Origin of the sequence: Microbispora hainanensis, from assembly GCF_006874475.1 — a bacterium.
Taxonomy (GTDB): Bacteria; Actinomycetota; Actinomycetes; order Streptosporangiales; family Streptosporangiaceae; genus Microbispora; species Microbispora hainanensis.
Map to the genome: position 1 here is coordinate 1 of NZ_VIRM01000064.1, position 44,263 is coordinate 44,263.

General features: G+C 68.3%; 29 protein-coding genes and 2 pseudogenes. 11 read left to right on the forward strand and 20 right to left on the reverse strand.

Annotated features, from left to right (window positions below):
• Positions 1-96: 96 nt before the first annotated feature.
• From FLX08_RS35000 to FLX08_RS35030, 7 genes are read right to left on the reverse strand one after another with little or no spacing between them, the layout of a single operon-like run.
• Positions 97-489 (reverse strand): DUF4913 domain-containing protein, encoded by a 393-nt coding sequence (locus tag FLX08_RS35000; protein ID WP_142624556.1) that lies wholly within the window; start codon positions 487-489, stop codon positions 97-99.
• A complete protein-coding gene (locus FLX08_RS35005) occupies positions 486-2,225 on the reverse strand; it encodes a type IV secretory system conjugative DNA transfer family protein (RefSeq protein ID WP_142624557.1) in 1,740 nt (579 codons plus the stop codon). Before FLX08_RS35005 ends, FLX08_RS35000 begins: the two co-directional genes overlap by 4 nt.
• A complete protein-coding gene (locus FLX08_RS35010) occupies positions 2,222-3,598 on the reverse strand; it encodes a hypothetical protein (RefSeq protein WP_142624558.1) in 1,377 nt (458 codons plus the stop codon). The genes FLX08_RS35005 and FLX08_RS35010 overlap by 4 nt, the downstream gene beginning before the upstream one ends.
• Positions 3,592-5,040, reverse strand: a complete 1,449-nt coding sequence (locus FLX08_RS35015; protein ID WP_142624559.1) for an SCO6880 family protein — start codon at positions 5,038-5,040, stop codon at positions 3,592-3,594. Before FLX08_RS35015 ends, FLX08_RS35010 begins: the two co-directional genes overlap by 7 nt.
• Positions 5,037-6,188, reverse strand: a complete 1,152-nt coding sequence (locus tag FLX08_RS35020; RefSeq protein WP_142624560.1) for a TrbL/VirB6 family protein — start codon at positions 6,186-6,188, stop codon at positions 5,037-5,039. The genes FLX08_RS35015 and FLX08_RS35020 overlap by 4 nt, the downstream gene beginning before the upstream one ends.
• 6 nt (positions 6,189-6,194) lie before the next feature.
• On the reverse strand, positions 6,195-6,812 hold the full coding sequence (locus FLX08_RS35025) for a DUF8175 domain-containg protein (RefSeq protein ID WP_142624561.1): 618 nt from the start codon (positions 6,810-6,812) through the stop codon (positions 6,195-6,197).
• Positions 6,809-7,099, reverse strand: a complete 291-nt coding sequence (locus tag FLX08_RS35030; RefSeq protein WP_142624562.1) for a hypothetical protein — start codon at positions 7,097-7,099, stop codon at positions 6,809-6,811. Before FLX08_RS35030 ends, FLX08_RS35025 begins: the two co-directional genes overlap by 4 nt.
• 191 nt (positions 7,100-7,290) lie before the next feature.
• On the opposite strand from FLX08_RS35030, the gene FLX08_RS35035 reads away from it, so the two are divergent.
• The 3 genes from FLX08_RS35035 to FLX08_RS35045 are packed head-to-tail and all read left to right on the forward strand — an operon-like array spanning position 7,291 to position 8,747.
• Entirely contained in the window at positions 7,291-7,569 is a 279-nt protein-coding gene (locus FLX08_RS35035; RefSeq protein WP_142624563.1) for a helix-turn-helix domain-containing protein, read from the forward strand.
• A 15-nt stretch (positions 7,570-7,584) separates the two neighbouring features.
• Complete coding sequence (locus FLX08_RS35040; RefSeq protein WP_142624564.1) at positions 7,585-8,508, forward strand: C40 family peptidase; 924 nt, start codon at positions 7,585-7,587, stop codon at positions 8,506-8,508.
• Positions 8,505-8,747 (forward strand): helix-turn-helix domain-containing protein, encoded by a 243-nt coding sequence (locus tag FLX08_RS35045; RefSeq protein ID WP_142624565.1) that lies wholly within the window; start codon positions 8,505-8,507, stop codon positions 8,745-8,747. Before FLX08_RS35040 ends, FLX08_RS35045 begins: the two co-directional genes overlap by 4 nt.
• A gap of 247 nt (positions 8,748-8,994) precedes the next feature.
• Here FLX08_RS35045 and FLX08_RS41695 read toward each other — a convergent pair whose 3' ends face one another.
• Together FLX08_RS41695 and FLX08_RS35055 are read right to left on the reverse strand one after the other, a co-directional pair.
• Complete coding sequence (locus FLX08_RS41695) at positions 8,995-10,662, reverse strand: GNAT family N-acetyltransferase (protein ID WP_208761866.1); 1,668 nt, start codon at positions 10,660-10,662, stop codon at positions 8,995-8,997.
• Positions 10,659-11,231, reverse strand: coding sequence for an NADAR family protein (locus tag FLX08_RS35055; protein WP_425280662.1), 573 nt, complete (start codon positions 11,229-11,231; stop codon positions 10,659-10,661). Before FLX08_RS35055 ends, FLX08_RS41695 begins: the two co-directional genes overlap by 4 nt.
• Before the next feature lie 101 nt (positions 11,232-11,332).
• On the opposite strand from FLX08_RS35055, the gene FLX08_RS35060 reads away from it, so the two are divergent.
• Together FLX08_RS35060 and FLX08_RS35065 are read left to right on the forward strand one after the other, a co-directional pair.
• The gene (locus tag FLX08_RS35060) at positions 11,333-11,923 is read left to right on the forward strand and encodes a DUF3885 domain-containing protein (RefSeq protein WP_142624567.1); all 591 of its coding nucleotides are present in this window, start codon (positions 11,333-11,335) and stop codon (positions 11,921-11,923) included.
• Positions 11,913-12,647, forward strand: coding sequence for a hypothetical protein (locus FLX08_RS35065; RefSeq protein ID WP_142624568.1), 735 nt, complete (start codon positions 11,913-11,915; stop codon positions 12,645-12,647). Before FLX08_RS35060 ends, FLX08_RS35065 begins: the two co-directional genes overlap by 11 nt.
• Positions 12,648-12,753: 106 nt before the next feature.
• Here the strand turns inward: FLX08_RS35065 and FLX08_RS35070 are convergent, their stop codons facing one another.
• The 9 genes and pseudogenes from FLX08_RS35070 to FLX08_RS35110 all read right to left on the reverse strand — a co-directional run.
• Positions 12,754-13,749, reverse strand: a complete 996-nt coding sequence (locus tag FLX08_RS35070) for an aminoglycoside phosphotransferase family protein (RefSeq protein WP_142624569.1) — start codon at positions 13,747-13,749, stop codon at positions 12,754-12,756.
• A complete protein-coding gene (locus tag FLX08_RS35075; protein ID WP_142624570.1) occupies positions 13,746-16,151 on the reverse strand; it encodes an aminoglycoside phosphotransferase family protein in 2,406 nt (801 codons plus the stop codon). Before FLX08_RS35075 ends, FLX08_RS35070 begins: the two co-directional genes overlap by 4 nt.
• A gap of 304 nt (positions 16,152-16,455) precedes the next feature.
• Complete coding sequence (locus FLX08_RS35080) at positions 16,456-21,576, reverse strand: DEAD/DEAH box helicase (RefSeq protein ID WP_167530696.1); 5,121 nt, start codon at positions 21,574-21,576, stop codon at positions 16,456-16,458.
• Positions 21,577-22,464: 888 nt separating this feature from the next.
• Positions 22,465-24,276 carry a hypothetical protein gene (locus FLX08_RS35085; RefSeq protein WP_142624572.1) on the reverse strand — a complete coding sequence of 604 codons (1,812 nt, stop codon included), beginning with the start codon at positions 24,274-24,276 and terminating at the stop codon, positions 22,465-22,467.
• 272 nt (positions 24,277-24,548) lie between these two features.
• Positions 24,549-26,720 (reverse strand): UvrD-helicase domain-containing protein, encoded by a 2,172-nt coding sequence (locus tag FLX08_RS35090; RefSeq protein ID WP_142624573.1) that lies wholly within the window; start codon positions 26,718-26,720, stop codon positions 24,549-24,551.
• Between the two features lie 248 nt (positions 26,721-26,968).
• Entirely contained in the window at positions 26,969-28,180 is a 1,212-nt protein-coding gene (locus FLX08_RS35095) for an McrC family protein (protein WP_142624574.1), read from the reverse strand.
• Positions 28,177-28,908: an McrB family protein gene (locus FLX08_RS35100; RefSeq protein WP_208761867.1), complete on the reverse strand. Its 732-nt coding sequence runs from the start codon at positions 28,906-28,908 to the stop codon at positions 28,177-28,179. Before FLX08_RS35100 ends, FLX08_RS35095 begins: the two co-directional genes overlap by 4 nt.
• Before the next feature lie 78 nt (positions 28,909-28,986).
• Positions 28,987-30,729, reverse strand: a complete 1,743-nt coding sequence (locus FLX08_RS35105) for an IS1634 family transposase (protein WP_142624575.1) — start codon at positions 30,727-30,729, stop codon at positions 28,987-28,989.
• A 158-nt stretch (positions 30,730-30,887) separates the two neighbouring features.
• Positions 30,888-31,298: pseudogene (locus FLX08_RS35110) on the reverse strand (phosphoketolase family protein); the annotation flags it as partial.
• 210 nt (positions 31,299-31,508) lie between these two features.
• Between FLX08_RS35110 and FLX08_RS35115 the strand changes: the two are divergent.
• From FLX08_RS35115 to FLX08_RS35140, 6 genes and pseudogenes are all read left to right on the forward strand, one after another.
• Positions 31,509-34,166, forward strand: coding sequence for a bifunctional acetate--CoA ligase family protein/GNAT family N-acetyltransferase (locus tag FLX08_RS35115; protein WP_142624576.1), 2,658 nt, complete (start codon positions 31,509-31,511; stop codon positions 34,164-34,166).
• Between the two features lie 78 nt (positions 34,167-34,244).
• Positions 34,245-35,348, forward strand: a complete 1,104-nt coding sequence (locus FLX08_RS35120; protein WP_142624577.1) for a 4Fe-4S dicluster domain-containing protein — start codon at positions 34,245-34,247, stop codon at positions 35,346-35,348.
• Positions 35,314-36,990 carry an NADH-quinone oxidoreductase subunit B family protein gene (locus FLX08_RS43535; RefSeq protein WP_425280663.1) on the forward strand — a complete coding sequence of 559 codons (1,677 nt, stop codon included), beginning with the start codon at positions 35,314-35,316 and terminating at the stop codon, positions 36,988-36,990. Before FLX08_RS35120 ends, FLX08_RS43535 begins: the two co-directional genes overlap by 35 nt.
• A pseudogene (locus FLX08_RS42635) lies at positions 36,987-37,319 on the forward strand (nickel-dependent hydrogenase large subunit); the annotation flags it as partial. The gene FLX08_RS43535 and the pseudogene FLX08_RS42635, both read left to right, overlap by 4 nt.
• A gap of 172 nt (positions 37,320-37,491) precedes the next feature.
• Positions 37,492-38,274, forward strand: a complete 783-nt coding sequence (locus FLX08_RS42640; RefSeq protein WP_244313118.1) for a nickel-dependent hydrogenase large subunit — start codon at positions 37,492-37,494, stop codon at positions 38,272-38,274.
• Positions 38,264-38,707: a hydrogenase maturation protease gene (locus tag FLX08_RS35140; RefSeq protein ID WP_142624579.1), complete on the forward strand. Its 444-nt coding sequence runs from the start codon at positions 38,264-38,266 to the stop codon at positions 38,705-38,707. Before FLX08_RS42640 ends, FLX08_RS35140 begins: the two co-directional genes overlap by 11 nt.
• Before the next feature lie 90 nt (positions 38,708-38,797).
• Here the strand turns inward: FLX08_RS35140 and mgtA are convergent, their stop codons facing one another.
• Positions 38,798-41,314, reverse strand: coding sequence for a magnesium-translocating P-type ATPase (gene mgtA / locus FLX08_RS35145; RefSeq protein WP_244313119.1), 2,517 nt, complete (start codon positions 41,312-41,314; stop codon positions 38,798-38,800).
• 434 nt (positions 41,315-41,748) lie between these two features.
• A partial coding sequence (locus FLX08_RS35150; RefSeq protein ID WP_142624581.1) for a cation-translocating P-type ATPase occupies positions 41,749-44,263 on the reverse strand: 2,515 nt, incomplete at its 5' end.

Here is a 44,263-nt window from a genome sequence, read left to right on the forward strand (position 1 = left end):
CGACCACCTCCCAACATCGCAGAGGCAGCCAGCCTGACGGGTACACCCACAGAGATCAATTCCCCGACCGAGGTTCGGTGACGGGCCACTAGTGATTCAGACATGACTGTCGAGCTCGGGCTCATCCGCCGGGCTATCCGAAGCGGATTCTGTGGAAGAGGGCCACCAGCCAGGCGGGGCGGGGTCGACGTTGGCCAGGTGGGGTTCGAGGTGTTCGTCTTCGCTGCACTGATAGAAGGGGCCGCGGGCACCGAGCAGGATCGGCAGCTGGTGGTCGAGGTGGTCGCGGTACCACACGCCCATGCCGGTGCCGGCTTCCAGGCGCAGCGCCTCCCAGGCGTGCCAGAGCGCCGTGAGCCGCGAGATGGCCTCGGCGTGCCTCCACCACTGGGCGCACCAGCGGAACTCCCCACCGAGCGTCCGCCGGTACATGGGGACGAACCGCTCGGTCACCCATTCCTCGACCGTCTCGTAGACCGGTTCGGTCATCGTGCCGCTCCTTCCGCGATGAGTCGTTCCAGCTGGTCGCGGCAGGCCTGGATTCGTTCGGCGTCGCGGCTCTCGTACCACGGGAGCAGCGAGATCAGGGCGGGACGTCCGCCGGTGGCCAGCAGCAGCGCGGTCCCCGGCGGGAGCGCGCGGATGGCCGCGGGTTCGAGGATGTCCTGCCGGCGCAGCGAGATCTGCTCCGAGGCCCGGCCGTCGGCGTACGAGACCGAGCGGACGGGCACGTCGTGCTGGCCGACGAGCGTGGCGAGGTCGCGGGCCAGGCGTGGGGAGTCGACACCGGCGCCGATGACCTTGCGGGTGGCCGCGCCCCACATGGCGGCCATACCCGCCTCGCCCCACACTGTGACGCCCTGCTCGTACGACTGGAGGATCGTCACAGGGACGATGCCGCGCGAGCCGAGGTGGCTGTACAGCTCGGGCAGGTCGGCGATCCGGCAGATGTTGGCCGCCTCATCGAGGGAGACGACCATCGGCGGGTCAAGCCTGCCGCCCATGCGCTCGGCTCGGCGTTCGGCGGCCCGCATCGCGGTGTCGGTGAGCGCGGCGATCAGCGGCGCGGCAGCCGAGCGCGACTTCGACAACAGATAGAGGGTGTCGGTTCCAGCGGCGAAGGCCTTTGGGTCGAAGACCGGCAGGGCTGATGGCGTGACCCAGGAGATGATCGCCTCGTCGCGCAACGCTTTGGCTGCCGTGCGGGCCGTCTGGTAGATGCCGTCGCGTGTCTCGACCGCGCCGTTCTGTGCGCCGCGCAGCGACGAGGCGAGCAGGGAGAACCCTGCGGCCTCCAGCAATTCGACCGGTGTGGGTACGGCAGGCGTGTCGAGCCATTTGGCGACATCGCGCATCGTGCGGCCGGAGGACGCGGCCGCGAGGAACAGCGCGCAGAGCAGGTCCTGCGCGGCGGGTCCCCACAGGTCACGCTTGGTGCCGTCGTCGACGGTGAGGACGAAGTGCCCGGCGAGGCGGTGAGCGTCCTCCACCGTCGCGAGCCCGCGTAGCGGGTCCCACCACCAGGTCTGCGGCTGATAGGTGATGTGCTGCGGGTCGAACAGCCACACCGTCCCTTCGACGGCTCGAAGGGTGGCGGTCGCCGCCCACAGGTCGGACTTGTTCGACGTCGCGATGACCGGCCCGGGAGTCGAGAGAACGTACGGAATGCTCAGGCAGGTCGTCTTGCCCGACCTGGGGGCCATGAAGGCCACGATGGTGTCCTCCCAGGAGGCGTACAGGGTGGGCCCGCTCCGCATCAGGTCGCCGAGCGCCAGCCCGATGTCGCAGGGCGTCACCGGTCCGGACAGGGACGGCCGCAGCTCGCGGGCCTTCTTCTCCGCCGCTTCTGGCTTCAGCATGGCGAGCCCGGGATTGTCCGCGAGGGCGGCCACCGGATCCACGGGATCGGGGAGCCGTCCGCTGACGAACCACCAGCCGGCCACGACAACGGCGAGCGCAGCTGTGACGAAGACGGCGGCAACGACGACAACGGCAAGCGTCGGCGTGCCGGGCCAGGCGGAAGCCGTACGGCCTTCGATCACACGCCACGCGAAGTCGGCACCGAATTCGCGGACCCTGCCGCCGAACAGACCGGCTGCGACGCGGGCCGAAATCCAGATGAGGCCGAAGAAGGCCACGACGCCCCATCCCGCGAAGAGCGCTACCCATGGTCCGGTCGCGCCGTGTGGGGTGAATCCGGTGCGCGGTCCCACCGCCCTCGTCATCGGATCGCCTGGTCGGTGTCGTAGAGTTCGTGCTCGACGCCGACGAGCGCGAGCTCGACCGGGATGCCGAGCCGGTCGCCGGTCTTGATGAGGTACTTGCCGCGACCTGGATGCCGGGCGCCTGGCTGCCAGGAGTCCGGTGCGGACCAGGAGGCGACGAGTTCCTGCTCCGGCCCGGTCAGGCGGGTGATCTCACTGACGCGAGCCAGGTCACGCGGAGGCAGCCCGGCCAGCACGGTGATGGCGCTGCGGTCGATGAAGCCGCGGGCCTTGGCCCGGTCCTCCTCGGTGGGCAGTGCCTCCAGATCAGCAAGCGAGTGGGTGATCATGATGGAGGCCATGCCCTTGGCGCGGTTGAGCCGGGTCAGGCTGTCGGCGTACTCGACCAAACCCGGCGCCCCGCGCAGCGCCCGCCACAGCTCGTCCATCACCGCCAGATAGGAATGGCCGGTCGTGCCGTCGACCATGGCGAAGCCGTACGCCCAGGTGCACAGCATGGCGGCGGTCAGCAGCTTGTCGCCGCCCGCGCCGACGCGGGAGATGTCCACGGAGACCGCAGGCGCGGTCAGATCGATAGGGCGAGTGGTCGGCCCGTCGAAGACGCCGGCAAGCGAACCGGTGCAGAGCAGTTCGAGGGTGAAGACGAGATCGCCGACACGCTCGCGGTATCGCTCCGGGTCGTCCGTCCGCGCGGCCGATCGCAGCGCTTCGGGGCCTTCTTCGAGTACGGCGAGCACGTCGGGCACGGTCGGGGTGGCGAGCCGTTCGTCGAGCAGGTCGATGGCCCGGCCGAGGATGACCTCTTCGGCGTTGCTGACCGGTGCCTCGCGGATGAGCGTGCACAAAGCCATCAGCAGCGAGAGCCGCCGTCCGCGCAGCTCCCAGCGCGTCCGTTCGGCTTCGGCGCCGAGTTGGGTCCGTACGGCGGCGCCGAGCGGGCCCGCGTCGAGAGGGTTGATGCGGTCGAGGCCGCGGCCGACGCGGATGACCTGCCCGCCGACGTGCTCGACGAGCATGGTGTAGTCGGGTTTGGTGTCGCCGAGGATGAGCGCGGTCGAGCCGGATGCGATGGCTCCGACGATGAGGCGTTTGACCAGGGTCGACTTGCCGGTCCCCGGCTGGCCGAGGACGAACACGCCTGGGTTGGTGACCAGCCCGGCGCGCAGCCAGGCCAGGGGGTCGAGGCAGACGACCTCGCCGAACAGTTGGTGGCGGCCGATCGGTGTGCCGATGGCGGGGGAGCCCGAGCCGGCCACGAACGGGAACAGGCCGCAGACCTGGGTCGTGGTCGCCTGGAACTCCGCGCCGGCCTCCACGTGTACGGCGCATCCGCCGTACGGCTCTCGCCAGCCGCGTGCGGGAGTCTTCACCATGACCTCCTGGTCAGCTCGGCTGGGCAGACGCCGCAGGGCAAGGTGGTGGCGAACCCGGCGGACTGGCTGCCCCACAGCCGGCGAAGCCGGATGCGGGAGGCTTCCGCGGCGGCCTCGGTGACCGCGATGGCCTGGGCCAGGTCCTCCTCGCGCATGACAGTCGTGGCGACGTACAGCGTCACAAGCGTGACCCCGGCCCAGGTGGCTTCCTCGGCGGCGGCTTGCCGGGCGCGGGCCTGGTCGTAGGCGTCGCGGGCGGTCTCGTCCCGCCCGGTCCGGCGGCGGTACTGCTCACGGAACGCGGCGGCGTTGACCTCGTCTTCGAGCACCCGCGTGGCTTCGGCGGCGGGCAACGGGCGGTATTGGAGACTGACCCGCTTCGGGTGTGGACCCGGAGCGACCAGGCGGCTGAGCATGTCGGCGGGGACGTTCTGCCGTGGTGCCTCGTGCCAGGCCCAGCTGACGCTGATGCCGCTGTCGTGCCGGTAGTGATCGGGGTGCTCTTCGGCGCCGATCGGACCGGCGTCCGCCCACGTCAGGTCATGGGATCGGGCCGTATCGGCGCGAGCAGCGGGGTCGTATGCGGCGCGGACGATTCCGGCGAGCTCGGGTGCGGTCGCCCGGCCGGTGACGGTGACGCCGCACGATCCGAGCGCGCAGGCCAGCGCCTCGGTGGTGCGGCCGAGCTCGCCGATCGCCGTGCTCATGTCGCCCTGGCCCACAGGGGAGCGGGCCGGGTCGAAGGTCACGCTCACATAGGTGTTCACGCGGGCCGCCGTACGCGGCGCCGTACTGACGAGTTGCCGCATGAGCAGGGCTGCCGCCTCGGGAGCCGTGGAAGACAGCGCGCGGCTGACGGTGTCGGCGAGCGCGGAGCCGGGCTCGGGGGCGGTCTCGACCGTGACCGTGACCAAGCGGACGGCCGGCATGTGCCCGAGCGAGGCTAGCCAGGCGCCCCAGTTGGCCACCCAGGTGTCTGCGTCCGATCGCTCGGCCAGCCAGGTCGAGGCGGGCGACACCTTCAGCGTCGCGGTGAACAGCCCGGCGCGGCGGTCCCACACGATGCCGTACGGCCGGCCGAAGGCGTCCTCGGCTGACATGAGCCGGGTCGCGGCCAGAACTCCGGGGAGCTGAAAGGCGCGGGGGTGGGCGACGACGACTCCGGCGCGGTAGCGGGTGTGACCGCGGGCCTTGCCGTACGACCAGCGGATCCGACGCGCGATGAGGTGGGCGACGGGAACGCCGCTGACCCGGATCAGCACCAGCGCTCCGGCCAGGGCAGCGGGTGGCCCGGTGTAGAGCGCGGCACGGAGGTCCACTGACACGGTGAGGACCAGTGCGGTGAGCGCGCCCAGCGCGACGAACGTCCCGGTCGTGCCCAGGCCGAGCAGGCCGAGGCCGCGCCGCCGGCGCCAGCCTCCATAGGTACGGATGTCCGTCATCGCTGGTGGTCCTCTCGCATGGAGTTCGCGGCGGTCTTCGCGCCGGATGCCACGCCACTCGCCGCGGTCGCCGCCGCAGCGGCGGCTGGTCCCGCCGCTTTGGCTCCTGCTCCTGCCGCCGTCGATCCCGCGGTCGTCGCACCAGAGGATGAGGGCGCGCCATTTGGCGCTCGTGTGCTCCCCAGCTGGGACGACAAGTAGTCGGCGTGGCTGCTCGCGCCTGTGGGGGAGGAGGACGAAGACGAGTTGCGGAAGGAGCTGAGGGCGACGGCTCCGGCTACGCTCGCGCCGAGAATGCCGCCGCCTCCACCGGAGGTTGCCAGTGAGCCGGTCGTCCAGGTGAAGAACTTCATCAGCACCGGCATGGCGATCAGCGACAGGAGCATCATCGCGAACCCCATGAGGATGGTCCGTACGTCCTTGCCTTCGCCGACCATGGTGAACGTCGTGGCGAATACGGCGGCGACGGCGGGCTTGTAGAAGATCAGAGCGAGCATCCAGCCGGTCACCTTGCGGAACCACGGCTTGATCATCACGGTCATCGACCCGGCGGCGGCCAAGGGGAGAAGGCCGGCGAGGACGACCAGGGCGGCCTCGCGGAACAGCATGAGCACGGCCTGCACCACGCCGATCAAAATGGCGACGATCCCCAGCACGATCACCACACCGGGCGCCGCGCCGGTCAGAGCCAGGATTTTCGTGAGGCGCCGGCCGAAGTCGTCGTGGGAGACGGTGTCGAGGACCCAGGTGGACCAGGCGTCGCCGGCTTTGACGAGCATCGAAGCCGTCAGCACGCCGATGGTCGAGGTCGCCGCGATGACGACCAGGCCGGAGCCGACGTCGACCAGAGGGCTGCCCTTGCGGGTCAACGCCATCTTGCCGCCCGCACTGAGCACGCCGAGTACGGCGACCGCGATCGCGATCGGCAACGTCCACTCGCGCAAACGGTCCACGGCTGATTCGGTGGCGAGGTCGGGTGAGGGCACCCTGACCCACCAGGAGATGCTGTTGCCGACCACCCATGCCACGCCGTCCTGGATGGCCTTGGCGATCTCATCAAGGATGCCGTTGGCAGCGCTGGCGGCCACCTTGCCGACGGCATATTCGGTCAGTGAGCAGTCTGGGGAGAGCAGGCTGTCGCACGGCATGACAGGTCACCCCTCGAAGCGGGTGTAGCCGTCGAGGGATTTCAGCGGGGTCGCCATAGTGCCCCAGTCGCCGTCCAACGGTGCGACTACGCGCCAGTCGCCGTTCTGCCAGACGACCTGGATGCGGGTGGAGGCCCGGACCGTGGTGCCGCGCGGGTCCGGGCCAGCGCTGACGATGTCGACGGTGGCGGCATCGCGCGTGTAGGTCTGCCAGCGGTAGGCCTCTTCGTCCACGTAGGCCTTGCCGAGCGGGCTGCCCTCAGGGAGCCCGGCTTCCTGCCTGCGTTCCTCATACTGGGTGCGTGCCTGCTCCAACAAGCGGTCGGCGTCCGGGCCGACCACCTGCTCCGTGATGGTGGGCTCGAACACCGCCGGGCCCCACTGTGAGCTTGCCCGGATGGCGATGTGCAGCGCGGCAAGCAGCGCACCCTCTCGGGTGTGGGAAAAGCCCTTGGCACGGTCGTGGTCGAGCACGCGCGGGCCGTCGAGATCCGACAGCGGCAGCCGTACTCCATGGAAGTTCTGCCAGGTGATGCGCGCCTGGCGGGCCGGGGAAGCCGGGGTTGTCGACGTGCCGCAGGCGCACGCCGTCAGCAGCACCAGGACGAGGACGGGTGCCTTCATCGGAGGAACATCCCGACAATGCCGGAGGCGGTCGCGGCCAGACTCAGCCCGCCGAGCACCCAGGGGATGCCGGACGCGCCGTCGGCGGCGAAAGAGGAGCGGTTCTTGCGGCCGATTGCCATCTGCGCGCCGCAGATGAGCAGGCCGGCGACGCCAGCGACGATGACGCCCCACTTCCCCCAGCCGAGGATGGTCGTGATCGGCCTCTCCAGGCCCGGCGGTGCGATCGGCGCCGGATTCGGCACCGGCCCCGCCTGAAGCATGTCGGCAACTGCGCTGACCAGCATGGATTGCCCTCCCTTTGCTGACATGGGGTCGATGGATTGTCGCGATCGGTAGCTTGACTGTCACGCTCCGTGGGTATTCCAGAGCGCAAGCAGTCTCAAACGGCTGCATCCGTCTTCAGGTATTCGCAAGACGTGCTGTCGCAGTCGCGTGGGGGAAACTGAACGGTGACCGCTGACCACGAGGAGTGACGATGACCGACCCGCTCGGCCGAGACCCGGACGTGCTGACCACCAAGGAGCTGGCCGCCAAGCTCGGGCTATCGGCGCAGACCGTCCGCCGCATGGCCAGCGCCGGACAGATCCCGGCGCTGCGGACCGGCAAGGACTATCGCTACTCGTGGAACGCGGTCCTCGACGTGCTGCGACAGCCCCATCCGATAGCGGGGGGCAGTGGGAATGAGGAGAGCAGGCCGGGCGCCGGACGACTGGCGACGCAGCAGGCTCGGGACCGAGCTGCGCGGGAGTTGTGACACCGGTCGGTCTCGATGACCGTGCGGCTGCTCGTGGCGGCCGCCGGTCTGCTCATCGCGATACCGCTCGGGCTGATCCTGGCGTTCACCGCCATGAGCGGCTCCGTTGGCTGCGGTCAGGGACAGGACGGTGACATCCCGCCGGACTACCTACGGCTGTATCAGCAGGCCGGGCAGAGGTACGGCATCCCCTGGCAGGTGCTTGCCGGGATTGGCAAGGCCGAAAGCGACCACGGGCGCGGTACCGGCGTCGGTATTCGGGATGGTGCGAACCACGTCGGCGCGATGGGGCCCATGCAGTTCCTTGGTTCGACCTGGGCGGTGTACGGCGTAGACGGGAACGGCGACGGGCGAACCGACGTCTACGACCCGGCCGACGCGATCCCGTCGGCGGCAAAATACCTGAAGGCGAGCGGAGCGCCGACGGACATGTACCGGGCCATCTGGCGCTACAACCACGCCGACTGGTACGTCCGCCGGGTCCTCGACTTCGCCCACGGTTACTCTTCGAGCTCGGCCGGCGTGGGGGAGGAGCTGTGCGCGCTTCCCGCCGCACCGAGCGCCGTGGCCGGACGTGTCCTCGCCTACGCGCGGATGCAGCTTGGCAAGCCGTACGCCTGGGGAGCTGAGGGGCCCGGCGCGTTCGACTGCTCGGGGCTGACGATGCGCGCCTATCAGTACGCGGGGATCCTGCTGCCGCGCGTCGCCGCCGACCAGTGGCGCCAGGGGCCCGCTGTCACGCGCGGCCAGGAGCAGCCCGGCGACCTAGTCTTCATGCACCCGGGAGCCGGTGGGCCTGGGCATGCCGGGATCGTCGTCACTCCCGGCCAGATGATCCACGCGCCGCACACCGGTGATGTCGTGCGCTACGCGTCCTATTCCGCTCGTTCTGACGTGGTCGGGTTCACCCGGCCGGCAAGCTTGATGGAGAAGAAATGAAGGGCCTCACCCTGGCCGAGCTGCAGCAACTGCCTGCCACGGTCGACCTGCTCACCGCCGCCCGGGCTCTCGGGCTCGGGCGGACCAAGGCTTACGAGCTGGCCAAGCGGGGCGAGTTCCCCTGCCGCATCATCCGCATCGGCGTCGCCTATCTCGTCCCAACCGCCGAACTCCTGAAACTCCTCGGCGTAGATCCGCATATGGGAACCACTCCAAGCGGCCCGATTCGGAACGGATGATCCCAATTACCCGCGAATTGAGGCGGTTGCTCCGCACGCAGGTGATTCACCTGGACGTGCGTGATCAGGATCTGTGGCCCCAGTGTCACCCATCTTTAGGGTGGAGGAGGGCGACCATGAAGCTCGAGTCGTCCCTGAATGGACGCGGGTCTCAGGTCGACGGCACGCGCGGAACCAATGGGCGGGTCGAGTGATTGCGAGGCTGCGCGGGTTCTCTTCTTTCCGCCTCTCCACATTGCCTGGCGGCTCACCTGCTGTCCCGAGCGGAGGTTTCGGCGCCGCGCATGGCGGTGACGAGCATGCGTCCGGGGTAGTCCGCCAGCCGGGGGAAGTCCCGTCGGTGGTAGCAGGACCAGTAGCTGGTCACACGTTGGTCGATCAGGGCGAGGAGTTCAGGGTTGTCGGCGAGGAAACGCCCGTAGGCGCGGTGGGCGGGGGAGTCTGCAGTGCTGAGGTCGGTGAGCGCGGTGTGGATGTCGGTCACGATTTCCACGACATACTCCCCGATCAGGTGCACGACGTAGGGGAGGACCCATGGCTCGAGCGAGCCGGAGATCTGCTGGAGGTGGCGCCGGCGGACGTAGCCGTCGTGGTGGCGGGTGTAGAGGCAGTGCAGGATTGTCCGGCGGAGCGGAGAAAGGGCGCCGAGCGTCTCGGGGGCGGGTTCGGGGTTGTAGATCCGTACGGGGATGGTGAGGCTGTCGTCGCCCACGATCGCCCGGAAGGAGGACGAGGGTGCGTGCCCGGCGGTGGGGAGGGTGTTGACCACGGCGGTGACATCGTGTGCGAGCGCGTGAGGGAAGGCGCAGGTGAGAGCCTCGTTGAGTCCGGACGGCCACACCTGCCGGGGTTCGTCGACGTCCCGCCACCGGTAGCGGGCGTCGGGCAGGTTCTCCTCGTTGCCGCCGCTGTGCCCCTCCTTCATCAGGATGAAGCGGTGGCGTTCGTAGAAGCGACGGGCGCCGGTGTTCTGCTGGAACACCCACAGGTTGAGCCCGCCTGGCCGTGCCTTCTTGGCCTCGTCCAGCAGGGCGGCGCCGATGCCTTTTCCCTGGGCATCGGGCGCGACGTACAGGTGCTCCAGCAGGTCGCCGCGCAGGGCGGCGAAGCCTGTGACCCGGCCGTGTAGCTCAGCGATCCACACCGTGGATGCCGGGAGCATGACGTCCCTGATCCAGGCCCGGGTCTGCTCGTCGGAACGCAGGTGAGGCAGGTAGGACATCTCGCCGCGGGCGGCGAGGTAAACGTCGGCGATGTGGGCGGCATCCCCTGCCGATGCGGGGCGGATCAGTGGGAGGGCGTCATGCGCGATCAGTTTCGCCATTTTCCGCAATCGGAAGAAAGCGAGATAGACGGGGTAGCCCAGGCTGAGCCTCTGAAGGTCGGCCAGGTAGTCCCGCAGCGGGCGCCGGTGGTCGGGGTGCAGGTTCCCTTTGCGCTGCAGGTAGGTCCAGATCACGCCTGCCATGAAGGTGTCGAGTTGCACCAGGTCAGCCTTCAGGGCCGGCGGGACGTCGGGGAACGGCAGGCGGGCGTGCTCGTCCCATAGCGCTGTGACGGTCTCTAGCGTCGCCTCGTGTGCGTCCGGGCCTGGCCAGCGCCAGCCGTATCGGTAGCGGATCTCCGCCTCCCCGGCCGCACGGCTGTGCCGTTGCTTCTTGTCCGCGCTGCGGCGGCGTGCGAACTCGGCCAGCTCCGCCTGCCATGCCTTCCGGCTGACCTCCACCACTTCCAGGGCCCGGATGAGCGCGGCCTCGTCGGTGCGGACGTCGCCGGCTCGACCGGTGATGTAGGCCCAGGTGGCGTTGAACCCCAGCGGCATGTACCGCTCGACCGCGCAGCGCAGCGCGGAATACCGCGCGCCGTACGGAAGATTCCGGTCACGAACGCGCCGGGCGTAGGTGCCGAAGCTCATGCCCCCGTCTCCAGCGCGTCGCGGGCCGCCATCAGCGCGAAGCCGAGCAGGTTGAGGCCCCGCCAGGAGGCGGGGGAGGCGGCGCGGTCGTCGTCGGCGGCGAGGCCGATGCCCCAGATCCGGTCGTTCGGGCTGGCCTCGACCAGGACCCGATTCACGGTGTACAGCAGGTAACGCCGCAGCTCAGGGTGCTGGCCGAACTTGGCGGTGCTGCCGCGGACGACGACGTCGAAGCGGCAGGCGTTCCACACCTGCTGATCGAAGTCCCGTACGGCCCGGCCGAGCGTCTTGTCCTCACCCGGGTGACCGGCCGCGAGGATCCGTTCTGCGGCCTCGGCGTCGCCGAACAGCCAGGCCTTGTGCGCCATCATGTAGTGCTCGGCTGAGGCGAAGGTGCGGCCGTTCTCGGTGAAGGTGACCGGACACCATTGCGACAGGCAGCCGGGACCGACGCCGCCATCCCTGGGCGGACGGTGTCCCCAGAAGCAGAGGTAGCGCAGGGAATGCCCGGTCTGTTCCGCGGCGATCGCCTCATCCACGCTTCGCGGCAGGAAGATCTGCTCAGACACCCCCACACCGTGCCATAGCCGGTCTTACCCTCGCCATCGACTTATGATGGTGCCATTGAAAGCGTTCGCACCTCCGACCCGTTGATCTCTACCCTGTCCGCATGCGGGTGACGGAATCACCGGGATCGCGGTGGCAGGACCTGTCGGCGCTGTGGCGCGAGCGGTGGCCGCTCTGTCCGCCGTTGGCGTACGAGCTGAAGCACGCCTACCGCGACCGGTGGGTGCGCTTCCACAGCCTGCCCGATTCCAAGCGGTACGCCGAGGACGAGGCCGAGTACGCGATCCTGCTGCACCGGTACAACACCGTCCTCGGCGAGCTGTTCGACGGCGAGAGGGTGCACGTCGTGACGGCCGGCTATGGACCTCCGAGAAAGCCCGTCCGATTCTTCGGCGGGACTGACCCGCACACGCTCGATCCCGGATCGGAATTCTGGACGACGCTGCGAGACGAGGACCGGTTCGTGCACCTGTATGTCAGCGAACGCCCGTGGGAGCCCGGGATGATCGACCCGCTGCTGCGTGCCGTGGTCGACGACGAATGCGGTGACGTCATCATGATGGACACCGGGCTGCGCCGCCTGTATCACCCTTACGACGGCGGGGCGGACTGCATCCTGGAAACCGCCGAAGAACGCCACCGTCTGAAGGCCGCGCACGGTGACTGGCTGTCGGGGCGCCCGGATGGTCTTTGACGGCAGGCGGGTACGCCTTGTCCCGGTGGCCGAGATAGGCAGGATCGACGGTTTCCGGGCGTGGCCCGTCGCCGAGGACGCCGACCGGGTCGAGCTCTGCGACCGGCTCGCGCCCGCCGAGATCGGCGCGGTCGTCGCCGCCCTGGTTGACGTGAATCTGGATGACGGGGACGGTCCGGATCTGGCAGGGCTGGACGCGATCGCCCTGATCGACGGTCTCCTCCGTCAGGACGGGCTGATTCTTCCCGGCGGTCTCGAGGTACGCGACCACGGCACCAGTGTGACAGTCATTCCGGGCTGCTGCTGCGGGCTGGAGTCCTGGCGCGAGTGGTCGCAGGTCCCCAGCGGCGGGTGTCTATGGCTGGGACACGACCCCTCCCCATGGATCGCACTGGACGACGAGCGGATATGTGTGTACCAGGACCGCGATCTCGGCAAAACCAACGCCGATCACGTTGTCGACCTGCCTGTTTCCCTCCTTCCCGCGCTGCTGCAATCGGTCCGTCGTGACCTGATGGGCTTCCTGCACGAGTTGGGGAAATGGGCGGCCGAGATCGCGCCTCCCCTGGCCGCCGACCTGGTGACGCTCGTCGACCGGTCCTTCGAGATCTCGAACCATTGGAGGAGCCGTCCCTTTAAGGCGCCTGCCGGTCACCCTTGGCGAGCACTACTACCCCAGCCATGTCTTTTTGGAAGTAGTGGACCCGTTGCGGCAGGTCGGTGAGGAGGGCACTTTCGGGCATGACCGTGTTCCTCCGGAGCATGGACCCCAGTAGTGCCAAACCCTGGTGACCCGATGTTCTCCGCACACCCCGCCTGGAGCAGGACGGTCAATCGATCGCTTGATGGACGAGGGCTGCCACGCGCTCTTCCATAATCGGTTCAGCCCATCGCCAGATCTCCCCTGCGGCGTTGAGCTTCTGGGCAAGCTTGCCGATCAAGTGGTGTTCGTCGTCCGCGTTGAAGCTTGCCCCCGTGAGGAGCTGGGAGTACCGGACGGTGTCGACGATCGCGGATTTCACCCGCTCATGTGCAAGGTAGGTTTCGAGGTCGGCTTCCCAGCCCCGCAGGAGCGTGGGCGGCATGACGTTGGCCCATCTGCCGAGTACGGCGGAGCGCTCGTCGTCGAGGTAGCTCATCTTGTGGAGGTGGACCGCGAGTTCATAGACGGGGTCGCCCCACAGGGCGAGTTCCCAGTCGAGGAAGACGACCCGCCCATTGCTGAGGATCATGTTCTTACGATGGACGTCGGCGTGGACCAGGACGAATGGCCGGAGTGTCAGGTTGTCCCAGCGGGTGAGTACCGGGACCAGCGGCTCATCAGGGACGCCCAACGCGGTGAACAGTGCGCCGAAGCGCTGCCGGAAGGTGGCGTAGACACCTTCGGTTACCCGTGAGAGGCGGCTGGCGAACGCCGGTGTGTCGCCGTCGACGGGCCAGTCGGTCGGCAACGCGGGCAGCTTGTCCCGCGGAACGGTGGCGAGCTGGGCGAACAGGTCGACCACGTCGTGGGGCACGACAGGCGGGAGACGGACGCCACGCGGGGCGATGTCGTCGACGACCTCGCCGGGGATGTATTCGTGCACCTGGAAGGCCGGATGCCGGGAGGTGTGCAGCAGCCGGGGGACGTGCGTCACGTGGTGGGCAGCGAGGGCTGCCAGGACCTCCTGCTCGGGCCAGATCCGCAAATCCATGCTGTCGGCGCCGGCGAGGGGGATGCGGACAATGACGGGCCCGCCGGCAGTGTCGATGCGGACGTTGTCGTTGTAGAAGCCGCTGGCGCCGTTACGGGCGCGCAGGGCCGCCTGGTACAGATCGATCATCATGCCAGCAGCCCCCGGACGTGGTCGTTGATCCGTGTCTCCAGTGCATCCAGGCCGTCGGGCGCCTCGATCAATTCCCGGGCGTCCTGCGCCGCGCGGCTGACTGCGAGGCTGGCATGTCCGAGGATGTCGAGCAGGTGCTCGGCCAGGATAAGCAGGGTCGGGTAGACCTCGACGGCGACGAGTTCGGCCACGGCCCAGCGGGCCGAGGCGACCGCTTGTTCCGCTTGTCCGTATCGGGCATGTAGAACGGCCCTGACCAGCTCGGCCCGGGCGCGGCCGGACCGATACCCGGCCTTCTCCAACGCCCGGCACGCTTGGTCGATCGACGTGGCAGCTTCATCCAGGCGGCCGAGGGCCAGTTGCGCGTGCCCGAGCGCGGTGTAGGCCTTGCCGACCTCGTGCAGCGCCCCCAGGTCGGTGTTGGCCTCGATCGCCTCGCCGACGACCTGTATGGCCGACAGCGGGTCGGTCCAGGCCAGCAACTCGGCCCAGTTGGTCTTGATCAGAGCGGTGCCGATGATCGTGTCCGCCTGCTGGTAGTACGACTCGGCCTGGCGGAGGTGAGTCTCGGCCGGCTCAAAGTCGTAGCTGAAACGCGCGGCCAGGTGCAGTAGCCGTGCCAGGTCGCCGCGCAGGATGTGGGCGTCGGGTGGGCATTCCGCGTCTACCTGGCCGACGAGTTCGGCGGCTGTGCGGAAGCGGCCCTGGGCCATGTGCAGATCCGCGCTCCATAGGCCCGCCGGATGACGTTCGGGGCCGGAGCGGCCCTGCCAGACGCTGCTGTAGATCTTCAGTGCTTGGGCGGTCTGCCCGCTGATGCGGCGGCCATGACCGGCCACCACGGCAAGACGTGATCCCGCCCGGCTCTGCAGCGACCAGGATCCGTCCGGGGTCAGATTATTGATCTTCTCTGCGTCGCCGAGGAGGACTGCCGCTTCCCCGGCGAGACATCGGGCCGTTTGATCCATGCTCGCGTCAGGGCCGGCCTGGTCAAGGTGCTCCAGCACATCGGCGACCAGGCCGGCCACACCCTGAGATCCGCCGAGAGCGGTGATCCGGTCGGCGTAGTCAAGCAGGTGATCGCTGCACAGGACTCCCGCTCGAAGACCGTGATAGGCGGCCTCTCGCAGCGCGGTGGTGGCCTGCCCGTCGCGGACGCGCTCGTTCCACAGCCCGTGCAGCACCCGATGCGCGTCGCGGGCGACCGCCTGCGACAGCCGTACACACAACACGTTGGCCATGAGCTGGTGGAGCTGGAACCGCGACTCGGCGGCAGGATAGACGAACGAGTACGACGACAGCCGCTCCCAGGCGAGCCGCCCGGCCGGAAGGTGGAAGGCCTGGGCCAGATGGGTGAACAGCTCGAAGTCGAAAGTCCGGGCGATGCTCAGCAGCTCCAGGTAGCGGCGCTCGTCGGCTCCGACGTGCTGCAGGAACCGCTGCATGATCTCATCCTGCGACACCACACGCCCGCTGCCTTGGCCGTCGACCGCCAGATGGAGGTAGAACGGCACGCCGACGCTCGCCTGTGCGATCACCTCGCACACCTGCGGGTCAATGATGCCGCCGTCGGCCAACAGCTCCATCCGCGCGTCCATCGCCAGCCCTTCGAGTGGGAGCTGACGGATGATGCCCGCCCGTTCGGGGTCGTACTGCCGCCACGGCAGCGGCTCCCGGCTAGCGATCACGACCAAGCCGCGGTCGAGCTGGACCACCAGGTCACGCAGCCACACATCCGAGGAGGCGTTCCCGAGCGCGTCGTAGGCGTCGATCAAAATGACGTACGGCTCGTCCTTGAGGCCGGTCCGTAGGTCCTCGGCGAACAGGTAGGTGACGGCGTCGACCATGTCGGCGCCCGGAAGCTGGTCGAGCTGAGCGAGAGTCTCGTCGGTTCGTAGGTGGCGGCGGCGTTTACGGGCGCCGGCGCCGCGCTCCAGGAGCTTGACCAATCCAACGGCGGTGGCGAATACCGGCACGCCGGCGGCGGTGTCCAGCACCTCGGTGAGCACCTCGCTGGCCTCCACGAAGGGCAGCTCCTGGCGGGTCAACCCGAGATGGGGGTGCAGCCGCTGCCACAGCACCGCGTAGGCGATGTCGTAGCGGTCGAACCGTACGCCCTGGCGGCCGAGCTGCATCCGTAAGACGGCCAGCGCGTCCTCCTGATGGCGGTGGGAGGGGACTTGAAGGTCGAGCGTGGCGACCAGGCAGGAGGCATGCGCGCGCTGGGCGAGCTCCCGAAGCAGGCGCGACTTCCCGATCCCGCCGACACCGGTGATGTTCAGCACCCGCGGGCCGTGGCCAGCGTTCGCGAGTTCCTCATCGAAGACCGCCTGCGGGCCTTCCCGGTTGACGAAGCGGCGATGCAGCGCCGCGACTCGACGGAATCGCGGTTCGAGGGCCATCCGACCTCTTCCTGTGAGCGACCGTGTCCAGGCTCACGCTCCCGCCCACATTTGTCCGGAAGCGTGGGTGGTACGTACGGCTCCGCCGTCACGCCGATCCCTGGCGGGGCCACAGAGGACCATCAAAGATCGAACATCACCCGAGGTCAACGCCCTTGCCGAGGTTCCCGGAATCGGACACCGTTCCGCCCACCCGAAAGCCGCCGAGAGCAGGATTTACCGGCATCACACGAAAGGAGGAGGACACCTACAAGGTCACGGACGTGTGACGCGTCGGCAAGTAGCGACGATCGTGAGGTCGTGGTCAGATGCGGTCCCGCTTGCGGCGGCGAGTGGACAGCTCCTGGACGATCAATAGAGGGCTTCGCTCCGCCGTGAACCAGTCTGTGACGACGACTCGCGATGGGTGGCCCGCATGTGCGAGCGCTGCCTCGAGCGCGGGCTCCAGACGAGGGCTGGAGAGGTTCTCCTCGCAGGCCTCCAAGGGGTGACGAACAACGATGGCGTACGGCGCGCGTCCCACTTTCACCCCGATCGCTCCTGCGTCGGCCAGGAGGAACGTGCCGCCATAAAGGGCTTGGAGCCCACCCAGCGATATGCGCTCACGATGCACATCGAAAGATGTGGGACCGAGTGGCTTCCCGGACAGGACGGTGAACAAATCTGAGCCGAGCCGCCAGTCCAGCAACGGGTGGAACACCATGTTTTCGTAGTCCCGCAGGCAGCCATAGCACGACGTCTCGCAGCCGTCCGCGTGCTCTGGACGGCTGAGATTCTCGAGGAAGGTCGTGACATGCTGGGTGAATTCCGTCGCGACCTTGCCGAGGTGGGTGCTGAACCCTGCTCCGTTCTCCAGCGCGTCCGCGAGGAACGCGTAGAGCGCCGTCCCTTCGCTATGCGGCCCCGGGTGCACTCCGGCGACGAGTTCGCGAGGGTCGACGTCCAGAAACTCGGCTGCGGCAGTTCGTAGCAGGAATGCCAGTGAATACCACGCGGCACGTCGGCCTTGGTGGAGATCGGCACGGAATCGAGGCTTGGGCAGGTCCAGGCCGAGCCGGAGTCCTTGCTCGGGGTCTGTGATTGATTTCGGACCGACGAACAGGAAGTCTGTCGGGAGCACCGCGCCGAGGGCCACCCGGATGGGTTCACCGTACCCCTTCGCTGTGGAATCGATGTCCTGTGGTACGACGTAGCCGCCCCAGCTTCCGGTTGCCTTCCGGAAAGCGAAGCCGTTGCCGTCGTTGTCGTTGACGATGTAGCGCTGTCCCGGTCCCGAATACAGCTCGGCCGCACCCCATGTGGTAGGCGGCAGGGCCATCAGATCGGTCGTCGCACGGGCTGTCACCATGCGGGCCGACCAGGAGTAGTTGCCATCGAAGTCGCGGGGAGGAGAACTGGCACGAAAACCTGCGGGTTCTCGCAGATCCACCACTCGGAACTGTTCGGAGCCACACAGCGGGCATGGTCCCTCTACCCCTCTGACAGCAAGGTGGTTGCATCCGGAGCACAGCCCGACGTGCCGGGAATTCCTGAGCGCTTCGGCGGCTGCAGCCGGCTTCCCATAGGAGCTCGGGGTGAAGTCCGCTACGCCCACGACCGTGAAGACCTGACCGTCTTTCACAATTTCACTTCCGGGAGCGAAGGATGACACCGCCAGGGCGAGATCTCGATCGATTGTCGCCTCGGGCGGCCAGGGATATGAGCGAAGGGGTTCCTTCAGATAGAGCTGCCGCACGCGCGTGGGAAACCCGAACATGGGGAGTACGCCGAGGTGCGCGAGCCGCTCGCCGAGGTCCTCACTTTCACCCGGCAGGGCGGCGAGTTCCCCGATTCGATCGAGGAGCTTCTCTACCCATGCCTGGTCAAACCGTCCTGGATCGAATGTGGTGAACGCTGTGAACGCGGCGGCGTTCGACGTGATCACATCCAGATTCTGCCGGCACCACCGGCGGATGGTCGGCTCAACAGCGGGCCAAGCCGTGGCGCTGCCGAACTGCCCGTGCACACCGCCAGAGCGGTCGGTAGTGGATAGGCCGGCGGCGAATGCCAGGCGGAGCGTGTCACTCGCGACGGTCCGTTCCAGGATCTCCCATCGATCGAGGGCGAGGTAGGGGGCGGGGACCGGGTCATTTGTCACCGCTCCCGGATTGCGGAAGTAGTGCTCGTCGTGACTGCGGCCACGGCACACCGTCAGCGCTATAGCGACGGGGGAGGAGCGGCGGCCTGCACGGCCGACTCGCTGCTGGTAGTTGAAACGGGTGGGCGGCATGTTCGCCATGACCACTGCGGAGAGCGGGCCTATGTCGATTCCGGCCTCCATCGTGGTGGTCACGGAGAGCAGATCCAGCTCATGGACAGTGGGCTGTTCCTCCTCATCGAGGAAGACTCGCTGGAACCGGGCTTGCCGTCGCTGTGCCTCGATACGGCCGGTCTGGCCGGTCAGCTCAGCGCAGTTCAACCGGAATGCCCCTGACTCGTTTTCGGCTTTCCACCCGTAATAGTCGTCCCCGATTGGCTTCAAGGCTTCCGATTCCGCTGGGAGGAGAGCGCGGCAGCCGGTGCACACCCCGGCGCTAGGCGTGAAATGCTGCCGATCGCAGAGGCGGCACCTCCAGACGCTGTCTCTCCTAGGGCGGATCGCAACCTTGGCGGGATCGACAAGGAAGTCGGAAACGATACCTCGCCAGTAGCTTTCTGCCTGATCGCGTACGTCACCAGCGTCTAGCCCGTGAAGCTCGGCAACCTTCCTCCAGTAGCTGTTCAACCGCTTCGGGATGCTGCTCGTATAGGGATCACGCATACCGGAGAACCGCCGCAACTCGGAGAGGATCCGGAGGCTGCCCTGACCGAGCCCTGCGATTTTCGCATCGCTTCTCGGGTCGATGGCGTCGATCCATCCCATCCCCAGCGATTCGAAATCGCGGTTGGAGCCGGAGAACAGAGCCTCCACGGTGTTCTCAAGGAGATCCCCTTCGGCACTCTCAACGGTCTCGCGTAGCGCGTCGGAGAGCCCTCGGATCAGGCGGGGTGGTTGGACGGTCCAGTCGTACAGCGCGTGCCAGGGGGCTCCTCCTGGCTCTTGCACGGAAGGGCGGGGTCCGGCTGGATTGACTCCGATGGCCATCAGTCGACGGTGGATGAAGGTTTTCGCGAGTAGGTCAAGGCGGAGCGGGGCCGTGAGCTTGGCCGCTGCGGCGGCTGCCGCTTCCTCGTCATCGTCGAGCCAGGCCAGTCGTAGGTCTTTCAGGGCGTCTGGATCCTTCGCAGCAAGTCGATCGAGATCCGCCCGGTTGTTTGAAGCGCGGGCCCGGGCGATATCGTTGTTGCTGACGGTCTGTTCTCTGGTCGATTGCAGAGCGAAGATCCGTACCAGATCTTGGTAGTGCCGCAAGGCGATTCCTGCGGAGAGTTTCGCGGCGTTCTGTCGGCTGTCAGAGAAGATGATGAGCTTTCGGTCGACGGCTTTCTCGAACTGGTTGGCTAGCTCGGTCGAGAGAACCTGGTTCACCTTCTCGAATCCGGTACGCATGGCGCTGATGGGAGACGATTGCCGATCGGGGTGTGTAAGGGGCAGGACGCCGATCGTTCGATTCCTAATACGTTCCCAGTCAGTCGCACATGACGGGCAGCGGGATGGAAACGGGGAAAGTTTGTCGAGATCGATTCGGGCTTCCCCTGTCGCCGGGTCTTTGCTGGCGACGGCGTGGAAGCTCCAGCCGGTCGCCCCCTCCTCTTGATTGATGAGGGTGCCAGCCCTGGGGTCGAGAACGGAGCGGCGGAACGAGAAGGTCACCGCACCGTTCCCCCGCTGATAGCTGTCTTTGTCGTTCGCCTGCTGTTGCTGGGTTCGCGGCCAGTAGACGACGTAGTTGTGTGCGGTTCGATCGGGTCGGGCGAGATCTGGGATCCTCGACAGATCGGGAGTGTCTGGCAGCAGGTGGGAGTCGAAGGTGCCCCGCTCGAAGGCGTCCCAGGGGGCATAGCCGCCGAGGAAGACATCCCCGCATGATCGACAGAACAGCAGCTCCAATACCCGCGCTCCGCACTCGCAGAATGTCCGCGGACGTGCATATAGACGCCCGACGCCCCGTCCGTCGTACGTGCCCTCGGGGACTTGTGGGCATGCCGGATCTGAGCAGGCCCACATTCCTGGGACGTTGCGGAAGAACAGGTGAGCGCGGATTTTGTCGTTAGTAGAGGCCGTGGCTTCGCCGAGAGGGACTGTGCGTTCACCGCCAGCCGTCAGCTCTCCCGGAATGAAGTCGAAAGATTTCTGATCAAGTGCGAAGAACTGCTCGGGGAACCCGCGGTCTCGCTCTGAATCAAGAGACGCGGTCGTCGCGATGACGCGCAGCTGCTCTGGACGGTCCATGATCCCCAGCCGTTGCCGGAGATTTCGGATGAGGTACGCCACCTCGGTCCCGGCCGTGCCTCTGTGGATGTGCAGCTCATCGACGACCAGGGTGAACCGGGCACCCGGCGTCTCCTCAAGCCACCGCCGGGTTTCCTTGAAGAAGCCCTCATCGCGGTTCCGTAGCAACATGATGTTCAGCATCGAATGGTTCGTGATGAGCAGATCCGGGGGCGCGTCATACATATCCCACCGCGACAACATCTCGGCACCTCCCGGCCGAGGTGCGAAATACCGCGTGTTGTCGTCATCCGCCTTTGCCGCCTGCCTACTCCGTTCTTCCGACTGGCGCAGGAATTCCCGCAATTGTGTGACCGCACCGGCCTGATCCGGTTGCCCCAACACAGGCGTCATCCCGGTGTAGCGACCGAAGTAGAAGCGGTGCCCACGCCGGTTCGCGTCCAGCCACTCATGGATCGGGTCCCCGTCCAACGCTCGCCGCAACCTCACGAGCTGGTCGTCGACGAGGGCGTTCGTCGGGTACAACACCATTGCCCGTACGGCTCGCGGGCGGTCCCGTTCACCGGCGCGATGGGGCACGTAGGGAGCGCTCGAACGCTCCCACCAGCGCTCCACAGTGCCAGGCGTGCCGCCCCATGACCGGGATTCTCGTAGGAGATCCGAGATGATCGGTAAGAGGAAGGCCTCGGTCTTTCCGGACCCGGTTCCCGCCGTCACGATCGCATTGCGACCTGGCTTGAGGGCCGCGATCAGCGCTCGCTCCTGATGCGTGTACAGCTCACGTCCAGCGCCGAGCAACCCCAGCTCTGCGAACTCCTTCAGTTCTTCGGGGGCGCCGGCGCGAGCTACCGATTCGTTGAGCGGGTGGCCGGTGGTCGCATACTCCGGCCTGATCTCTACGTATGGCTCCGCATACATGCCGCCCGGCAGATCGAGCAACGTTCGGCGTTCCTCACGCAAGCGCGGATCGCGTAGCCGGAACGCCGTGTCGTAATAACGAAGATATGCGTTACGCAGCGCCTCGAATGTTCGGGCGACGTCAAGCTCACTCACTGGATCTCCAACTTGCGGTGCAATGACTTGGCGATCTTCTCGGCGATCCATCGGGGTACCCCGTCGTATGCCCATCCGCTGGCCAGTGGCAGCGGGGGCAATCCTGTGCACAGCACCGCCGCCCTCCTTTGTTGCCATGGCAGCGGCGTCCGCTGATCGACGACGAGTCTTCCCAAACTCTGCCACCCGTGGTTCCGGCGTTCCGCAGTCCACCGCAGGGGGAATGCGGACGCTGACAGCGAAAGGTGGATTCCCTCGCAGCGGTTCACGGAATACCATTGCTGACCACGGAAGATGGAGTAGCGGGGAAGCTGACCGTGGAGAAGATATCCATAAAGTCCGGGGCGGGGTGACGGGACAATCTGCGGCCAGCCGAATCGCCCTGTCTCTGAAGCAAAAAAACGTAGTTTGGTGTTTCGTGCCGGTCCTGAACCCGGCTGCCCTAACTCCAGGCGTGTCATTTCATCGGCGAGCTGTTCCGCCGCGCAGGGGAGTAGCTCTATTCCCAGTGCCTGCGCAACCTGCTCGCCTTGGTGGTGAAACCATATGGTCGTGGGTGGGCGTATGGGGGTCCCCTGGGAGTGGTCGCGCACTACAACGCCCGGGAGGTCCCTTAATTGCTCTGGGCTGGGGCGTGCTCCAAGAAGCAGTCTCACGCCCGTCTTTCCGGGAAGTGCGGTGAGCGCCACTGGTTGCGCTTTCCATACACGCGTGGCCCAGTTGACGTGAAGAATTCCCAGATTATCTAACAGGTCAATCCATTGTGATGCAGGGCCCGTGGGTGTCCTGGCCGCCCATGCGATGTCCTTGCGTAGCCTGTCGATTCGTCCGGAGCCGACCTCGGCGAGCCATGAGACGAGTAAATTCGGGTCAAAAATATCGTGGTGCTTAGAAGTTCCCATTTCCACGCCTCAGCACAGCTGCCAAGTACCTCTTCCAGAGTTTCTCGGGAGGAGGATGCTCGATCGCGATCATTTGTCTCCAGAACTTCCACATTGACGGGGTAACATGTGTGATCCGCGGTTCTTCGGGACGTATCAGTCTCACTTCGATAGTGCCATCAGGATGATCGATCACGAGCCATACCGCAGAGTCGGGGATTTCTTTCCGCTCCGGACCACCGCTCAACCCAGTCTGTCGCTCATGCCACCACCTGGGTGGCCCTTCTGAAATGAGATCGGTGTAGTGGCCTTCGGCGTCGATCACTGTGGATCCCTGAACGACAGGAGAATCAGGATCGGCTGTGTCCGAAGTCGTATCGGGAACGGTCCATTCCTGCGGCGGATGCAGGTAGAAAGTGAGCTGACCTGCCCCGTAATCGAGCACGTGCTTACCGGGGGAGAGGCCTCGCCCTCGAAGTTCCGTGCGCTGTCCCGCAGCGTGGATCGGCACGCCATCGAGACACATAACGTCCACCCCCGGCGGAGGTATCAGATCCGGCTCGCCGCCGAGGAAGTAGTGTCGTCGCTCCCTCGTCAGCCGGACGTGCAATCCTCCGGCGAGGCGCGGCCGCGACGTACTGGAGAGCCCGTCGATGAACTCGACGTCGGCTGCTATGAACCAGCCGTTCACGGAAGTCTCCTCGGATTCCTCCCAGGCGAATCCGGCTTGGTCGACGAGTTTCCGGGCCTCCTCCTCACTTCGCTTGTTGAAGAGGATGAGGGAGGGCATGAAGGGTTCCGGCTTGTCCACCTCGGTCCAGCCGCCCAAGGGGTCCTCTTGCAGGATGAGCGGGTTCCGGCGGGGCTGGAGGCTGACCCCAAGGTATTTCCCCCATGCGACCAGACCATTCTCTAGGGCTTCGCCCAGATCCGGCAGCGTGCCCGAAAGTGTGTACAGGGCCCCGTCGCCTCGCGCCTCCACAGCCAGGTGGCCGTCGTGGTGTGTCAGGTTGTCCTCGTTGGTGCCGGGAATGCGCTCAACCCGCCACCTCAGCGCCCACCATCCCTCACGGCGATCCTCGGTCGCCGCGACGCGCAACCGTAGCTGCTGCAATCTGCTAGGGACGGGAGGAACGCGATCCGTGGCCTCGGCAAGGGATACCAGCAATGCTCCGAGGATTGAATCCTCCTCGCTGTGTTTACCCTGCTTCTTGAGGGCTTCTTGGAGCCGTCTGGAGAGTCGGAACTTATCCCCCCACATCCGAAGTTCCTGAAGTAGCACGGTGGCGTCACGCCCGCGCCGCTTCCTCAAGAACGGAGTGAGTCGATCTTGATCGGCCGCGCATATCAGGGCCTGCGACTGGGCGTACCCGATGAGCTCTCGCCCCTTGGACGCGTGCAACGTACTGAACCCGCGGGTTCCTCCCTGCTTCTCCAGCCACTCATCGAGGCACGTCCAGAAGTACGCCACCGTTGAGTAGTCGCGTTGCAGGTGGTCTTTACAGCCCCGGCTGAACCAGCTCGGTGGGGGGAGGAGTTCGGCCAGCCTGTCGTAGTAGGGGTGCGCTCCCCGCCCACCGTCTCCTCGCATGCGTGTCGCCGCCAGCACGCAAACGGCGAGCAGCGGCAGACACGGGGGTGGATCCTCCTGTGGGGATCTCTTCCAGGTTAGGACCGACTTATAAGCGTGCCGGTAGGCGTCCCCACTCCAATCGATGACCTCATCGGCGACGGCGGTGCACAGATCGCTGATCGCGTCCTTCGTTTGGGCCTCGCGGTGCAGGTCTGCGGCCTTCTCGTCGTCGATGAAGAACAGCAATGGACGGCCCGTTCGTTCGGGACCGAAGAATTCCTCGGCTAGCCGAGCTTGCCACCAGTTAGAAGAACGCACAGGTAGTGCCGATGTGAGCGGTAGGATATGGGATATCTGTCCACAATAGAGATCAGGCTGGGAACAACCACCCCATGTCACCTGCTGTTATGCGATTGTGACAGTGCTTTCTGAGGTTGGCGGTCGCACTGGCGATAGTGAAAGTATGGCCTCGCCATCGGTACGCTTCGCCCCGCATCCGGCGACGACGCCGCGTCTCCTCAATTCAGCGGCATATGGGGCTCGATGTTTGCCGAACCGGACGACAGGAACGGGCTGGGCGTTCCGCTCCACGACACATGCAGCGCCTCGCGAGCTCGGGTACACGCCACGAAGAGCACGCAGCGCTCTCTGAGCATGTCACTTTCGTGCTGCAACCGGTCCACGTCCGCGGGCGTGATCTCCTTCGCGAAGGGGAGGGCTCGCGCGGTCACCCCTGCCACCGCGACGCACCGGAACTCCAGGCCCTTCATCGCATGCATGGTCGCCAGGCGTACCCCGTCAATGTCCGCCCCTGGGTGGTCTTTCACACGGACCGCCGGAACGCCGGCGGTGGTCAGCCGGTCGGCCACCTTGTCCAGCAGGATGTTGAACCGGGTGCAGACCGCGATCTCGCTCGGCCGGACACCCTGACCTATCCACTCTTGCACCCGCTCCACGAGCGCCGTCACTTCGGCCTGTTCGGTCGGGTAACCGGCGGCGTGCGGCCGCTTGCCGTGAAGCAGCGACCGGTAGCCCGCAAGGCTGTCGCTGCCCTCGCCTCCGAGGTCCTCAAACTGGGAGCCGCCGAGCAGGCCGGTTGACCAGGAGAGAATTTCTTCCGTGCTGCGGTAGTTGATGCGCAGACGGCTGCTGCGCCCGGCGACGGAGATGCCGAGCGCGCCGAGCGATACCCGGGCGTCGTAGATCCGCTGGTGTGGATCGCCGGTGATGAACAGGTCGTCCGGTCCCTCGGGCACCGCCGCGCGCAGCACCCGCCACTGCGCGGGATGGAGGTCCTGCGCCTCGTCGACGACGACGTGGTCGTAGCCGTGGACGGAGAGGTCCGCGCCGCCGAGCAGCAGCGTGGCCTGCGCACACACCTGCAGGTGAGTGCTGGTGCCCGCGGCACGCAACTCCGCCGAGAACGCCTCCATGGCCTGCCAGGCTCGTTCCCGCTGCCGTGGCCCGAGCGCCGAACCCCGGCCACGTCGGTTGACCCGGAGGTACTCCTCCCTGTCGCCGATGCGCTGCGCGAGGACGACGTGCCGGAACTCCTGCGCCATGAACTGCTCCGTCCAGGGCAGATCAAGCGTGCGGCAGATCCGGCGCCAGATGTGCCGCTCGTCGGCGTCTCCTATGACGGCCGGCACCCGGCCGGACAGATCACGGACGACACGGTGGGCGAAGGCGTTGACGGTGGTCACGTCCACGCGGGCGAGCTGCTCCTCGTTGTCGAGGAGCAGCGTCAGGTTCTCCCGGAGCGCCCTGGCGAGGGCGTTGGTGTACGTGGTGAGCAGAATCCGGCTGTCCGGCGAGCGGGAGAGCAGATGCTTGACCCGATGGAGGGCGACCACCGTTTTGCCCGTGCCGGGACCACCCGTCACCTGGGCCGATCCGTTGTAGGAGACGCGGTAGGCGACCCGTCGCTGTGATGGGTGAAGGAACACGCGCCATGCCGCGAACGGCTTGTCGAGGATGTCCGCCAGCTCGTCGGGCCTGGTGACGAGAGTGATGCGGCTTGTGGTGTTGGCGATGGCAGTCCCGAGGTCTTCGGCCTGGTCGGGCGTCGCGTCCGCGGGCCGCCGTACGGCGACGACGTCCCGGTAGACCTCCTCGGGTGAGAAACCCTCCGCGAGGAACTGCAGGACCTCGAACTGGTCCTCCGGGAACAAGGTGCTGAAGGCCTCCAGCTGCGGTTTGTCGATGATGGTACGAGCGGCGCGCATCACCTGGTCATCGATGCCGAGCTCGCGCAGCACGTGGTCGGAGTGGCCGGAGAACAGCAATGTCGGCGCCTGCGCCGCCGCCTTTTCGAGTGTCGGCGTGAGCTGCTCGATGGCGACGACGTTGCGTACCTCCAAACCCCGCGTGGCGGTGTTGATCGTGTATAAGCGCTTCGCCGCCCACGTGTAGGCGTCGTCGTGGGGTACGACGTTCAGCAACAGGAAGGTGTCGCTGCCGTCGTCCGGGGCCAGCACGATGCCGCGCCAGAAGTCGTTGACACGGATGGTCCGCATACGCGGATCCCGTGCCTTCTCCACGGATTCCAGGTGCAGGCCCTTGTCGGAGTGGAGCTCGGCGATCGTGAGCTGCTGGAATTTCGCCATCGCCCGGCGCACCCCGACCTTGACCTGCTTGTCCAGGACGTCGTAACTGTCCCAGAAGCTGTTGGCGAGGGCGAGCTGGGGCACGCGGACCTCCTGGCGGGGGCTGAGGGAGTGTCTTCAAGAGGGGATCCTATGGGTGCGATCCCTGGTGCGCCGCTGCCCAGGGTGCTCCTGTTTTCGTGAGCGATCGGGACAGCGGGGTGCTTTAGGTAGGGGCCGGGCGGTGCGGGACTTCGCGGTCTCGGCGTCCTTGTTCCGGCCGTCACACCAGACGAACGGCGCATCATCATCAGGCAGTGTCAAGCGCGGTGCTGCGGTCTGGTGAGCCGCCGTCACGAGGGCCCGGTGAGCCGCCGCGCCAGGGCCGCTATCTCAGCGAGCAGACCGGCCGGTGGCTGGTCGAGTTCGAGGGCGTGCTGGTGGATAGTGATGCCGGCGTGCCGGACGCGGTGGACGGTGTGCGCGGCGCTGCCCTTGGCGTACACGAGATGCCCTTCCCGTAGGTTGAGCGCGGTGCAGTAGGCGAGCATTTGGTATATGTCCGCGTCCGGGTAGCCGGCGAGCTTCTCGGCCTTGTACTTGGCGTCGGCAACGGCCAGCGGAGTGCCGTCGTCCGTGTAGCGGACGAAGTCAGGGACCATACGGATCGCGCGGAGCTCGTCGAGATGGTGCGCGGCCTGCAGGACGCAGCGGCCGTCGCTGCCGGGGAAGGCTTCGCGCAGGGCGATGGTGACGAAGTCCTCGAAGACCCTGGCCATGTCGAAGAGAAAGCCGTTCACGGTGACCTCACCGGGCCGGTGCTCCACGGAGGCGCCTCGCAGCACCAACTCGGCCAGGTGCAGGGCCTTGTGGTATCGGCGGTTGAGCCCACTGGCCCGCCACTCCGGCAGTTCGCGGCCTCCGCCGACCGGCGTGGCATCAGCCAGCCGGGCACGGAGCCGGAGCAGCCTGCCGCGTACGTCGGCGGGGACGCCACTGGGGATGACGCTGGGCAGCCGGAGGAGCCGCTCGCAGGCGGTGCGCAGGATCCGGTTCTCGGCGATGTCGACGGTGAACTCGTCGTGGACGATTTCCAGGGGGACGAGCCTGCCGTGGTGCCTGCGGATCTGGTCGGCCTCGCGGATCCGGCCGCGCACCAGGAGGGCGGTCTCCTCGGTGGTGCGGTAGCCCTGGATCAGGCCCTGCCGCAAGGTCTCCTCCGCCTGCCGTACGAAGAGGCGGGCGAAGGCGGGCAGCGTGTCCGGCTCCTCATCCAACGGCACCTCGTCGCTTCGCCACGCCTGCGGGCTGCGGCTGTAGCCGAGGAGGAACAGGAGCCGGGCGATGGGTACCTTGGGCCTGATCCGTACGGTGACCGTACCGCCTCCAGGTACGGTCACCGTCGCCGCTCCGACCTTGCCTCCGGCCCTGACCCGCCACCGCCCCGGAAGGTACGGGTCGGGTGCGGCATCGACGAGATCGGAGGACGCCAAGGCCCGGCCTCTGGCGTCGTCGAGTACGACCGCGAGCGCCGGGCCATGCTCGGTGAGTTCGATGACGGTCACAGCAGGCCGGGTGCCGCGGTCTGCGGAGAGGGTCCGACGGCGGCGCGCAGTGACCGCAGACCGTAGCGCCCCTCGACGTCCACGCCTTCTCCGTAGTGGTGCTCTTCGAGCAGCGGGAGAATCTTCGTACGCCAGGTGCGTTCGAGCCCGCCGTCCCGGTAGACGCCCTCCTTCATCAGGTAGGAGGGGCCCACCTGGAAGTCCGGGTCGGTGATGCGGGAATTGAGTGCGTCGAGGAGGTCGGCCGGCTCGGCATCCCGCTCTTCCCTCGCGAGCCATCTGCGGAGCAGCCCGCGGGTCGGCTCTATCCGGGGCGAGAGTTCGACGAAGGCGAAACGGCGGCGCATCGCGGCGTCCACGAGTGCGATGGAACGGTCGGCGGTGTTCATGGTGCCGATGACGAACAGGTTCGACGGGAGCGCGAAATCGTCACCCGAGTAAGTGAGCCGCACCGACCTGTTCCGGTACTCCAGCAGGAAGTACAGCTCACCGAAGATTTTCGCCAGGTTGGCCCGGTTGATCTCGTCGATGACGAGGAAGTGCGGGACGTGCCGGTTGCCCTCACGTGAGGCGAGGTCGGCGAGCTCCCGGAGCGGCCCGGCGGTGAGCCGGAAGGCGACCTCCCGGGTCTGCGGATCCTCCTGAGGCCGGAAGCCCTCGAAGAAGTCCTCGTAGGCGTACGACGGATGGAACCTGCGTTCCGCAGATGTGTAGCGAGAAAAACACATGAATCTGGGTTGTGAGCTGCGGAAACGCTTGCGGGCACGCTGATGCGGCGTGTCACTAGGCGCAGGTGTTGTGCCTGGTCAGTCGTCTGTGGCGGGTGCAGCCTCGACGATCTTCTTCGGGGTCGGGATGTCGAGTTTGGCCAGGATGTCGCGCTGGGGCTTGGTCAGCTCGGCGCGCTGGCGGAAGGTGCCGGTCGGGCCGGTGAAGGTGGCCACGGTGAGCAGGTCGAACTCGTCGCGGATGCGGTTCCAGGTGGAGCCGGTGGTGGTCTCGATGATGCGGATCAGCAGCAGCGCCAGCCAGCACAAGATGACGTGCGCGCGGATGCGTTCCTCGAGCCGGTGATAGACCGGGCGCAGGTCGATGATCTGCTTCATGTCCCGCCAGCCCCGCTCGACTTCCAGTAATTGCTTGTAGCCGACGGCGATGTCCTCAGCCGTCAGCTTGGGGTCGGAGCAGCGCAGCAGGTACTTGCCGTCCAGGTTCGCCTCGGTCTTGACCTTCGCGGCGTCGAGGCGCAGCAGCCCGTTGGGAGTGGTGCGCAGATAGCGGTTCAGGCCGGGCTTGGTGGAGATGACTCCGCGGAGTTCGGCGCGTTTGGTGGCGTTGAGCGCGTCGCTGCCGGCGATCACCTCCTCCAACTGGGCGATCAGACGCTCGCGGATGGCGGCGTCGCGCGTGGCGCCGTCGGGGTTGAAGCAGATCACGAACCGGTCGGTCTCGCCGATCCGGACCTCTTTGACCTTCAGGTTGTCGGCGACGTCCTGGTAGCGGCCCTGGCGGGACAGGGCGGCCTTGGACTCGGCCGAGCCCGAGCGCAGCCGTTCGCCGATGATGTAGTGGTGATCGCCTTGGCGCAGGTAGCGGCGGTTGTCAGCGGAGGCGAAACCACGATCACCGACCCACACGATCTTGGACAGGGTCCAGTCTCGCATGTCGTCTTTGACCTGGCGGATCAGAGCGGTGTCGGTGGTGTTGCCGGGCCAGGACCAGACGCGGACCGGGATGCCGTCGCGGGTGACGGCCATCCCGATGACGATCTGCGGCAGGTCGTCGCGATGGTCTTTGGACGTGCCGCGGGCGCGGAAGCCCTTCATCACCGGTTCGTCGCCGTCGCCGTCGCCGTCGCCGTCGCCGTCGCCGTTTTCGGGGTCGGGGTCGGGCAGGGGGACGCCGCGCTGGTCACGGGCGATCGGCTCGTCGGGTTCGTCGATCTGGAAGTAGGTGGAGGTGGTGTCGAAGAACAGCAGGTCGACTTCGAGGTTGAGCAGGGTGGCGACCTGGTCGAACACCTTGCGTTCGACGGAGTCTTGGACCTGGTGCAGCCAGTCCATCGCCCGGTAGCAGGCGTCGTCGCTGCAGGCGGGCAGGCCCTGGATGTGGGCGTTGCGGCCGATCCAGTGCGAAGCGGCCAGCTTGGAGGAGGCGTCCAGGGCGCGGTTGGCGACCAGCGCGAACAGCACCCGCTCGGTGAAGACGCTGCGGCGGGTGGAGGCGAGGATGCGTGTCAGAATCGTGTCGATCTTCAGCTGCCGCCACAGCTGGTCCAGGAGGTAGGGGCCGCCGTAGGCGGCCGAACCGATGAAGGTGAGCTCCGCGCCCGAGGTGAGTGCGGCGGCCCGGCCCGGGTCCAGCAGCCGGCATAGCGAGCTGACCAGGCGTTCGACGGCGGCGCGGTCGATCTGGTCTTCGCGGCCGAAGTTGTGCAGCACCTTCATCTTGGCGGTCTTGGCGACGGGGTCCCATTCGTTGTGGGCGAGTTGGAGGTATCGCACCGTGGTGCCGTTTTTGTTCTTCCGGGTCGCGGTCCTGACGAACATGTCACCAGACCGTAGCAGTGTGTGTGCAGATGGTGATGGAGTTATCGCCGAAGTCGTGTCACTAGGGCTTTCCGCCGTTTCCGCTAGGCCATAAGCCACTGACCTGCAGTTTCAGGCCCGAACGTGCCCTGGATCATGGATTAGCTGCGGAACGCGGGGCCGCCCTCGTGTATCGACCCCGGCGTCTCCGGCGCCACATGACTGGGGATGCCACCGGGGAACGAAAACTGGCGGAACAGCCGTTGCATGCCGATCGTGTCCTGCGAGACATCGGGGTACTTCTCGGAGTAGCTGCCCTCCAGCCAGGCATGGGCGACTGCCGCCGGGCCGCCATGCCCAGGGCCGGCGATGTAAATCATGTCCTGGCCCCGCTGCCGGATGACCCGGTTGAGGTGACCGAAGCAGAAGTTCAGACCCGGAGTGGTGCCCCAGTGCCCAAGCAGCCTCGGCTTGATGTGCTCAGGCGCCAGAGGCTCGGTCAGCAGCGGGTTGGCGAGCAGGTAGATCTGCCCGACCGACAGATAATTGGCGGCCCGCCAGTACGCGTCGATGCTCTTCAGCTCGTCCATGAGCCGATCTTCTCCGTGATCGGTGTGACCTGCTAGTGACCTTGGTCACAGCATCCGGGTAACAGAGGGCCCGACCGCCGAGCGTGCCGACCTCGGCCTGGTCGCAGGAAGGACAGCCCGGCTGGCGGCACGTGGCTCGGGACCAGGGGCCCCAGCAAGACGGGGAGGAAGCCTCTTGGGGGGCGCTCGTCGGTCGTGGACTTTTGAGACATGGCTCGAACCGTTGGCGAAGCGTGCGACGTCCTCCTGCGTGACGGCGGGGTGGCGCACATCCGGGCGTTGCGGCCATCCGACCGGGAAGCCCTGCACGAACTGATCGCCAGGTCTTCCCGGCGCTCGGCGTATCTGAGGTTCTTCACCGGCGGCGCCGCCTCGGCCCATGCGTACATGGACCGGATCACCGGCTCCGGCTACCACGGGCACGCCCTGGTCGCTCTGGTCGGCGGTCTCATGGTCGGGGTGGCGGAATACATCGCCGATCCGGACGGGCCGGAGGCCGAGGTGGGGGTCCTGCTGGACGACGTGGTGCACGGCCACGGGCTCGGCACGCTGCTGCTCGAACACCTCGCGCTCGACGCGGCGGACGCGGGAGTCGAGGAACTCGTCGCTACCGTCCTGCCGGAGAACCGGGTGATGCTGCGCGTCCTGAACGATCTCGGCCTGCCAGTGGAGAGGCGGTACGAGCAGGGGCAGGTCGAGATTCGCATCGCCACCCGTCCCACCGAGCGACTCGTGGGCGAGATCGAGGCCCGGGCGCACGAGGCGGAGCGCAACTCCATCGCACACGTCTTCACCCCGCAGTCGGTGGCCGTGATCGGCGCCAGCCGCGACCCGGATCGCGTGGGTCACCGTGTGCTGCGCAATCTGATCGATGGAGGCTTCCCCGGCCCGATCTACCCCGTCAATCCGTGGGCCGCCGAGGTATGTGGTCTGCCGGCCTATCCCGACGTGGCCTCGTTGCCCGGGCCGGTGGAACTCGCCGTGATCGCCACCCCGGCGCCCACCGTGCTCGGCGTCGCCCGTGAGTGCGCCCGTCACCAGGTGCGCGCCCTGGTCGTATTGACGGCCGGGTTCGCCGAAGCGGGGAATCGCGAGGCCGAACGAGAACTGCTGGGCGTCTGCCGGGAGGCAGGCATGCGGCTGATCGGGCCCAACTGCCTCGGTGTGGTGAGCACGGCAGCTCGCCTGAATGCCGGTTTCCTGCCCACACCTCCTTCCGCAGGTCCGCTGGGACTGATGTCGCAGTCGGGCGCGGTGGCCGCGGCCGTGATCGAACGCGCCGGACAGCTCGGCCTCGGCGTCTCCTCCTTCGCCTCGGTGGGGAACAAGGCGGATGTCAGCGGCAACGACCTGCTCGAGTACTGGGAGGACGATCCGGCCACCCGCGTCATCGGTCTGTATTTGGAGTCGTTCGGCAATCCACGAAGGTTCGCCCGGATCGCCAGCAGGATCAGCACCCGCAAACCGATCATCGCGGTGAAGAGCGGGCGCGGCACCGCGGGCAGCCGGGCGGTCCGCTCGCACACGGCCGCTGCGGCGACGCCCGATGTGGCCGTGGACGCGCTGTTGCGCGCCTGCGGCGTCATCAGGGAGGACAGCGTCCAGGATCTGCTCGACACCGCCCGGCTGCTGGCTTTCCAGCCGCTGCCGGACGGCCCTCGGGTGGCGATCGTGGGTAATTCCGGAGGCCCGCAGGCGATGACCGCGGACGCCTGTGAGCGGCTCGGCCTGGTCGTGCCGGAGTTGTCCCCCGCCACCGCGGAGGCGCTTCGCGCCCGGCTCCGGCCGTCGGCGGCCGTCGGCAATCCCGTCGACCTCACGGCCGAGGCCGACGCCGGAGACATCGCCTTCGCGATCGCGGCGGTCCTGGCCGACCCGGGCGTCGACGCCGTGCTGACCGTCTACACCCCGCCGTTCGGCTCGGGTCTGGAACCGACTCGGGACGCGATCGCGGCCGCCGCCAGGAGCGCGGCGAAGCCTGTGCTCGCCTGCCTCGCCGGGCACGACGAACTCATCGACGGCCGGGTGCCCGCTTACGCCTTCCCTGAGCAAGCGGTGCACGCCCTCGCCCGGGCGGCAGGGCATGCCGCCTGGCGCGCCCGGCCGACAGCAGCTCCGGAGGACCTCGTCGGGATCGACCTGGCAGCCGCGCGACGGATCGTCGCCGTGGAACTCGCCGCTCATCCACATGGACGATGGCTGGACGAAGGAACGACGACCCGGCTCCTGTCGGCGTACAGCGTTCACACAGCCGAATCCGTCTCGGTCGACGGGCCGGAGAAAGTAGCGGAGGCTGCGTCAATCGTCGGACTGCCCGCCGTGCTGAAGGCCGTCGGCCCCGGGCTGCTCCACAAGTCCGACGTCGGTGGTGTGCGGCTCGGCCTGCGGACGCCCGAGCAGGTCGGGCAGGCGTACCGGGAGATGGCCACTCGCCTCGGCCCCGCGATGACAGGCGCGATCGTCCAGACCATGGCTGGCGAGGGGGTTGAGATGATCATAGGCGGCGTCGCGCATGAGACATTCGGTCCGCTGATCATGGTAGGGCTTGGCGGTGTCGCGACCGAGCTGCTCGCCGATCGCGCCTTCCGGGTGCCGCCGATCGACAAGACCGAGGCCGCCCGCATGATCGCGGAGCTGCGTTGCGCGCCGCTCCTGTACGGCTACCGTGGACGGCCCGCGGCCGATGTCGCGGCGCTGGAGGAGCAGGTCGTCCGCATCGGCCGGCTCATGGACGATCTGCCCGACATCGCGGAGCTTGATCTCAACCCGGTGATCGTGACGCCGGATGGGGCGGTGGCCGTGGACTGCCGCGTGCGGCTCGCCCCCGCCCCGCCACTCCCCTCGCCCTTCCGGCGCCGTCTCCGCTGACGTACGGGCCGCCATCCTGGGCATTTGGTCCAGATTGGGGTATATGCCCGTCGAACAGGGGTGTCGGGGGGATCGCTGATGGACACCGTTGTGATCGACACACTGGATCCGCTCATCGTGGTGCTCCGGTCGGCGGGTTACGCGGTCGTGGGACCCACGGTGCGGGACTCGGCCGTGCGGATGGCCGAGATCTCCTCCGCCGCCGATCTGCCGACCGGTGTCGGCGACGCCCAGCGGCCGGGCAACTACCGGCTGACCGAGCGGGGCGGCGAGATGATGTTCGACTTCGCCGCGAGCCCCGACTCGGCCAAGCGCTTCACCCAGCCGCCCCGCCAGACGCTGTTCCGGATGCGCGGCCAGACCGTCGAAGAGCCCCTGGAGGAGACGCCGCGTGTGGCGCTGCTCGGGCTGCGTGCCTGCGATCTGGCCGCGATAGCCGTACAGGACCGGGTGTTCCTGGGCAGGCACCCCGATCCCGCCTACCGGCGGCGGCGTGAGGCGCTGTTCCTGATCGCGGTGAGCTGCGCAGTGCCGGGCGGCACCTGCTTCTGCGTCTCGATGGGGACCGGGCCGAAGGCGACCACCGGCTTCGATCTCGCGCTCACCGAACTGGCGTCGCCGCACCGGTTCGCGGTCGAGATCGGCGGCGAGCGGGGAGCGGAGATCGCCGCGGCGATCCCGCACCGGGCCGCCGGCCAGGGTGATCTCAGCGAGGCCGAGGAGGTGTCGCGCGTCGCCGCCACCCGGATGGGCCGCCGGGTGGACACCGAGGACATCCAGCGGTGGCTGCCCGCCGCGCACGACTCCCCGCGCTGGACCGACGTGGCCTCCCGCTGTCTGAGCTGCACCAACTGCACCATGGTCTGCCCCACCTGCTTCTGCACCACTGTCGAGGACGGCACCGACCTCACCGGCGGGTTCGCGGAGCGCTCCGAGCGGTGGGACTCGTGCTTCTCGCTCGACTTCACCGAGCTCAGCGGCCAGCCGCCGGTGCGGAGCTCCGCCCTGGCCCGCTACCGGCAGTGGCTGACCCACAAGTTCGCCACCTGGTACGACCAGTTCGGCACGTCCGGCTGCGTGGGCTGCGGCCGGTGCATCACCTGGTGCCCCACCGGGATCGACGTGACCGAGGAGCGGTCCGCCATCCGTGGCGCTCCCGGGGAGACGTCGTGCATCCGATGACACCGGTCCGTACCGGGTCCGGTCGCGGCGGCCGGACCGGGCCGACACCGTCACCCTGGCGCTGGAGCCGACGACCGGGCCGTGCCCGGCCTTCCCGCCGGGCCAGTTCACGATGATCTACGCGCGCGGCGTCGGCGAGATCCCGATCTCGATCAGCGGCCGGGGCCGCACCGGGACGCTGGTGCACACGATCCGGGCCGTGGGCGCGGTCAGCGACGCGTTGTGCAGGGCTCGGCCCGGCGACCTCGTGGGAGTCCGCGGCCCGTACGGCACCGCGTTCGACGTGCCGGGGGCGGGTGGGCTGGACGTGGTCGTGGCGGCGGGCGGCCTCGGGCTGGCGCCGCTGCGCACGGTCGTCCGGGAGCTGATCGCCCACCGGTCGCGCTATGGCAGGATCAGCGTGATCGCCGGCACCCGGACCCCGATGACCCTGCTGTATCCGCGGGAGCTGACCCGCTGGCGGGAGACCCACGGCATCGACGTCCAGGTCATCGTGGATCACCCCGACCATGTCTGGCGGGGCCCGATCGGGCTGGTCACCAGGCTGATCGACCGGATCGTCTTCGAGCCGCGCAGGACCGCGGCCTTCGTGTGCGGCCCGGAGGACATGATGCGTGCCGTCGCCGACGAGCTGGTCGCGCGGGGTCCCCGCCCGGCGGATCATGCTGTCCCTCGAGCGCACCATGAAATGCGGAGTCGGCCGGTGCGGGCACTGCCAGCTCGGCCCGCTGCTGCTGTGCCTGGACGGGCCCGTGGTCGACTACGAGCGGGCAGGCCGCCTGCTCGCCGTACGGGAGCTGTGATGGGCACGCGCAAATCGATATCCGAACCGCGGCCGCGTGGGTCGGCCTCCCGGCCTCGGCTGGCGGTGTGGAAGTTCGCCTCCTGCGACGGGTGCCAGCTCACCTTGCTCGACTGCGAGGACGAACTGCTGTCCCTCGCCGCCGAGGTGGAGATCGCCTACTTCCTGGAGGCGTCCAGCGCCGCGGGCCCGGGGCCGTACGACCTGTCCCTGGTGGAGGGGTCGATCACCACCCCCGAGGACGCCGAGCGCATCCGGCACGTACGCCGGGTGTCGAGGCGCCTGGTGACGATCGGTGCCTGCGCCACCGCCGGCGGGGTCCAGGCCCTGCGCGACTTCGCCGACGTGCGCGAGTTCGCCTCCGTCGTGTACGCGCGGCCGGAGTACATCGCCACCCTGGCCACGTCGACCCCGATATCGGCCAACGTGCCGGTCGACTTCGAGCTGCGCGGCTGCCCGATCGACAAACGGCAGCTGATGGAGGTCGTCACCGCGTTCCTGACCGGGCGGCGGCCCGTCGTCCCCAGCCACAGCGTCTGCGTCGAGTGCAAGATCCGGGGCAACGTCTGCGTCCTGGTGGCCCACGGCACGCCGTGCCTCGGCCCGGTCACCCAGGCCGGCTGCGGGGCCCTCTGCCCGGCGTTCAACCGGGGCTGCTACGGCTGTTTCGGCCCGGCGGACACCGCCAACTCGCGGGCGCTGAGCACGAAACTGCGCATCCTCGGCATGAGCGACCCCGAACTGGTGCGTGTCTACCGGACCTTCAACGCGACCGAGGAACAGTTCATCCAGGCCGCCGAGGAGGCCGCCGGAGAGGCCCCGGGGGAGGCCGGCGGGTGACGCACAGAACCGTCCGCATCGGCGGCCTGTCCCGGGTCGAGGGCGAGGGCGCCCTGCTGGTACGCGCCCGCGGCGGCCGCGTCACCGACCTCCGGCTGAAGATCTACGAGCCGCCCCGGTTCTTCGAGGCGTTCCTGCGCGGCCGGGCCTACGACGAGCCCCCCGACATCACCGCGCGCATCTGCGGCATCTGTCCCGTGGCGTACCAGATGAGCGCCTGTCAGGCCATCGAGTCGGCCCTCGGTGTGGCGGTCCCCGGGCCGCTGCGGGACCTGCCGCTGCTCCTCTACTACGGCGAGTGGATCGAGTCGCACACGCTGCACATCTTCCTGCTGCACGCGCCGGACTTCCTCGGCTACGACAGCGGCATGGCGATGGCCGCCGACCACCGCGAGCACGTCGAACGCGGCCTGGCGGTGAAGAAGGCGGGAAACGAGCTGGTCGCGACGCTGGGCGGACGGGCGATCCACCCGGTCAACGTACGGCGGCGGTTTCCACCGCGTGCCCCGGCGGCAGGAGCTCGCTCCGGTGGCCGAGCGGCTGCGCCGGGCGCGCGAGCACGCGCTGGCCACCGTGACCTGGGTCGCCGGGTTCGACTTCCCCGACGTCGAACACGACTACCGGTTCCTCGCGCTCCGGCACCCGGACGAGTACGCGATCCTGTCCGGCTCGCCCGCCGTGAGCGACGGATCCTCCTTCCCCGTCGAGGACTGGCCGGACCACGTGGTGGAGGAGCAGGTCCAGGACTCCACGGCGCTGCACGCCCGGCTGGACGGGACCACCGGCTACCTGACCGGCGCCCTCGCCCGCTACGCCCTCAACTCGCCGCGGTTGTCCGCGTTGGCCCAGGAGGCGGCCCGGGACGCCGGCCTGGGCGAGGTGTGCCGCAACCCGTTCCGCAGCATCGTCGTCCGGGCCGTCGAAGTCGTGCACGCCTGCGACGAAGCGCTGCGGATCATCGACGGCTACGTCGAGCCCGAGGTGCCGGCCGTACCCGTCGAACCGACGGCGGGAGTCGGCCACGGCGCGTCGGAGGCGCCGCGCGGCACCCTGTACCACCGCTACCGCATCGGCGCGGACGGGCTGATCACCGAGGCGGCCATCGTGCCCCCCACCTCGCAGAACCAGGCCCGGATGGAAATGGACCTGCGCGAACTGATCGAGCCCCGGCTCGGTCTGGCGCAGGCCGAGCTCGCCGCACTGTGCGAGCGGGCGGTGCGCAACCACGACCCGTGCATCTCCTGCTCCACCCACTTCCTGGACCTGCGGCTCGATGCCCGGTGACCCGGTGGTGATCGGGATCGGCGGCGACGCGCGCGGCGACGACGCGGCCGGTCTGGAGGTGGTCCGGCTGCTGCGCGGCAGGCTCCCGCCCTCCGTCCTCCTCACCGAGAGCTGCGGAGATCCCATGCACCTGGTCACGGCCTGGGACGACGCGCGCCTGGCGATCGTGATCGACGCGGTCTCCTCCGGCGCGCCGCCGGGAACCGTACACCGCGGCCTGCCGCCCCATCCCGGGGCCGGCCGGCACCGAAGCTCGCACGCCCTGGGCCTGACCGACGCGATCGCACTCGGCCGGGCGCTCGGCCGGCTCCCGCACGAGCTGGTCTTCTTCGGTGTCGAAGGAGGCGACTTCGCCCTCGACGCCCCCGTCACCCCGCCGGTCCTGGCGGCGATCCAGGAGACGGCCGAGGCCGTACGGCAAGCACTCCGATGAATCCCGCAAGGCTCGGGCCGTGCGCGCGGTCGTTCAGCGTTCGAACGGGGCCCACCGCATTTCACGACCTGGCAGTTACTACCGCGGTGGTCAGCTCCCTGACACGGACCTGGCCAGACCGTGTCGGACCAACCGCGGCCTGCGGCTGAACGGGGTGGCCCGGCGGTGCACGTGGCGGTGGGGCGGCAGGCGCCGCTCGCGTGGGGCGGGCACGGTGCGGAAGCGCCTTTTGACGGCCTCGACGAGTGCCAAGTAGACGATCAGGACGACGGCGATAGTGCCGAGAATGGCCGGTGGGATGGGCGCCAGCCCCAGGTCGGATGCGAAGGGCGCATAGGGCAGGGCGAGTCCGGCCGCCACCACGACCCCCACGGCGATCACGAGGGCTGTGGCCGGCCGGCTTCGCCAGAACGGCGTACGGCGGGTCCGGACGATGAAGATCACCAAAGTCTGGGTGGCGAGGGACTCCACGAACCAGGACGCGCGAAACAGCGGCGGCGCGGCGTGGAAGACTCGAAGCAACAGCGCGAACATGGCGAGGTCGAACATCGAGCTGAGCGGTCCGAAGACCAGCATGAACCGACGGATGAGCCCGAGGTCGAAGCGCGCGGGCCGGGCGAGCTGCTCGCGGTCGACGGCGTCGGCCGGGATGGCGAGCTGGCTGGCGTCATACAGCAGGTTGTTGAGCAGCACCTGGCTCGGCAGCATCGGCAGGAACGGAAGCACCGCCGAGGCCGCCGCGGCGGAGAACATGTTGCCGACGTTGCTGGCCGTACCCATCAGGAGGTATTTGACGGTGTTGGCGAAGATGCGGCGGCCTTCTACGATGCCGTCGGCGAGCACGCCCAGGTCCTTCTCCAACAGCACGACGTCGGCCGCGTCCCTGGCGACGTCGGCCCCGGTGTCGACGGAGATGCCCACATCCGCCCGGTGCAGCGCGAGCGCGTCATTGACGCCGTCGCCGAGGTAGGCGACGTCCAGGCCGCCGCTTCGCTGGATGCCGACGATCCTGGCCTTCTGCTCGGGGCTGACTCGCGCGAACACCGTGGCCGCTGGCAGGGCATCGGTCAGGGCGGCGTCGTCGAGACGCTCGATCTCCTCACCGGTCAGCACTCCGGTGACGGGCAGGCCGATCTTCTCGCACAGGCCGGTCGCGACGGTGGGGTGGTCGCCGGTGAGGATCTTCACGGTGACTCCGAGCGCGGCCAGGCGTTCGAGCGCCTGCTCCACGCCGGGTTTGGGCGGGTCGCTGAACACCAGGAACCCGGCCAGATCGAGATCGGACTCCACCAGCTCGCGTTCTCCTGCGCGTACGGCGACCGCGACCAGGCGGGCGCCCTCGGCGAACAGCCGCTCGGCGAGCGCGCGGGACTCCTCGGGCACGGTCCGGCACCGGGCCAGCACCGCTTCCGGGGCTCCCTTGACGATGGTCAGCGTCGCGCCGGCGGGGTCCTCGACCAGTACGGATGCCATACGCCGCTTGTGGTCGAACGGCTTGGCATCGATGCGCCGGTAGCTTCCCGGCGTCCACTCCCGCATGGCACCTGCATCGTGCAGGGCTTCGTGGAGGGCGTCGTCGAGTGGTGTGGAGCCGGGCGGGTCCGCGCACAGCACTCCGAAACGGAACGGGCCGTCGGCGTCACCCTGGTCGGGGGTCCCGTCGGGGCGGACGGCCTGGCGCAGGGCGATCCTGGCTTGGGTCAGCGTGCCGGTCTTGTCGGTGAACAGCACCTCGACGTCGCCGAGGTCCTCGATGGCGACCAGGCGTTTCACGAGCACTTTCATCCGGGTGAGGCGGCGCGACCCGGTGGCGAGGCTGGTGGTGACGACGGCAGGGAGCAGTTGCGGGGTGACGCCGACCGCGATGGCGAGCGAGAACAGCATCGCGTCGAGCAGCGGGCGGCCTATGACCAGGTTCGTGGTGAACACTCCGGCCGTCAGCGCCGCGGCGACCCACACCAGCAGTCCGGAGAACCTGCGCAGCCCGATCTGGAAGGCCGTCTCAGCGTGCCGCTCACCCAGGCCCGCGGCGATCGCGCCGAAAGCCGTGCCGGCGCCAGTTCGGGACACGGTTCCGGTCGCGGTTCCCGCCGTGACGACCGTTCCCATCAGCGCCGTGTCGCCGGGTTTCTTGCGGACTGGCAGCGACTCCCCGGTCAGCACCGACTCGTCGCACTCGAAGTCCCGTGCCTCGGCCAGCTCGATGTCCGCGGGGACGACGGCGCCGAGCCTCAGCTGGACCACGTCCCCGGGGACCAGGTCGGTAACGTCACGCTCAACCAGGGTGCCGCCCCGCAGCACACACGCCCGGCTGCGCATGTGCTCGTGCAGCGCCTCCACCGCGCGCTCGGCGCGGTACTCGTTGGCGAAGCCCAGCCCGACGCTCAACGCGACGATCACACCGATCACCACCGCGTCGGTCCGCTCCCCGACGAAGAACGACACGGTGGCCGCGACCAGCAGCAGTATCAGCAGCGGGCTGCGGAGTTGCCTGGCCAGCACCGCGACGGGGCGCGCCCGGTGGCTGCGGACGGCGTTGGGGCCGACTTTGGCCCGGGCGGCCGCGGCCTGTTCGTCGGTGAGCCCTGTCGTGGCCGGTTCTGTCACGGTGATTCCTTTGGCGTCGGCGGGTCCGGTCATCGCAGCGGTCCCGTCCCCCCGGATCGAGAGTTGTTCGGCCCGCGCTCGGCCGACCGCCTGAACGCTAACTCCACGCTCGGTCCGGTCAGATCTCGCACAATGGGCTCCATGCCCTGAAGCAGATCACTCAGGCGTGTGGGGTGGCCGCAGGCCAAAGGCATCCTGCCAGGGGACCTTCGGCCCATGATGCGGGGAACCACATCTTCAGTTCGAGACGGCGTCGAGCTCCCGGGCGGGCGGCCGGCACAGCGACGTCGTCTTCGAATACGCCGTCCCCACGAGGAGCGCGTCGCACAGGTGTGGCAATGGTGCGGCGGCGTGGACGGTGGCGAGTTGGCTCAGTAGCCCTGAGTCGAGTTCCCCCTGTTGATGTTGCCAACGTAGGGCGTATAGGGCGGCGCCTATGCAGTGGGCCTAGTGAACGGGTGGGGAGAGGGCGCTTGGCCTGTCGCTTCGCTCCCGGTACGCTCGCCGCCGCCACTGCCGCGGGGGCGCACCATGTCGCACGCCAGCGCCGAGAGTATGGCGGCGCCCAGCGCCATCGCCCAGCCGGCGGGCGGCAGAGGCACCAGCGCGAGCGGCGCGCCCAGCGCCGGGATCACCGTCACGAGCACCTGCAGCGCCGCGGTGGCGGTCACCGCGACAAGTACCGAACGGCCCCGCCACCAGCCGCGCTCGAAGGTCCGGCGACGGGCCCGGACGACGTAGGCGAGGGTCAGGCGGGCGAAGACCAGTGCGAGCACGGCCTGGCTACGGACCTGTTCCTCGCTCCAGCCGAGGCGGCGGGCGACCTCGACGGCCGCGAAGACGAGCGCGCCGACGGCCACCGCCCGCAGCGCGATCCGAGACAGGACGGGCCAGGAGAGCAGATCGCCGGCGGGTGGCCGCAGTGCGAGCGGGTCGCCGGCGGGCCGGTCGACGCCGAGTGCGATGGCGGGGATGCCGTCCAGCACCAGGTTGATCCAGAGCAGTTGCACGGGGAGCAGCGGCACGACCAGGTCCGGCCAGGTGATCAGGCCGGTGAGGACGATGAGGATCTCCGCGAGGTTGCCGGTGAGCAGGTATCCGATCATCGAGGCCACGTTGTGGCGCAGGCGGCGCCCTTCGCGCACCCCCGCGACGATCGTGCCGAGATCGCCGTTGGTGACGACGACGGCGGCGGCCTCCCGGGCGACGTCCGTGCCCTCCTCGCCGGCCATGGCCACCCCCACGTCGGCGTTGCGCAGTGCCGGGGCGTCGTTCACACCGTCGCCGGTCATCGCCACAACCTGGCCGTCCTCGCGCAGGGCTCGTACCAGGTCGAGCTTGGTGCCGGGGTCGACGCGGGCCAGTACGGCCGCCTCGCGCAGCCGGGCGTACCGTTTCGAACGCTCGTCGTCCGGGCCTTCGAGGGTCTGGAGTGCGGCGCCCGTGACCACCGGGTCGGCGTCGATACCCACCTCCCCGGCGATGGCGCGGGCGGTGTCGGCGTGGTCACCGGTCACCATCACGACGCGGATGCCCGCGGCGCGGCAGTCCGCCACCGCCCGCGCCGCCGAGGGGCGGATCTCGTCACTGAGCGCGACCAGGCCGAGTGGGCGCAGGTCCACGGCGTCCAGGTCCGGGGTGTGCTCGCCGGCGAGCGCGAGCACCCGCAGGCCCCGGTCGGCCAGACCGGACACCGCTCGCGTCAGCCGCTCGGTCTCCGGGCCGGGCACGCAGCGGGCGAGCACCACCTCCGGGGCGCCCTTGACCGTCAGCAGAGGCCCATCCTCGGCCGCCGTGGTGATCACGGCCATCGACCTCGTCTCGGCGTCGAACGGGCGGGCGGCCAGGCGTTCCTCGCCGGGCGGCAGCCTCACCCCGTGCCGCTCGGCGGCCACGGCGAGGGCCACGTCGACCGCGTCCCCCAAGCGGTCGCGAGCGTCGTTGCAGCGCAGCGCGGCACGCCACAGGTCGTCGTCGGACGCCGTCACCCAATCGGCCACGGTCAGATGCCCAGTGGTCAGAGTGCCCGTCTTGTCCGTGGCGATGACGGTGGTCGCGCCCAGCGCCTCGATGGCCGGCAGCCGCCGGACGATCACACCGAGCGCCGCCATGCGCTGTGAGCCGAGCGCCAGCGCCGTGGTGACCGCTGCGGCCAGGCTTTCCGGCACGGCGGCGATGGCCAGCGCCACTCCAGCCAGGATGATGTCGACAAGCGCGGCCTCGCCCCGCTGGACTCGGGTGAGTCCGATGAGAATCATCACGACGCCCGCCATGACGGCGATCAGGCCGATTCGTCGTGACACCCGTGCGAGTTCCACCGCCAGCGGGCCCTTGACGCCGCCGCCCAGCGCGGAGGCGATGCGCCCCATCTCGGTGCGGGCACCGGTGCGGCTCACCTCCGCGACGCCCGAGCCCCGGACGACGAGAGTCCCGGCGAACAGCTCGTCACGGCGATCGGCGAGCGTGCCGCCCGGGCTCTCCGCTCCCGCGGCTCGCTTGTCGGACGACAGCGACTCGCCAGTGAGTATCGACTCGTCCACGCCCAGCCCGTTCGCCTGCAACAGCCGCGCGTCAGCGGGTACGCGGTCTCCGGCCGCAACCTGCACGACATCGCCCGGTACGACCTCGGCGGCGGGAATCCTCCGTACAACGCCGTCGCGGACGACCTTGGCCATGGGCGCGGTGAAAGTGCGCAACGCCCGTACGGCATGGTCGGCCTTCGTCTCCTGGCTCACCCCGATGACCACGTTGACCAGGAGAATGGTCAAGATGGCCGCGCCCTCGGGAACCTCGCCGAGGACGACCAGGGTGACCAGCCCGGCGATCAGCAGCAGGATCGACATCGGGTCGGCAAGCTGACGGGCGGCCCGGACGGGCAGTCGCGGCGGCCTCGGCTGCGCGAACTCGTTCGGCCCGCACTCGGCCAACCGCTCCGCTGCCGCCTCCGCG

Bases quoted from the DNA above. Each gene is read 5' to 3' on its own strand.
- FLX08_RS35000 (WP_142624556.1), bottom strand. From the start codon at position 489: ATGACCGAACCGGTCTACGAGACGGTCGAGGAATGGGTGACCGAGCGG.
- FLX08_RS35005 (WP_142624557.1), bottom strand. From the start codon at position 2,225: ATGACGAGGGCGGTGGGACCGCGCACCGGATTCACCCCACACGGCGCG.
- FLX08_RS35010 (WP_142624558.1), bottom strand. From the start codon at position 3,598: ATGGTGAAGACTCCCGCACGCGGCTGGCGAGAGCCGTACGGCGGATGC.
- FLX08_RS35015 (WP_142624559.1), bottom strand. From the start codon at position 5,040: ATGACGGACATCCGTACCTATGGAGGCTGGCGCCGGCGGCGCGGCCTC.
- FLX08_RS35020 (WP_142624560.1), bottom strand. From the start codon at position 6,188: ATGCCGTGCGACAGCCTGCTCTCCCCAGACTGCTCACTGACCGAATAT.
- FLX08_RS35025 (WP_142624561.1), bottom strand. From the start codon at position 6,812: ATGAAGGCACCCGTCCTCGTCCTGGTGCTGCTGACGGCGTGCGCCTGC.
- FLX08_RS35030 (WP_142624562.1), bottom strand. From the start codon at position 7,099: ATGCTGGTCAGCGCAGTTGCCGACATGCTTCAGGCGGGGCCGGTGCCG.
- FLX08_RS35035 (WP_142624563.1), top strand. From the start codon at position 7,291: ATGACCGACCCGCTCGGCCGAGACCCGGACGTGCTGACCACCAAGGAG.
- FLX08_RS35040 (WP_142624564.1), top strand. From the start codon at position 7,585: ATGACCGTGCGGCTGCTCGTGGCGGCCGCCGGTCTGCTCATCGCGATA.
- FLX08_RS35045 (WP_142624565.1), top strand. From the start codon at position 8,505: ATGAAGGGCCTCACCCTGGCCGAGCTGCAGCAACTGCCTGCCACGGTC.
- FLX08_RS41695 (WP_208761866.1), bottom strand. From the start codon at position 10,662: ATGAGCTTCGGCACCTACGCCCGGCGCGTTCGTGACCGGAATCTTCCG.
- FLX08_RS35060 (WP_142624567.1), top strand. From the start codon at position 11,333: ATGCGGGTGACGGAATCACCGGGATCGCGGTGGCAGGACCTGTCGGCG.
- FLX08_RS35065 (WP_142624568.1), top strand. From the start codon at position 11,913: ATGGTCTTTGACGGCAGGCGGGTACGCCTTGTCCCGGTGGCCGAGATA.
- FLX08_RS35070 (WP_142624569.1), bottom strand. From the start codon at position 13,749: ATGATGATCGATCTGTACCAGGCGGCCCTGCGCGCCCGTAACGGCGCC.
- FLX08_RS35075 (WP_142624570.1), bottom strand. From the start codon at position 16,151: ATGGCCCTCGAACCGCGATTCCGTCGAGTCGCGGCGCTGCATCGCCGC.
- FLX08_RS35100 (WP_208761867.1), bottom strand. From the start codon at position 28,908: ATGTGTTTTTCTCGCTACACATCTGCGGAACGCAGGTTCCATCCGTCG.
- FLX08_RS35105 (WP_142624575.1), bottom strand. From the start codon at position 30,729: ATGTTCGTCAGGACCGCGACCCGGAAGAACAAAAACGGCACCACGGTG.
- FLX08_RS35115 (WP_142624576.1), top strand. From the start codon at position 31,509: ATGGCTCGAACCGTTGGCGAAGCGTGCGACGTCCTCCTGCGTGACGGC.
- FLX08_RS35120 (WP_142624577.1), top strand. From the start codon at position 34,245: ATGGACACCGTTGTGATCGACACACTGGATCCGCTCATCGTGGTGCTC.
- FLX08_RS35140 (WP_142624579.1), top strand. From the start codon at position 38,264: ATGCCCGGTGACCCGGTGGTGATCGGGATCGGCGGCGACGCGCGCGGC.